This is a genomic window from Streptomyces orinoci, assembly GCF_003121295.1.
Taxonomy (GTDB): Bacteria; Actinomycetota; Actinomycetes; order Streptomycetales; family Streptomycetaceae; genus Streptomyces; species Streptomyces orinoci.
The window spans coordinates 679,893-737,123 of sequence record NZ_PHNC01000029.1; the positions used below are offsets into that span (position 1 = coordinate 679,893).

Sequence of the window (57,231 nt, forward strand, 5' to 3'; positions counted from 1 at the left end):
CAGTCCCGCGCCTATGCCCTTGCCGCCGAGCTCGGCCTCCATCCTCTCCCCACCCACGCCTCGGGCCGGCACCTCGTAGAGGACACCCGCGGCCGTCCGCACCGCTATGCGGGCTCCGTTCCGCACTGCGCCCCGCATGCCCTGCTCGATGTCGCCCTCGCCCTGCGGCAGTTCGAGCACCTCGCCCGCACCATTGACTGCGCGGCACCCTGGCGCTCCCCGCACGCCGCGCGGCTGGACGCCGCCACGCTCGGCGACTGGATCCGCCGTCACGTCCGCACCCGGCACGGACGCCGCCTGTTCACCCTCGCCTGCGAGGCCGTCTGGTCCGCGCAGCCGGCCGAACTCTCGCTGCTGCACGCCCTGTTCTACGCCCGGGCAGCAGGCAGCTTCGACGCGCTGCTGCGCACCGAGGGCGGCGCACAGCAGGACCACCTCGCCGAGGGGGCCCAGGCGCTGGCACTCCGCATGGCGGACCAACTCGCCGGGCGCGTACGGCTGGAGACGGCGGTCCGCTCCATCACCCAGCACGACGGCACCGTCCGGGTCCGGACGGCGGACGGTGACACCTGGCGCGCCCGGCATGTGGTGGTCGCCGTCCCGCCCACGCTCGCCTGCCGGATTCACTACGACCCGCCGCTCCCCGCGGAGCGAGACGCGCTCACCCAACGGCTGCCGATGGGCAGCGTCGTCAAGTGCGTGGCTCTGTATCCGGCACCCTTCTGGCGGCGGGAAAACCTCAGCGGGCAGGTCACCAGCCTGTGCGGGCCGATGCGCGCCGCCTTCGACAGCTCCCCCCGGGACGCCTCGTACGGCGTCCTCCTCGGATTTGTCGAGGGCTCCGCCGCCCGAGCCCATGCCCGCCGGTCGCCGGGCGACCGCCGGGCCGCCGTCACCGCCCAGCTGGCCCGTCTCTTCGGTCCGCGGGCCGGCGAACCGCAGCACTACACGGAGGTGGACTGGGCGGCCGAGCCATGGACCCGGGGCGGATACGCCGCACTCTTCCCGCCCGGCGCCTGGACCCTCCTGGGGCCCGCCCTGCGCCGCCCGGTCGGCCGGATCCACTGGGCGGGCACCGAGACATCCACCCGCTGGTGCGGCTATATCGAGGGCGCCCTCGACTCCGCCCATCGCGTCTGCGCGGAGATCACCGCAGCGGAGGCCGGCTGAGCGGTTTCCTCCTGGAACTGGCACATTTCGCACCGGAGATGACGCGGCCTCCGGTCCGCCCTTCCCCTCCCTCCCCGGCCCGTATTAGCCTCAATCCGGGCGCGAGAGGCGGGCCTGGGGGTCAACTCGGCAGGTGAGCGGGTTGAGTTCCGTCGTAGTCATGAGCAGTCGTGGAAGACGAGAACGATAAGGACGTCGCCGTGCCCACCGGGAATCTGCTGGCCATCAGTGATCTGCACGTCGCCTACCAGGACAACCGGGCCGTCACGGAATCCCTGCGTCCGGTCACCGAGGACGACTGGCTGATCGTCGCGGGGGACGTCGGCGAGCGCTACGCCGACATCGAATGGGCGCTGACCCTGCTGGCGCGGCGCTTCGCCCGGGTGATCTGGGCGCCGGGCAACCATGAATTGTGGACCGTCCCCCAGGACCCTTGTGATCTGCGGGGCGAGAAGCGCTATCTGCACCTGGTGGAGCTGTGCCGCGGCCTGGGCATCGACACGCCCGAGGACCCCTACCCGGTGTGGGACGGGCCGGGCGGGCCGGTGGCGGTGGCGCCGCTGTTTGTGCTCTATGACTACTCGTTCCGGGTGCCGGGGGCCGACAGCAAGGAGGAGTCGCTGCGCCGGGCCAGGGAGGCCGGGGTGGTGTGCAGTGACGAGTACTTCCTGCACCCGGACCCCTATCCCGCCCGGGAGGACTGGTGCCGGGCCCGGGTGGCCTACAGCGAGCGCCGGCTGGCGGCCGTTGACCCGGACCTGCGCACGGTGCTGGTCAACCACTGGCCGCTGGTGCGCGAGCCCACCCGGATCCTGCGCTACCCCGACTTCGCCCAGTGGTGCGGCACCGAGCTCACCGCCGACTGGCATCTGCGGTTCCGGGCCGCCGCCGGGGTCTACGGGCATCTGCACATCCCCCGGGTGACCCGGCATGACGGAGTCCGGTTCGAGGAGGTCTCGGTCGGCTACCCGCGCGAATGGCGGCCCCGCGGCCCACGGCGGCTGCCCCGGCAGATCCTGCCGGTGCCGGCCGACGACCGGGAGGGGTTCATCCATTGATCGAGCGACTGGTGCCTGCCTGGGCGGTGGCCGAGGAGGCGTTCGAGGACGCGGCGCAGGACGTGACCGGCGTGCTGTTCCCCGAGGAGGCCGCCGCAGTGGCACGGGCGGTGCCCAAGCGGCAGCGGGAGTTCGCCACCGTACGGGTCTGTGCCCGGGCGGCGCTCGGGCGGCTGGGGTACGCCCCGGCACCGCTGCTCTCCAGCCGGCGCGGCGCGCCGCGCTGGCCGGGCGGGGTGGTCGGCAGCATGACCCACTGCGACGGCTACCGGGCCGCCGTGGTGGCCGGGGTGGCGGACGCGGCCTCGCTGGGGATAGACGCCGAGCCCCACGGTCCGCTGCCGGACGGTGTGCTGCGTGTCGTCTCCCTGGAGAGCGAGCGCACCCATCTGGCGCGGCTGGCCGCCGAGCGGCCGGAGGTGCACTGGGACCGGCTGCTGTTCAGCGCCAAGGAGAGCGTCTTCAAGACCTGGTATCCGCTCACCGAGCGGGAACTGGACTTCTCCGAGGCCGAGTTGTCCATTGACGCGGCGGCCGGGACCTTCGAGGCCCGGCTGCTGGTGCCCGGTCCGGTGGTGGGCGGGGAGCGGCTGGCCGGTTTCACCGGCCGCTGGCTGGTGGACCGTGGCCTGGTGGTCACGGCCATCGCCCTGCCGGCCCCGGCCGCCGAGCCGGACCATGGGACGGCCGAGGAGGCCGCCGTCCGGTGACAGACACGGGCGTGGCGCCCGCCGACCGCGTCGGGGGCGCCACGCCGGGGGACGGTCCGCTTGTGGCGGGCGTCCCGGTCGCGGAGGGTGCTCCGCGCGTCAGGAGTTGATGCAGACGTTGCCGCTCGCCGCGTTCAGCAGACCGACGATGTCGATGGAGTTACCACAGAGGTTGATCGGCACATGGATCGGGATCTGGATGACATCACCGGAGAGCACACCGGGCGAGTGGGCGACAACGCCTTCCGCGTCCGCGTCGGCTACGGCGGTGCCGGTGACGCCGGCAAGAGCGAAGCCCACTGAGGCGGTCAGTACAGCTGCCTTGGCGAATCGTGACATGTGGTGACACCTTTGTTCGGTCTGACGGAACGAGCTCACGGCCAGTGACCGGTCGCAGCCCGGATAAACGCATGGCAGACGCAAAGGTTTCGTCGGTGAAGCGGACGGGTGACCGTCTGTCACCGGATGGGATGTGTCCGGAAAACTACCGTTCTGTTAGCGCCCGCACCATGGGGACGGCTGGCGAGCGGCCGTCCGGCGCCGCCTATGAGCACTCGCCGGACCGGCGCCCCTCTCCCGCCAGATGTTCCATCAGCACCGCCCGCAGCTCCCGTGCGGCGCGCGGCGGTGGGGCGTCCTTGCGGTGTGCCACCGCGACGGTACGGCGCATCCGGCCGTCCGCGAAGGGGGTGACCCGCAGCCCCGAGCGGGCCGCCACCATGCCGGGCACCACCGCCAGGCCCAACCCGGCCCGGACAAAGCCCAGTACGGCATCCATCTCGCCGCCCTCCACGGTGAAGGAGGGCTCGAAACCGGCCGCCCGGCAGGCGGCGATGGTCATCTCCCGCAGGTCATAGCCGCGCCGGAACATCACCATGGGCAGTCCGCGCAGCTCCTCGACGCGCAGCCGGGCGCGGCGGGTCGGCGGCGGTACGGACGGCGAGGTGACCACCACCAGCTCCTCATGGAGGAGTTCGGTGGTGGTCAGGGCCGGGGCGCCCACACCCAGCGGGGTGATGATCAGCGCCAGGTCCAGGCCACCGGCGGCCAGGGTGCGCACCAGGTCCTGGGAGCCGCCCTCGTCGATCAGCAGCTCGATGCCGGGGAAACGGGCGTGATAGGCGCGCAGCACATCGGGGACCAGGCTGGCGCACAGGCTGGGCGGGGCACCCAGCCGCACCCGGCCGCGCCGTAGCTGGGCGACCTCCTGCACCTCACGGTGGGCGGTCTCGGTGTCGGCCAGGATGCGGCGGGCCAGCGGCAGCAGCGCCTCCCCGGCGTCGGTGAGGGTGATGTTGCCGCGCGCCCGGTGGAACAGTGCGGCCCCCAACTCCCGTTCCAGTGCCCGGATCTGCTGGGAGAGCGAGGGCTGGGCGACATGCAGCGTCTCGGCGGCCCGGGTGAAGTGACGGACTTCGGCGAGGGCCGCGAAATAACGGAGCTGCTGGAGTTGCACTCCATCATCGTAGATAGGCATTGCCTATGGAAACCAGCTGCACCATGTCTTGGACGCATCACCGCTTGCCGACCTAGCGTCGGGTCCATGGCACTGGCGACGACCCGGACGGCCCGCGACCCGTCCCTTATCGGCTCCCTATGGCGCTCGACCGTGGGCAAGAAGGCGGTGATGGCCGGCACCGGCCTGATCATGCTGGCCTATCTGGTGGCCCATATGCTGGGCAACCTCAAGGTCTTTTTCGGGGCCGGGGAGTTCAACCGCTACGGGCACTGGATACGCACCATTGGCGAGCCCTTTCTGCACCATATGTGGTTCCTCTGGCTGGCCCGGGTGGTACTGACCGCCTCGGTGGTGCTGCATGGCGTGTCCGCGTACCAGCTCAGCCGCCGCGATCTGGCGGCGCGCCCGGCGAAGTACCGGCACTCCCGGCGGCGCAGCAGTTATGCCACCCGGACCATGCGCTGGGGCGGGGTGATTCTCGCCCTGTTCATCATCTGGCACATCCTGGACCTCACCACGCTCACCGTGAACCCCAACCACCAGGAGGGCCATCCGTACCAGAATCTGGTCGCCTCCTTCGACCGCTGGTATGTCTCCGCCTTCTATATCGCCGCGATGCTCGCGCTGGGGCTGCATATCCGGCATGGGTTCTGGAGCGCGGCCCAGACGCTCGGCGCCAACTCCCCGCGCCGGGACCGGGCGTTGAAGGCCATGGCCAATCTGCTGGCGGCGGTGCTGACTTGTGGCTTTATCGCCGTTCCGGTGGGCGTTCTGACAGGAGTCGTGAGCTGATCATGTCGAGTTACCTCCGCCATACCACCGGTGAACCGGTGATCGACACCAAGGCCCCCGCCGGCCCCATCGCCGAGCGCTGGGACCGGCGCCGGTTCGCCGCCAAGCTGGTCAACCCCGCCAACCGCCGCAAGCACACGGTGATCGTGGTGGGCACCGGACTGGCCGGCGGCGCCGCCGGGGCGACGCTGGCCGAACAGGGTTACCGGGTCGTCCAGTTCTGCTATCAGGACTCCCCGCGCCGGGCCCATTCCATCGCCGCCCAGGGCGGTATCAACGCGGCCAAGAACTACCGCAATGACGGCGACTCCATCCACCGGCTGTTCTATGACACCGTCAAGGGCGGTGACTTCCGGGCCCGGGAAACCAATGTCCACCGCCTCGCCCAGATCTCGGTGGAAATCATCGACCAGTGCGTGGCCCAGGGGGTGCCCTTCGCCCGGGAATACGGCGGCCTGCTGGACACCCGCTCCTTCGGTGGCGTCCAGGTCTCCCGCACCTTCTACGCCCGCGGCCAGACCGGGCAGCAGCTGCTGCTCGGCGCCTATCAGGCGCTCTCCCGGCAAATAGCCGCCGGGCAGGTGGAGATGCATGCGCGCACCGAGATGCTGGACCTGATCGTGATCGACGGGCGGGCCCGGGGCATTGTGGCCCGTGATCTCCTCACAGGTGCCCTCTCCACCCACTTCGCGGATGCCGTGGTGCTCGCCAGCGGCGGCTACGGCAATGTCTTCTATCTCTCCACCAACGCCAAGAACTCCAATGCCACGGCGATTTGGCGGGCGCACCGGCGCGGTGCCTACTTCGCCAATCCCTGCTTCACCCAGATCCATCCCACCTGCATTCCGCGCTCCGGCGACCATCAGTCCAAGCTGACGCTGATGAGCGAGTCGCTCCGCAATGACGGCCGTATCTGGGTGCCGAAGCGGGCGGGGGACCAGCGGGCGCCCCAGGACATCCCCGAATCCGAGCGCGACTACTACCTGGAGCGGATCTACCCCTCCTTCGGCAATCTGGTGCCGCGCGATATCGCCTCCCGCGCCGCGAAGAATGTCTGCGACGAGGGGCGGGGAGTCGGCCCCGGCGGGCAGGGCGTCTATCTGGACTTCGCGGACGCGATCCGCCGGATGGGGCGGGCGGCCGTCGAGGCCAAGTACGGCAATCTCTTTGAGATGTATGAGCGCATCACCGCCGAGAACCCTTACGAGGTTCCGATGCGCATCTACCCCGCCATCCACTACACCATGGGCGGGCTATGGGTGGACTACGACCTCCAGACCACCGTCCCCGGCCTGTTCGCCATCGGTGAGGCCAACTTCTCCGACCATGGCGCCAACCGGCTGGGTGCCTCGGCCCTGATGCAGGGCCTGGCCGACGGCTATTTCGTCCTGCCGGCGACGATCAATGACTATCTGGCCCGGCATCCGCAGGAGGAGGTCCCGGACGACCACCCGGCGGTACGGGCGGCATTGTCGGAAGTGGCCGGGCGCCTGGAGCGTCTGCTGGCCGTGAACGGCGACCGCACCGCCGACTCCTTCCACCGTGAACTCGGCGAACTGCTCTGGGACGAGTGCGGAATGGCCCGTACCGAGCATGGGCTGCGCAAGGCACTGGACCGGATTCCCGCACTGCGGGAGGAATTCTGGCGGCGGATCAAGGTGCCGGGGAGCGGGGTGGAACTCAACCAGTCCCTGGAGAAGGCCAATCGCATCGTTGACTATCTGGAACTCGCCGAGCTGATGTGCCTGGACGCTCTGCACCGGACGGAATCCTGCGGCGGTCACTTCCGCGAGGAGAGCCGGACTCCCGACGGTGAGGCCGCGCGCAAGGACGAGGAATTCGCATACGCGGCGGCCTGGGAGTTCACGGGTACGGGCGCGGCGCCCGTGCTGCACCGGGAGGCTTTGCACTTCGAGTATGTCCGGCCCGCCCAGCGGAGCTATACGTGAGCCACGTCCGCCGGTATGACAACGCCTTCCACCAACGCCCGAGGTACATCTGATGAAACTGACCCTGCGCATCTGGCGCCAGCGCAACGCGGACGAGCCCGGCGCGATGACCCCTTACGAAGTCACCGGGATCAGCGAGGACATGTCCTTCCTGGAGATGCTCGACCAGCTCAATGAGCGGCTGATCCTGGAGGGTGAGGAGCCGGTCGCCTTCGACCACGACTGCCGGGAAGGCATCTGCGGGGCCTGCGGCATGGTCATCAACGGCCAGGCGCACGGCCCGGAGCGGACGACCACCTGCCAGCTCCATATGCGGCACTTCGCCGACGGCGACACCATCGACGTCGAACCCTGGCGGGCGGCGGCGTTCCCGGTGGTGAAGGACTTGGTCGTCGATCGGTCGGCGTTTGACCGGGTGATCGGGGCCGGCGGCTATATCTCCGTACCGACCGGCTCCGCGCCGGAGGCGCATGCCACGCCGGTACCAAAGCCGGTGGCGGACCTCGCGTTCGAGCACGCGGAGTGCATCGGTTGCGGGGCGTGTGTGGCCGCCTGCCCCAATGGTTCGGCGATGCTGTTCACTTCGGCGAAGGTGGTGCATTTGAATGTGCTGCCGCAGGGGGCACCGGAACGGGAGTCCCGGGTACGGGGGATGGTCGAGGCGATGGACGCCGAGGGCTTCGGCGGTTGCACCAACACCGGTGAGTGCGCGGTTGCCTGCCCCAAGGGGATTCCGCTGACTTCGATCGGGCGGATGAATCGCGAGTATCTGCGGGCGGTGGTGAAGGGTACGCCTTCGGGGGGACGGTAGCCGTGGGGGGTGCGGGGGTTGCGGCCAGGGCGTGGGCGCGCCCGGCGCCGCAAGTCGCCGCCCAGGGCGTACGGGGGCCCGGCCTCAACGGGCGTAGGAGCCCAGCCCTTTCAGGCAGTACACATACTGGTTGAGCGTCACCCCACCTCGCGTCATCCGCTCCGAGAAGGTGTATTCCGTGCCGTCGATGCTCCGGCACTTCTCCATGTCGCTGGTCGCGTAGAAGACTTGGATGACCTTGTAGTGCGCATCGGAGGCGGAGCAGGCGACCTCATGGACATTGCTCACGGTCACCGGCGTGGTGGAGTCCGGGATGGTGCCGTTGAGGCAGGTCCCGGTGGTGTGCGGCAGGGCCGGGGGCGGGGCCAGGGTGATGGGGGGCAGGGTGAAGCGGGGTACCGGAGGCACATAGTGGTACGTCGGTGCGGCCGGTGGGGAGTAGGTGTCGGTCGGCCTGGCGTAGCTGTAGGGGGTGGGCGAACTGCTGCCGGACGACGCCGAGGAGCTGGAGCCGTGGTGGTTAAAGGCAAAGACCAGGGCCACCACGGCGGCCAGGCCCAGGAAGGCCAGCAGCCCTGCGCGCGGGCCTCTGTTGGCGGGCGGCCGGGCCGCCGCGACCACATGGATGCGGATCAGCACCTCGCCCTGTGCGGTGGGCGCCGTGATAAGCGCGCCGTCCGGTACGGGCGGAATGCGCACCGTGAGCGGGCCGGTGGACAGTTGGACGGTCTGGACGACACCCTGGGCCGCCTGTTGCGGGGTGAGTGTTAACGGGACTTCTATCGGCACCGATGGCTCCATGAGCTCTGGAGGCGGCGCGGCTCCCCCGGGCGCCGCCTCGTCAATGCTGCAAGTGTGGCCATTGTGCGGCTGGTTGACCAGCCATTGGGCGCGCCCGGGCGGCGGAGCCGCGTATCCGGTGCGGCCCCACGTCCCTTACGCGCGCCCCAGAGGGCTCACTTGGCGCCGAAGTCCTGGGTCCAGCGGGGGCCGCCGGGGGCCTGGTTGACGCCTACGCCGAGGTCCTTGAAGGAGCAGTTGAGGATGTTGGCGCGGTGGCCGGAGCTGTGCATCCAGGAGTCCATCACCGAGGCAGGGGTCTGCTGGCCATAGGCGATGTTCTCGCCATAGGTGCTCCACTGGTAGCCGGCGGCGGTGATGCGCTCGCCCGGGCCCTGGCCATCGGGGTTGGTGTGGTCGAAGAAGTTACGGGCGGCCATGTCGTCGGAGTGGCGCTGGGCGGCGGCGGCCAGCTGGGAGTTGTTGCGGACCGGCGAGCAGCCCACCTTGGCGCGTTCGGCGTTGACCAGGGCTATCACCTGCTCGGCCAGGGAGCCGGAGGCGTCGTCCACGGTGGGCGCCACCGGCTTGGGAGCCGGGCGCTCGGTGGTGGCGCTGGGCTCGGGGGCCTCGGTGGTGGGGGTGGCCGAGGGCTTGGCGGTCCGGGAGGCGGAGGGGGAGGGCTTGGGCTTGGCGGAGGGGGAGGCGCTGGGGCGGACGGTGGCGGAGGGGCTGGGGGAAGTCGCCGGGATGGTGCGGTCGTTGAGGGCGCGTACCTGGCCGGCATCGGTGGCGGACTGGCCGCGTACCTCGCGGTCCTGGGAGCCGTTGAAGAGGTAGACCCCACCGGCCACGGCAGCCAGCACGGCCACGGCGGTACCGGCGGCCAGGGCGCCCTTGCGGTTGCCGGGGCGTGCGCGCCGGCGCCCGCGCCCCTTGGCATGCGAGGCGGAGGATGCGGACGGGGCAGCGGAGGCGGACGGTATCGACTGCCCGGCCGGTGTCGATGAGGCGCCCGGTATGGACTGGGTCACCGGCATGGACTGGGTGGCCGCCATCGACTGAGCCGCCATCGACTGGGTGTGCAGCACCGCCCCGCTGCGCCACCACTCCAGCAGCGCCGCCGTCACCGGCACCAGGCCGAAGCCCACCAGCAGGCCCTCGGCGGGGACCAGGGCCGACCAGGCGCCACCGCACTGGCCGCAGGTGCGGGCATGGCGGGCGATGCGCTTGCGCCACAGGGCGGACGGGACACCGTCCCAGGGGGCGAGCAGAGAGGCCAGTTCCTGGCAGCGGGGGGTGACGGACAGGGCCCGTACCACCCCACGGGCGGTGTCCAGCTGGGCCTTGGTGCGCTGGACGCGGACCGCGGTGTGCTGAGGGGTGAGCTCCAGCGCGGCCGCCACCTCGGCGCGGGTCAGTTCCCCGGCGGCCTCCAGCCACCACAGGGAGAGGGTCTCCCGCTCGCCCGGGTCCAGCCAGCGGGTGGCCTCCACCACCTCGCGGCGCTGGCCCTGCAGGCCGAGGCGGACAATGGTGAGGGAGACGAAGTCCCCGGCGGGGTCCGGCACTTCGGCGACCGTCTCGGGCAGCTCACTGACCGGGGTCTCCGGCCGCTGGGCGCGCCAGTGGCCGCGTATCTGGTTGGTGGTGATGGCCACCAGCCAGGAGCGGAAACTGGCGGGGTCGCGGAGTTCGCGCAGGCCGTTGACCACGCGGAGCATGGTCTCCTGCACCACGTCGTCCACGTCCGCGTGACCGTTGAGGGCCCGTCCCACGATGTTGTAGACGAGCGGCATGCAGGCGGTGACCAGCTCGTCCTGCGCGGCGGTGTCCCCCGCCCGCGCCGCCTCTATCAGGGCCACATTCTCCATGTGCACGCCCACACACCCCTCTCGTTGGTTCAAGCCGACATAGAGGAGACGGCCCGGAGGGCACTGGATAACAGAAATTCGGCGGGACGGACGTGGCGCGCGTCACACCAGAAACTCGCGGAGCAGGCCGGGGGTGACCGACTCCGCGAAGCCCGCGGCGTCTTGGGCCGCCATATCGCGGATGTGATGTCCGTCCGCGCACCGGGCGACCGCCACCGCGGCGGTGGTGGTGCAGACGCCCGCCCGGCGGGAGAACGGGGAGTCGGTGAAGGTCCAGGCGACCACGGCGGTACGGTCCAGGGCCACCGTCCGGCGCCATAGCGTGCCCGAGCGGATCACCAGCCAGCGGCCGCGCAGTTCATGGCCCAGGGCCCGGTAGGCGCTGCGCGCCAGGGTCAGGGCGAGCGGGACGGAGAGCAGCAGCCAGCCCAGCGCACACCAGAGGAGGACGGGGGTGAGCAGCGCGCCGAGGAGCGTCAGGACCACGGTCACCGGGAGGACGGCCCAGGCCAGCACCCTGGTGATACGGCGGCGCAGGGCTACCCGGGGATGCGGGCGCAGTTGGTCGGTGTCGATCTCCTCGCCCAGCACCCCGGCCCGTATCCGCAGCGCCTCGGCCCGGGGGGCGGGCGGCATCAGGATGCTGCGCTTCTCGTTCTCCTCCTGGTTGCCCAGCCCGCCGGCCACGGCATGCACCGTGGCGCCGCCGCCGGCCCGCAGCAGCAGCGGTTCGTCGATGGCCACGCCGCGCAGGCGGGCTCGTTCGATGGAGACGGAGTGGGTGGTGAGCAGGCCCCGGCTGACCCGCAGGGTGGCGGGGTCGGACCACTCCAGCCGGTAGCGCCACCAGTCCTTGATATAGAGGGCGATGGCGCCGAGGGTGCCCAGTGCGAGGACGGCGATCAGGGCGAGGGGGATCGTCAACCACAGGGCGCGATGGCCGAGTTCGGCGAAGGAGTTCCGGACCGGACCGATTTCCCAGGGTTTGATGCCCATGCCGTCCAGGGCCCGCCACAGACCGCCGCCGGCGGTCAGCACCCCACCGAACACCCAGAAGGTGAGCGGGGCATAGCGCAGCCAGCGGGGATCGGCGGTGGCGAGCACCGCGTCGGCGGCCGGTGTCCCGCCGCGGGCGAGCAGTTCGGTACGCAGGCGTTCGGCCTCGGCGCGGGAGAGCGTCTCCAGGGCAATCCGCTTCTGGTGGCCGCCGGTTCCGATGCGCAGCACCACCAGGCCCAGTACGCGCTGGACGGGGCTGGCGGTCAGGTCGATATTGCGGATCCGGTGCAGGGGGATGGAGCGGAACCGGCGGGACAGCAGGCCGGTGCGCAACTCCAGGGCTTCCGTGGTGACCCGGAACCGGGTACGGCGCCAGATGACGAAACCGGCCGCGGTGATGACGGTGAAGACCAGCGCGATGATGCCGAGGGTGATCCAGGCGCGGGTGGTGAGGTGCCCTCCGGTGGCCAGGGCGGTCAGGGCCAGCGAGCCCAGGGGTGGGCCCAGCCAGGCGCAGTGGGCGAGCAGGGTGCGGGGATCCAGCTTGCGCCATTGGCTGTTGGCCTCGCTGGTTTCGCCTGCGCGGGCCTCGCTCATGCCGTCTCCATTGACCTCGCTCATGTCGCGTCCTCGCGTACCAGGCGGGCGGCTTCGGCGATGCGCTCGGCCATCTGCCGGGCGTCCTCATCGGACAGGCCCGCGATCCGTACCGCGCCGGCCGTGGACGCGGTGGTGACGGTGACGGTGGCCAGTCCGTACCGGCGCTGAAGCGGGCCGCGTACGGTGTCCACGGTCTGTACCCGGCTCAGCGGGGCTATCCGGCGCCGCTGCCAGAACCAGCCGTCGGCGGTGTAGACGGCCGACTCCCCCACCTCCCAGGCGTGTACGCGATAGCGCAGTCGCGGCATCACCAGGATGAACACCAGGGCGGGCAGCACCAGGAGAAGCAGGGTGAGGGGGACCAGCCAGGGCAGGGCGCCGGGGAAGAAGAGGACGGAGAGCAGCAGCAGTGCGGCGGCGGTCAGCAGCAGCGGGCCGCCGGGCAGCAGCAGGGCTTGGGTCCGCCACCAGCGGCGGGCTCGGGGATCGACCTTGTTGCGCGGCGGGCGGAGCCTGAGCCCGGTATCGGTCATGGAGTGAACCCCCTCTTGTTGGTGCCGCCGGTAAGGTATAGCAATACAGCTGACTTGGAAAAGGGAGGGCGACGGCAGTGCCCAGGCGTGTGGACCACCAGGAGCGCCGGCAGCGGATCGCCGGAGCGCTCTGGCGGATTGCCAGCACGCGGGGTCTGGAGGGGGCCAGTCTGCGCGATGTGGCCGCCGAAGCGGGTATCTCACTGGGGCAGTTGCAGCACTACTTCGCCACCAGGGAGGAGATGCTGCGCTTCACCCTGGAGCACTTCAGCGCACTGTCCGGGGAACGGATCCGCAAGCGGGTGGCCACCGGTTACCCGGAGCCGACGCCTAGGGCGGTGCTGCGGGAGATCGCGGCGGAGCTGCTGCCGCTGTCGGAGGAGCAGCGGGTTGCGCTGCGGGTGCAACTGGGGTACCTGGTGCGGGTTCTGCACGATGAGGGGCTGCGGCCGCAGGCGCGGGAGGGGGTGCTGGCGCTGCGCGGTCTGCTGGCCGACCAGCTACGAATCGCCGCCGAGCGCGGCGAGTTGACGGCGGGGCTGGACCCCGAGCGGGAGGCGGTGCGGTTGCTGGCGCTGACGGATGGGCTGGCCAATGCGGTGCTGCTGGATGTGCTGGCGCCGGGGGCGGCGATGGGGTTGGTGGATGAGCATCTTGGGGGGGTGTTCGGGGGGTAGGGGGTGGGCGGTGCGTTTGGCACGTTTCCGGGTGCGGGTTGTATGTGGTTGCTCGCGCAGTTCCCCGCGCCCCTGAAGGGGCGCAACCGCCGCGTTGTGGGCAGGCGTGCCGCAGGGCGATGGGGGCACCCCCCAGCGGTAGCTGGGGGAGGGTGGGCACAACGCCCACCGGGCTGCACCCGGCGATGAAACGGCGTCTGCCTGCGACCGTTGCCGCTCGGGTGCGGGTCCGCTTGGGCTGGTCGCACAGTTCCCCGCGCCCCTGACAGGGCGTACCCGGCGAGTTGATGGCGACTGCCAGCAGCAGAGGTCGGTCGGCCGCGGGCCGTGGGGGGCGCGCCCGCGCGGCGGAGCTGCATAAGGCAGCTGCCCCGCGCCCCTCAAGCCCCGCGCCGCGCCGCCCGGTTACGGCCGCCGGGGCCGGGGGACAAGGCCGCGGCCAGTTCGTCCAGGGCGTCCACCAGGAGTTCGGAGCCGCGGACGGCTACTCCCTCGTCGCCCTCCCGGGCGTGCCACTCGGCCAGTGCCTGGCGTGGCAATGACCAGTCCAGGGCGCGGCGTTCGCGGACAGCAGTCACCGCGTCCGGGAGCGCTTGCTGCAATGCGCGGGCGAACTGCCCGGCAGCCGGGGAGGGTTGGGCCTCGCGGTCCGGCAGGTGGGCCTCCATCAGCATGGTCACCCGGCCCATGGTGGCCAGCGCGGAGTCCGCCGCGCGTTCGGCGGTGCGGGAGATGCCCCGGTGGCGTACCGGCTCCTTCAGGGCGCGTTCGGCCGCCTCCTCCCAGGCCACTCTGGCCGCCCGCTGGTCCAGCAACGCCTCCCGTACCCGGCGCTGGTTGCGCTCGGCGGGCCGTGCGTGGACGTCCAGCACCGCCAGCGCATAACGGCCGTTGGCCGACAGCCACTCGGCCAGCCGGTCGCGCAGCCGGGACGTCTCCCAGATCGGCAGCAGGGCGTACCCGGCCATGGCCAGCAGTCCGCCCAGCAGGGTCAGCGCCACCCTGGCCTGGACGGTCTGCGACCAGCCTTCGCCCACCATGCCCAGCAGAAAGATCACATAGGCGCCGATACAGGCCGAGACCACGATGTAGCCGGTGCCAGTGAGCAGATAGCCCAGCCCCACGCAGACCACCGCCAGCGCGGCGCACACATACACCCCGGGGTGCAGCAGGGCGGCCAGCGCCGCCCCGATCAGTACGCCGATCACGGTGCCGGCAAAGCGCGCCACACCCCGGGTGTAGGTCTGGGCGAAGTCCGGGCGCATCACCATCACCGAGGCCATCGGCGCCCAGTAGCCATGGCCCAGCGGCAGCGCGGTGCCCAGCACATAGCCGACCGAGGCCACCGCCGAGACCCGTACCGCGTGCCGGCCGACCGGCGAGGACCAGCGGGCCTCCCGGTGCAGGGCACGCAGCACCACCGGCACCAGACGGGGCACCGTGGGCCGCAGCAGATGGCGGGGCTCCTGGGCCGGTGCCCGGCGGGTGCCGCGGCCCGGCTCGTCGGTCTGGTCCACCGCGTCGCCCAGCAGGGCCATCAGCCGGTACGCGGAGCGGCGGGCCGGGCCGGTGAGCATCGGTCCGGACTCCGGCACCCGCAGCACCGCCATCGCCTCCGGCGGCAGCTTCACCGGCTTGCCCCAGCGGATGGCGCGGGCCACCGCGTCCAGCACCACGGCGGTGGCGCCCAGCAGGTCCCGTACCCGGTCGCGTTCCGGACCCTCAGCGGGGGCGCCGACCACCGGGTCGGCCAGCGCGGCCAGCACCGGGCGCAGCCGTTCCGCGATGCCGCGCGGGCCGCCCAGCTGGCGTGGGCGGTTACGGGCCTGGCGGGGTGTGAGCTCGGCGGCCGCGCGGGCCTCGATCAGCGGATGGGGGTCGAAGGGGGCCATCGGGTCATGGCGGAGCCGGCGCGCATAGTCCGCCTCGGCGGCCAGCGCGTCGGCCAGGGCGTCCCGTTGCAGCCCCCAGGGCCTGATCGGGAACAGCACAATCAGCAGCGCCTGCACCAGACCGCCGACCACGATCAGCGCGGCATGGTGCACCGCGCCCCATACGGAGGTGGGCAGGGTGACGGTCACCAGCATCACCGCGACGGTCTGGGTGGCGACCAGGCCGGAGACCGGGCCCACCGCCCAGGCCATTCCGGCCAGCAGGGTCCATACCGTCAGCAGGACGACGAAGACAATGTGGTTGAAGGCGGCCAGATAGCCGAGGAAGGTGCTGATACCCAGTCCGGCCGCCACCCCCAGCGCCAGCACCGGGCGGGGCCGCCAGCTGCGCTGAAAAGTGGCCAGTCCGGCGGCGAAGGCGCCAAAGGCGGAGGAGACGGCCAGGGCGGGGGTGGCGACGGCCAGCAGGACACCGATGACCAGGGCGACGCCGCAGGCACTGCGCAGGGCGAGCTTCGGTTCGAGCGGGGTGCGCTCGATCGTCAGCCCGGCTCGGGCGGTGTCCTTCAGGGCGCTTGACCAGGTCATGGCCTGAGCTTACGGAATGGCTGGTTCCAGGCGGTTCCGGGTTCAGCGCCCCGCACCCTGAGGGACGCCCTCAGCGATGGCTCGGGAAGCCCAGGTCCACCCCGCCGTCCTGCGGGTCCGGCCAGCGGGTGGTGACCACCTTGCCCCGGGTGTAGAAGTGGACGCCGTCGTTCCCGTAGATGTGGTGGTCGCCGAAGAGCGAGTCCTTCCAGCCGCCGAAGGAGTGGTAACCCACCGGCACCGGAATCGGCACATTGACCCCCACCATGCCCGCCTGCACCTCCAGTTGGAAGCGCCGGGCCGCGCCGCCGTCCCGGGTGAAGATGGCGGTGCCATTGCCCCAGGGCGAGGAGTTGATCAGGGCCAGGCCCTCCTCATAGGTGGCCGCACGCAGTACGCAGAGCACCGGCCCGAAGATCTCGTCCCGGTAGGCGTCGGCCGTCACCGGCACCTTGTCCAGCAGGGACAGCCCGATCCAGTGCCCGTTCTCGTATCCCTCCACCGTGAACCCGGTGCCGTCCAGCACCACTTCGGCACCCTGGGCGGCGGCCCCGGTGACATAGGAGGCGACCTTGTCCCGGTGCTCCCGGGTGATCAGCGGGCCCATCTCGGAGGCGGGGTCGTTCCCCGGCCCGATCTTGATCTTCTCGGCCCGGTCCCGGATCCTGGCCACCAGGGCGTCGCCGGTGTCGCCCACCGCGACCACCGCCGAGACCGCCATACAGCGCTCCCCCGCGGACCCATAGGCCGCCGAGACCGCGGCGTCCGCGGCCGCGTCCAGGTCGGCGTCCGGCAGCACCAGCATATGGTTCTTGGCCCCGCCCAGCGCCTGCACCCGCTTGCCGTTGGCGGCGGCGGTGCGGTGGATATGCCGGGCGATGGGGGTGGAGCCCACAAAGGAGACGGCGGCCACATCCGGGTGTTCCAGCAGCCGGTCCACCGCCACCTTGTCACCGTTGACCACATTGAACACACCGTCCGGCAGCCCGGCCCGCTGGGCCAGTTCGGCCAGCAGCAGGGCGGCCGAGGGGTCCTTCTCGCTGGGCTTGAGAACAAAGGTGTTGCCGCAGGCGATGGCCAGCGGGAACATCCAAAGCGGCACCATGGCCGGGAAGTTGAACGGGGTGATGCCGGCCACCACCCCGAGCGGCTGCCGGATGGCGGCCACATCGACCCGGCTGGACACCTCGGTGGACAGCTCCCCCTTCAGCTGGGTGGTGATGCCACAGGCCAGCTCCACGATCTCCAGCCCGCGGGCCACCTCGCCCAGGGCGTCCGAGTGCACCTTGCCGTGCTCGGCGGTGATCAGCCGGGCCAGGTCCTCGCGGTGCGCGTCCAGCAGCGCCCGGTAGGCGAACAGCACCGAGGTACGGGCGGCCAGCGAGGAGGTTCCCCAACTGCGGTACGCCTCCTTGGCGTTGGCCACCGCCGTATCGACCTCGGCCGCCGAGGCCAGGGCGACCCGGGTGGTGACCTCGCCGGTGGCGGGATCGGTGACGGGTCCATATGAACCGGAGGCGCCTTCGACGGCCCGGCCGCCGATCCAGTGGCTGACGGTCTTCATCTGCTGCCTCTCACTGACCTAGGGATACCGGCTGACCTGGAGATACCGGCGACGTGCGGCGGCCTGCCTGTCGTACTCCGCCCGCGCCGCCAGGGCCGCCGGGCGGGTCGCGGTACGGGCGACGGGCACATCCCACCACGCCTGGGCGGGCGGCGCGCCCGACACTGTGTCGGCCGTTTCGGTCTCCACATGGACACACACGGGGCCGTCGGCGGTACGGGCCGTCTGAAGCGCCTCGGCCAGCTCGGCGGTGGTACGGGCCCGCAGCACCCGTACGCCCAGCGAGGCGGCGTTGGCGGCCAGGTCCACCGGGAGCGGGTCGCCGGTGTACGAACCGTCGGGGGCCCGGTAGCGGTAGGCGGTGGCGAAGCCCTCGGCGCCGACCGAGGCGGACAGCCCGCCGATCGAGGCATAGCCATGGTTCTGCACCAGGACCACCCTGACCGGGATGTTCTCCTGGACGGCGGTGACCAGTTCGGTGGGCATCATCAGATAGGTGCCGTCCCCGACCAGGGCCCAGACGGTACGGCCGGAGGCCAGCCGGACCCCCAGCGCGGCCGGGATCTCATAGCCCATACAGGAGTAGCCGTACTCCACGTGGTAGTCGCCGGTGCCATGCGAGGGCCAGAAGCGGTGCAGATCGCCGGGGAGCGAACCGGCCGCGTTGATCACCACATCCTCCGCCCCCACCACCCGGCGGAGCGCGCCCAGCACCTGCAACTGGGTGGGCCGGTCCGCCGGGCGCCCCGGGGCCAGGACGCGTTCGGTGATCCGGCGCCACTCATGGCGGCCCCGGGTGTACTCCCGCTCGTAGTCATCCGGCACCCGGTAGCCGGTCAACTCCGCGCGCAGCGCCTGGAGTCCGGCGCGGGCGTCACCGGTGAGGGCCAGGGCGGAGAGCTTATGGGCGTCGAAGGAGGCAATGTTGAGGTTGACAAAGCGGACGTCGGGATCGGCGAAGAGGGTGGCCGAGGCGGTGGTGAAGTCGGTGTAGCGGGTGCCGACGCCGATCACCAGGTCGGCGGTGCGGGCGAGTTGACCGGCCACCGCCGTGCCGGTGTGGCCGATGCCGCCCAGGTCCATGGGCAGTTGGTGGTCCACCGCGCCCTTGCCGGACTGGGTGGTGGCCAGCGGGATACCGGTGGCCAGGGCGAAGGCGGACAGTTCCGCCTCGGCCCCGCTGTGCCGTACGCCTCCGCCGACGACCAGCAGCGGGCGGCGCGCGGCCCGTACCGCCCGTACCGCCTCGGCCACGGCATCCGGGTCCGGCACCGGGCGGCGCACCGGCCAGACCCGGTCGGCGAGGAACTCCTCGGGCCAGTCGAAGTCCTCGGCCTGGACGTCCTGGGGCAGGGCCAGGGTGACCGCGCCGGTCTCGGCCGGGTCCGCCAGCACCCGCATGGCCTCCAGGGCGGCCGGGATCAGCGCCTCGGGGCGGGTGATCCGGTCGAAGTAGCGGGAGACCGGGCGCAGACAGTCATTGACCGAGACATCGCCCGCGCCGGGCCGCTGGAGCTGCTGGAGCACCGGATCGGCGGGGCGGGTGGCGAAGGTGTCGCCGGGCAGCAGCAGCACCGGCAGGTGGTTGATGGTGGCCAGCGCGGCACCGGTGACCAGATTGGTGGCGCCCGGTCCGATGGAGGTGGTCACCGCCTGCGCCGAGAGCCGCCCGCACTCGCGGGCGTAGCCCACCGCCGCATGCACCATGGCCTGTTCATTGCGGCCCTGGTGGAAGGGCATGGCCTGCTGCCCGGTCTCCAGCAGGGCCTGGCCGATGCCGGCCACATTGCCATGGCCGAAGATGCCCCAGCAGCCGGCGATCAGACGCCGGCGCCGCCCGTCCCGCTCGCTGTACTGGTGAGCCAGGAACTCCACCAGTGCCTGGGCGACGGTGAGCCGCCGGGCCGGCCGTGGGGTCATCGGGGATCTCCTGCCGGGTAGAGCGGAAGCCGGGGGTCCACCGGCTGATCGGGCCAACTGTCGCGGATCCAGGCGTGCTCGGGATGGTCCCGGATAAGCCAGCGGCGTTCGGCGCCGGGACCGGCCATGACATTGAGGTAGTACATATCGTGTCCGGGGGCGGCGATGGAGGGCCCATGCCAGCCGTCCGGGATCAGTACGGCATCGCCGGTACGGACCTCGGCCAGCACATCGGTACGGTGGTCCGGCCCGGAGGGGGTCACCCGCTGATAGCCCAGGCCGGGCGTGCCATGCGCCTCGGAGATCTCGTAGTAATAGATCTCCTCCAGCGCGGACTCCTCGCCCGGGTGTTCCTCGTCGTGCTTGTGCGGGGGGTACGAGGACCAGTTGCCGCCCGGGGTGAGCACCTCCACCGCGATCAGCCGGTCACACTCGAAAGTGTCCGCGGCGGCGAAGTTGTTGACCTGTCGGGAGCAGGGTCCGCTGCCGCGGAGCTCTACGGGGATGCCGCTTGCGGGGCGGTAACGGGCGGCCAGTCTCCGTTCACAGCGGGCGCCGGGGAGGGCGAAGCGGCCGCCGTGGGCGGTGGTGAGGGTGAGCTGCGCGTCGCGTGGGGCGTAGGCGAAGTCGGTGGTGGCCGTGAAGGGGCTTGCCCGCCCGTGGAGTTCAAAGGTTTGGCCGTCGATGGCGACGGTACAGGCGCCGCGGAGCGGCAGCACGATCCATTCGCTGTCGGCGGTGGGGAGGGTGTGGGTTCCGCCCGGGGGCAGTTCGAGGACGGTGAGGGAGGTGTGGGTCCAACCGGCCCCTTGGGGGGTGATGTTGAGGCGGTGCGGGGCGGGGTTCCCCCGGAGGTGGTGTTTGATGACGGTCACGATGTCGTCTCCTGTGAGTGCTGTTGGGGGCGCCCCGTCAGGGGCGCGGGGAACTGCGCGACCAGCCACCGGCGGCCCGCACCCGGCAATGAAACGGCGTCTGCCCATATCCCCCGTCGTCCGGCCGCAGGCCGAGTGTGGCTGTTCGCGCCCACGCGGCGGAGCCGCATAACCGGCAAGGCCCCGCGCCCCTGAGGGGGCACCCTCATAGCAGCGCCACCGCCCGATCCACCGCACCCACCACATCCCCGTCCGCGGGGTACAGCAGAGCCCGTCCCGCCACCAGCCCCCGAACCCCCGGCAGCCGCAGGCCCATTCGCCAGCCCTCGTACACATCCGTCCCCTCGTCCCCGCCCAGCAGCACCACCGGCAGGGTCGTCGCCCGCAGTGCGCGTTCCAGGTCGGCGGGGTCCTCGGTGACCGGCACCTTCAGCCAGGTGTAGGCGGAGCTGGCGCCCAGCCCGGAGGCGATGGCCAGCGAGGTGGCCACGGCCCGGCCGCTCAGATCGGTGCGCAGCCGTCCCCCCGAACCCCTGCACAGGAAAGGCTCGATGAACAGCGGCAGCCGCCGGGCGGCCATCGCGTCCACCGTCCGGGCGGCGGACTCCAGGGTCCGCAGCGAACCGGCGTCCTGGTAGTCCAGGCGCAGCAGCAGCTTGCCCGCGTCAAAGCCGCGCCGGGCCAGGTCCTCGGCGCCCGGGCCGGTGAAGCGGTCGTCCAGTTCGAAGGAGGCGCCCAGCAGGCCGCCGCGGTTCATCGAGCCCATCACCACCTTGTGGTCCAGGGCGCCGAGCAGCAGCAGATCGTCCAGGATGTCCGCCCCGGCCAGCACCCCGTCCACACCGGGGCGGGTCAGGGCCAGGCAGAGGCGTTCCAGCAGATCGGCCCGGTCGGCCATCACCGGGCCCCGGCCGCCCACCTCCAGGGCGCCGCGCGCCGGGTGGTCGGCGGCGATGATCAGCAGCCGGCCGCTGTCGCCGAGCAGGGGGCGCCGGGGCCGCCGGGCGGCGGCCTCCGCGATGGCCTCGGGATGGCGGCTGCGGACGGTGGTGAGGTCGGCGATGGTGATGCTCATGGGCGCTGCCCGGCCAGCAGGGCCTCGATCTCCGCGGGCCGCGGCATCGCGGAGGAGCAGGCGAGCCGGGAGGCGACCAGCGCGCCCGCGGCATTGGCATAGCGGATCACCTCGGTCAACTCCCAGCCCGCCAGCAGGCCGTGGCAGAGTGCCCCGCCGAAGGCGTCGCCCGCGCCCAGTCCATTGAGCACCTCCACCTCGACCGGTGGCACCTCGGCAACGGTCCCGTCCCGGTGGACGGCCAGTACGCCCTTGGGCCCCTGCTTGACCACCGCCAGTTCGACCCCGGCGGCCAGCAGGGCCTCGGCGGCGGCCCGTGGTTCGCGCTCTCCGGTGGCCACTTCACATTCGTCCGCGTTGCCCACCGCCACGGTTGCCCGGGCCAGCGCCGCCGCGTAGTGCGGCCGGGCGGCGGCCATGGCGTCATGGCCGGTGCTGCCGCCGTCCGAGGAGGCGCCGCCCGCGCCGCCCCAGAACACCGGCCGCCAGTCCAGGTCGAAGACGGTGCGGGAGCGCCGGCCGCGGGCCCGGAGCGCGGCCAGGGTGGCGGTGCGGCTGGGTTCCTCGCACAGGCCGGTTCCGGTCATCCAGAACACCCCGGCGGATGCGATGGCGTCCAGGTCCAGATCACCGGGGTCCAGGTGCAGGTCGGGGGCCTTGGGGCGGCGGTAGAAGTAGATGGGGAAGTCATCGGGCGGGAAGATCTCGCAGAAGGTGAGCGGCGTGGGATATCCCTCCACCGGGGTCACCCAGCGGTCGTCCACCCCGAAGCCGCGCAGCGCCCGGTGCAGGAACTCGCCGAAGGGGTCGGCCCCAGTGCGGCTGACCAGTGCGGTGCGGCGGCCCAGCCGGGCGGCGGCCACGGCCACATTGGCGGCGGACCCGCCGAGGAACCGGCCGAAGGTCTCCACCTCGGCCAGCGGCACCCCGGCCCGCAGGGGGTAGAGGTCCACACCGAGACGGCCCATGGTGATCACGTCATACGGTCCGGCAGGCGGCTCGCTCATGGCTCAGGTCTAACGGCGCCCGCTCAAGCCTGTCAAGGAATTGTCCTTACATATAGACGTGTTGGGCATCCGGCATGACGTTACGTCCGTATGTCCTGTCGAAGTCTTGACACCCTCTCGCTCCGGGCCGGAGTCTGGGGTCAGCCCGTCCCGGCGACAGAAGGGCCACCCGCCGTATGGACTCCGCCCGCAGGGAATCAGCCAGCAGGGAATCGGCCCCCACCGCCCCCCTGGACCGCATCCGGATCGGCTCGGCGCCCGACTCCTGGGGTGTCTGGTTCGCCCAGGACCCGCTGCAAGTGCCCTGGCCCCGCTTTCTGGACGAGGTGTCCCAGGCCGGGTACGAGTGGATCGAGCTCGGCCCCTACGGGTATCTCCCCACCGATCCGGGCCGGTTGCGCGAGGAGACCGCCCGGCGGGGGCTGCGGGTGTCCGCGGGCACGGTGTTCACCGCGCTGCACCGGGGGCCCGCGGTATGGGAGGAGACCTGGGCGCAGGTGTCCCAAGTGGCGGCTCTGGCACAGGAGATGGGCGCCGGGCACCTGGTGGTCATCCCCTCCTTCTGGCGGGACGACCGCACCGCCGAGCCCATCGAGGACCGGGAGCTGACCGCCGCCCAGTGGCGCGACCTGGCCACCGGAATGGAGCGGCTGGGTCATGAGGTGCGGGAGCGCTATGGGCTGCGGATCGCGGTCCATCCCCATGCCGACACCCATATCGACACCGAGGAACATGTCCGGCGCTTCCTGGACGCCACCGATCCCCGGCTGGTCAACCTCTGCCTGGACACCGGGCATTACGCCTACTGCGGCGGGGACAGCGTCCGGCTGATCGAAACCTATGGCGAACGGATCGGCTACCTCCACCTCAAACAGGTGGATCCGGCCGTACTGGCCGAGGTCACCGCGCGGGGCACTCCCTTCGGCCCGGCGGTGCGCCAGGGTGTGATGTGCGAACCACCACTGGGCGTACCGGCGTTGGAGCCGGTGCTCCAGGCCGCCCAGCGGCTGGACGCCGATCTCTTCGCCATCGTCGAACAGGACATGTACCCCTGCCCGCCGGACCGCCCACTGCCCATCGCCCGCCGCACCCGCGCCTTTCTGCGCTCCTGCGGGGCGTGACCGAGGAGAACGGCTGACCCCATGACGCTGCGCATCGCCCTGCTGGGCGCGGGCCGCATCGGCTCGTTCCACGCCCGGACCCTCAGCCGGATGCCCGAGGTGGCCGAACTGCTGGTCGCCGACGCCGACCCGGCCCGGGCCGAGGCACTGGCCGGGCAGACCGGGGGCCGGGCGGCCGGCGAGGTGGGCCGGGCGCTGGAATCGGGGGTGGACGCGGTGGTGATCGCCACCGCCACCGCCGCCCATGCCGAGCTGATCGGCCGGGCGGCCGCCGCCGGGCTGCCGGTCTTCTGCGAGAAGCCCATCGCGGTGGACCTGCCGGGCACCGTCCGCGCCCTGCGCCAGGTGGCCGCGGCCGGCACCCTGCTGCAGATCGGCTTCCAGCGCCGCTTCGACGCCGGCTACCTGGCCGCCCGGGAGGCGCTGCGCTCCGGCCGGCTGGGGCGGGTGCACACCATCCGGACGGTCACCTCCGACCCCGCTCCCCCGCCCGCCGAGTTCCTGCCGCTGTCCGGCGGGCTGTTCCGGGACTGCATGGTGCATGACTTCGACGCGGTGCGCTGGCTGACCGGACGGGAGGTGACCGAGGTCTACGCCCGGGGTTCGGCCGGCGGCGCCCCCTGCTTCCGGGAGACCGGCGATGTGGACACCGCCACCGCCCTGCTCACCCTGGACGACGGCACCCTGGTCGGCGCCACCGCCACCCGGTACAACGGCGCCGGCTATGACGTACGTACCGAGCTGTGCGGCGAGCGGGACCAATGGGTGGTGGGGCTGGACGACCGTACGCCGGTCACCTCCGCCGAGCCGGGCGGCCCGGGCGCGCCCCGGCGGCCCTGGACCGGCTTCCTGGAGCGGTTCGCGGGGGCGTACCGGGCGGAACTGGCCGCCTTTGTCAGCGCCGTGCACGGCGCGCGGAACAGCCCGTGCCCCGGCGACGAGGGCCTGCGTGCCCTGCTGGTCGCCGAGGCCTGTGAGCTGTCCCGGCGGGAGAACCGGCCGGTCAGTACGGCGGAGGTGGCCGGGCGGGCGGGGCTGGGCTGACCGCGGGCCCTGACAGCGCGTCACCCGCCGGTTACGGTCGTCACATTCGGGCGAGCCTTCTGTCACAGCCGATCGACAGCCCGTTCCGGGGTGCGGGCCCCGTCGTTCAGCCGGGCCAGGGTGCTGATCAAGAAGGCCGCGCCGCAGTCCCCCCGCCGGACCCCCTCCGGAGCTGCGGCGCAGCGGAGAGGCGCGAGAGATGACCGACCGTCGACTCTGGTCCTACCGGGAGATCGCAGCGCATATCGGGGTACAGACCGACACCGTGCGCTCCTATCGCAAGCATGGCCTGCTGCCCCTTCCGGACCTCACCGAAGGCGGAAAGCCCTACTGGTTCGCCGACACCATCCGGCTCTGGGTGGCCCAGCGTCCCGGCAACCGCCCCCGCCGCAGGGTCTGACACCGCGGCCGCCCACCCCCTGGGGAATACCCCCAGGGGGTATATTGTTGTTGACGCAGCCACGGCCGGAACGGCCACCGACCCCCCAAGGAGCACCGGCATGACTTCCCAGACCAACTCCGCCACCACCGTCGTCTACCGGGTGACCGGAATGACCTGTGGCCACTGCGAGGGCGCCGTCAACAGCGAGATCTCCGCCATCGAGGGCGTCACCTCGGTCAAGGCCGACGCCGCCGGCGGCAAGGTCACCGTCACCGCCACCGGCCCGCTGGACGACGAGGCCATCCGGGCCGCCGTGGACAAGGCGGGCTACGAACTGGCCGGGCGCGCCTGATCCCGGCGGCCGGTGCCGCGCGCCCCGCACCGCGCGTCCCAGTACCGCCTTAACTGAGCCCTGATTTCCCCATCAGGGCTCTTGCCCTTTTACGCCCCTTTTGCAAAGAGACCTAGATCACAACCATTTAGGGGTAACCATTCCGGCCGGCGATTGGTCTAACCAGGCAGTGCTGGACCGTCTTGGGGGACGGTCGGGCCACGCGTGGCCGGGGCACGTACCCGGGGAGCTTTGAGCGGCCCTCCCGTAAGTACGCGTCCCGGCAGATGCGTGCCACCGCTCGACTCCCGGGCGGATCCCGTGGGGGGAATCCGAGCCGGGCGGAAAGCGCCCCATGCCGACCCGTGGGGGGATCGGACATGGGGCGCTTTTCATTTGATGCCGACTACACAGACTTACCCGCCCTTTACTCGCATGTCCGCGGAAAAGCCGGACGCCCCGGGCCCGCCTTCGGAGGAAGGCCGGCCCGGGGCGTCCTGCCAGGGCGTTCGCCGGGTCAGCGCTGTTCGACAGGCACGAAGTCGCGCTCCACCACGCCGGTGTAGATCTGCCGCGGACGGCCGATCCGGGAGCCGGGCTCCTTGATCATCTCGTGCCACTGGGCGATCCAGCCGGGGAGCCGGCCGAGCGCGAAGAGCACGGTGAACATCTCGGTGGGGAAGCCCATGGCCCGGTAGATCAGGCCGGTGTAGAAGTCCACATTGGGGTAGAGGTTGCGCGAGACGAAGTAGTCGTCGCTCAGCGCGTGCTCCTCCAGCTTGAGCGCGATGTCCAGCAGCTCGTCGGACTTGCCGAGGGCGGAGAGGACATCGTGCGCCGCGGCCTTGATGATCTTGGCGCGCGGGTCGAAGCTCTTGTAGACGCGGTGCCCGAAGCCCATCAGGCGGACACCGTCCTCCTTGTTCTTCACCTTGCGGATGAAGGAGTCCACATCACCGCCGGAAGCGGCGATGGACTCCAGCATCTCCAGCACCGCCTGGTTGGCGCCGCCGTGCAGCGGGCCCCACAGGGCGTTGATGCCGGCCGAGATGGAGGCGAACAGGTTGGCCTGCGAGGAGCCCACCAGGCGCACCGTGGAGGTGGAGCAGTTCTGCTCATGGTCGGCGTGCAGGATCAGCAGCTTGTCCAGGGCGCTGACCACCACCGGGTCCAGCTCGAACTCGGCGGCGGGCACCGAGAAGGTCATCCGCAGGAAGTTCTCGACATAGCCGAGGTCGTTACGCGGGTAGACCACCGGGTGGCCGATGGACTTCTTGTAGGCGTAGGCCGCGATGGTGGGCAGCTTGGCCAGCAGCCGGATCGTCGAGAGGTTGCGCTGCTTCTCGTCGAAGGGGTTGTGGCTGTCCTGGTAGAAGGTGGACAGCGCGCTGACCACGGAGGACAGCATCGCCATCGGGTGGGCGTCCCGCGGGAAGCCGTCGTAGAACCGTTTGACGTCCTCGTGCAGCAGGGTGTGCCGAGTGATCTCGCCCTGGAAACGCGACAGCTCCTCGGCGGTGGGCAGCTCGCCGTTGATCAGCAGGTACGCGGTCTCGATGAAGGTGCTGCGCTCGGCCAGCTGCTCGATCGGGTAGCCGCGGTAGCGCAGAATGCCCTGCTCACCATCGAGGTAGGTGATGGCGGACTTATAGGCGGCGGTGTTGCCGTAACCGGAGTCCAGGGTCACCAGACCGGTCTGGGCACGCAGCTTGCCGATATCGAAGCCCTTGTCGCCGACGGTGCTGTCGACCACCGGGTAGGTGTATTCGCCGTCCCCGTAACGCACTACTACAGAGTTGTCGCTCACGTCATCCCTCACCGACGTTGTGCCTCTTCTTTGAGGTGCCCTGACTACCCCTACCTTCCCCCATTTGGCCGATGAACGTGCACTCGGGGTCGGCCATAGGGCCTAAGGGCGGCACTCAGTGCCGCCAACCTGGCCATACTGCCCCCTTCGTCCGGATTGGTAAACCGTTCAGAGACGAACAACACCTCCGGCCCCCAGCCGGTGATCGAGGGCCGTGCAGCGCCGGCCCGAGCCGACCGTACGCACCGCCTGCCCCAGGGCCCGCCGGGAGCCCACCAGCACCACCAGTCGTTTTGCCCTGGTTACCGCCGTATAGAGCAGATTGCGCTGGAGCATGGTCCAGGCGCTGGTGGTGACCGGGATCACCACCGCCGGATACTCGCTGCCCTGGGAGCGGTGGATGGTCATGGCGTAGGCATGGGCCAGCTCGTCCAGTTCACCGAAGTCATAGGGCACTTCCTCGTCTTCGTCGGTATGGACGGTCAGCCGCTGCTCCACCGGGTCCAGGGCGGTGACCACGCCGACGGTGCCGTTGAAGACCCCATTGGCGCCCTTTTCATAGTTGTTGCGGATCTGGGTGACCTTGTCGCCCACCCGGAACACCCGGCCGCCGAACCGCCGTTCCACGGTGTCCGGGCGGGCGGGCGTGATGACCTGCTGAAGCAGACCGTTGAGGTTCCCGGCGCCGGCCGGGCCCCGGTGCATGGGGGCCAGCACCTGGACGTCCCGGCGCGGATCCAGGCCGAACCTGGCGGGGATCCGCCGGGCGGCCACATCCACCGTGAGCCGGGCCGCCTCCTCGGTGTCCTCCTCGGCGAACAGAAAGAAGTCGGCCAGCCCCGAAGTGATCGGCGGCTGGCCGGAGTTGATCCGGTGGGCGTTGGTCACCACTCCCGACTGCTGCGCCTGCCGGAAGATCCGGGTGAGCCGGACCGCCGGGACCGGGCCGCCCGGGGCCAGCAGATCGCGCAGCACCTCCCCCGCGCCCACCGAGGGGAGTTGGTCCACATCACCCACCAGCAGCAGATGAGCACCCGGCGGCACCGCCTTGACCAGCTTGTTGGCCAGCAGCAGATCCAGCATGGATGCCTCGTCCACCACCACCAGGTCGGCGTCCAGCGGGCGGTCCCGGTCATAGGCGGCGTCACCGCCCGGCTTGAGCTCCAACAGCCGGTGCACGGTGGAGGCTTCGGCCCCGGTGAGCTCGGCCAGGCGTTTGGCGGCGCGGCCGGTGGGCGCGGCCAGCACCACCTTGGCCTGCTTGGCCCGCGCCAGCTCCACCACCGAGCGCACCGTGAAGGACTTGCCGCAGCCGGGGCCGCCGGTGAGCACCGCCACCCTGCTGGTCAGGGCCAGTTGGACGGCCTGCTGTTGCTCGGGCGCCAGCTCGGCGCCGGTGCGCGCCGCCAGCCAGGCCAGCGCCTTGCCCCAGTTGACGTCCGTGAAGGCGGCCAGCCTGTCCTCGGCGGCGTTCAGCAGTCTGGACAGCTGCCCGGCCAGGGAGAGTTCGGCCCGGTGGAAGGGGACCAGATAGACGGCGGTGACCGGCTGCCCGTCCTCCGGACCGGGCACGGTCTCCCGCACCACCCCCTCGGGGTCGGCGGCCAGTTCGTCCAGGCACTCGATGACCAGCCCGGTGTCCACCTGGAGCAGCTTGACCCCGTCCGCGATCAGCCGTTCCTCGGGCAGAAAGCAGTGGCCCTGGTCGGTGGACTGGGAAAGGGCGTACTGCAGACCGGCCTTGACCCGCTCCGGGCTGTCATGCGGAATGCCCACGGACTGGGCGATGCGGTCGGCGGTCAGAAAGCCGATGCCCCAGACATCGGCGGCCAGCCGGTAGGGCTGGTTGCGGACCACGGAGATGGAGGCGTCACCGTACTTCTTGTAGATGCGCACCGCGATGGAGGTGGAGACGCCCACGCCCTGAAGGAAGACCATCACCTCCTTGATGGCCTTCTGCTCCTCCCAGGCGGCGCCGATCAGCTTGGTCCGCTTGGGGCCCAGCCCGGGGACCTCGATCAGGCGCTCCGGCTGCTTCTCGATGATCTCCAGCGTCTCGGTGCCGAAGTGCTCGGTGATGCGGTCGGCGATACGCGGGCCGATGCCCTTGATCAGGCCGGAGCCCAGATAGCGGCGGATGCCCTGGATGGTGGCGGGCAGCACGGTGGTGTAGTTCTCCACCGTGAACTGGCGGCCGTACTGCGGATGGGAGCCCCAGCGGCCCTCCAGGCGCAGCGACTCGCCCGGCTGGGCGCCGAGCAGCGAGCCGACCACCGTGAGGAGGTCGCCACCGCCACGGCCGGTGTCCACCCGGGCGACGGTGTAGCCGTTCTCCTCGTTGGCATAGGTGATCCGCTCCAGAACCCCTTCGACGACCGCCAGTTGAACCATGCTCCGACGGTACAGCGGGGGTCCGACAGCGCCGCGGGCCATCCGGAATTCGAGGGGCCCGGTCCCCGACCGAGCCCCTCGTTCCCCCCGCCGGCCTCCCCCATATCCCCCCGGATGTACTCCCCCCGGGAAGCCGGATGCCAGATACGACCCGTGGGAGCTGCGCGGGGTTGCAGCCAATTCGAAGCGTTATCAATCCGTTACCGCTGGTGGTGGCCGCCCCGCCTGCCGCCCGGGAAGCCGTTGACCATGAAACTGGCCTTCTCCACCCTCGGTGTCCCCGGTCTGCCCGTCCCCGATGTACTGCGGCTCGCCACCACCCATGGCTATGCGGGGGTGGAACTGCGCGCGCACCCGGAGGAACCGGTGCACCCCGGTTCCCCGCCCGGGGTGCGGGCGGAGACGGTTCGGCGGTTCGCCGACGCGGGAGTGCTTCCGCTGTCCGTGGCCGGGTACGCCAGGGTGGCGGCGCCCGGACCGGACGAGCCGGTGCTGGCCCAGCTGGCCGAGCTGATCCGGCTCGCCGCCGACCTGGGGGCGCCCTACGCCCGGGTCTTCCCCGGCGGCGGCGACCAGCCGGCCGGGGAGGCCGACGCCCTGGCCGCGCGGCGGCTGGGCACGGCGGCTCCGCTGGCCGCCGACGCGGGCGTACGGCTGCTGCTGGAGACCCATGACTCCCACCGCCGGGCCGAGGATGTGGAACGGGTGCTGGGGCTGGTGGGACACCGCCAGGTGGGGGCGCTCTGGGACGTCCTGCACACCTGGCTGGGCGGCGAGGCACCGGAGACCAGTGTTCCGGCACTGTCGCCCTATCTGGGCTATGTCCAGGTGAAGGATGTCGTCTCGGCCGATGATCTGACGCCCATGCCGCCGGGGAAGGGCGTACTGCCGCTGGGCGCCTGTGTGGCCGCGCTCTGCCGGGCCGGCTGGGACGGGTGGCTGTGCTGGGAGTACGAGCAGCGGTGGTACCCGGGGGCGACGCCGTTCACCCAAGTCGCCGACGCGGGACGGGAGTTCCTGGGACGGCTGGCGGCGGGCTAGTTCCGTGCCCGCCCCCGGCGGCGGCAGCAGCCGCCGTTCCGGCCAGAATGGGGCACAACTGGCCGGCATTGGGGAGGGAATGGTGTGGGGACGTCGGAGCCGCTGATCACCCTGGATCGGGAAAGTGCCGTTCCGTTGCAGCGGCAGGTGTGCGAGCAGTTCACCGCGCTGATACGGGCCGGCCGGCTGCGGCCGGGCGAGACGGTGCCCGCCTCCCGGGAACTGGCCGGGCAGTTGGGGGTCTCACGCACAGTCGTGCTGCGGGCGTACGAGCTGTTGCGGGCACATGGGGTGCTCACCGCCAAGCGGGGATCCGGCACCCGGATCGCATTGAGCGTCGAAGGCGTCGGCGCCACCGAGCCTGCCTGCCGGACACCCCTGGCACCGCAGCCGCCCCGGCCGACCGATGCGGGGCACGCCCTGTGGCAGCCCTGGGAGCCGCCGCCTGTGTACGAGCAGGGCGACCTGCTGGACTTCCGGCACGGTACCCCTGCTTTGAACGAGTTCCCGGTGGCCCGGTGGCGGCAGTCACTGACCGAGGCCTACGCCAAAGCCGGTGCGACGGCCCTGGGTTACGGCCCCGCCGAGGGGGCGGCCGCGCTGCGCACTGAGATCGCGGCGCTGGTGCGGCGCAGCCGGGCGCTCGCCGTCCCGCCCGACCAAGTGCTGGTGACCGCAGGTGCGACCCAGGCCATCGACATCCTGGTGCGGCTGCTGGTGCGGCCCGGTGACGTGGTGGTGATCGAGGACCCCAGCCATACGGTGCTGCGCCAGATCTTCGGCTTCTCGGAGGCGGCCGTGGTGCCGGTGCCCGTGGACGAGGAGGGGCTGCGGGTCGCGGAGATCGACGAGCGGGTGCGGGCCCAGGGTCTCCAACCGGAGCGGGTGCGGCTGGTGTTCGTCACTCCCTCCCATCAGTTCCCCACCGGCGTTGTGATGAGCCAGAACCGGCGGCGTGCCCTGGTGGCCTGGGCCCAGCGGCGCGGAGTGACGGTGCTGGAGGACGACTACCACAATGAGTTCGCTTTCTCCGGGGAACGACTGCCGGCACTGGCCGCCGATCCGCACGGCGGCACCGTGGTCTATGTAGGCACCTTCAGCAAGACGCTGTTCCCGGCGCTGCGCATCGGGTACGCCGTGCTGCCACGGCAGTTGGTGCGGCCGTTCCTGGGCCTCAAATGGATCACCGACCGGCTGTCCCCGACCGTCGAGCAGGAGGCGCTCGCGGAGTTCATCGCCTCGGGTGCCTACGCCCGGCACATCGCCCGCACCACCCGGCTCTATCGCCAGCGCAGGCGCCGGCTGCTGGAGGAGCTCTATGGACGGTTCGGTGCCGGGGTACGCATTTCCGGGGCGGCGGCCGGGCTGCATGTCCTGGTTACGCTGTCGGCGGCGGCCGGAGCCGACGAGACGGAGATCGCCCGGCGCGCCACGGCCCGGGGCGTCCGGGTCTATCCGGCCTCCGGCTACTACGTGCTCCGGCCACCGGAGGAACCGTCCTTCCTGATGGGGTACGCGGCGCTGCCGGCCGCCCGGATCACCGCAGGGGTGGAGCTCCTGGCGGAAGCGGTACAGGAGGTGAAGCGGGCATCCCGGCGGTGAAGCGAGGGCGACGGAAGCGGGCCCGCTGGGCGAAGGCCACCGTGCAGTCGAAGACCGCCTTGGCGGTGCGGCCCTCTGCGGAGAGGGCCGGAGAGCAGGCAGGTGACTGGCTGGGGTCCAGCGGGAAGCCCTCCCGGTCGGGCAGTACCAGCAGGTCGTGGTCGGCCTGGAGCCGGGTCGTCATCGCCCACCACAGGTCCGCTTCGGACTCCGGGTCGACATCCGCGTCCACGGCCACCACCAGCTTGGCCATCCGGAATTCCTCCAGCACCGTGGCACAGGCTTCGGGGACCAACGCGTCCTCGGCAGGAGACCGTTTCTCCTCCCACTGCACCACCACCATCAGCTGGCCGCCGCCGGCCGTGGGGCAGTGCACCGCCCGTACCGGGGCGCCCAGCCGACGCAGCCGGCCCAGGACCGCGGCCTCCATGCCGAATCCAAGCAGCACCGACTGCTCATACCCAGGCCCGGATACGGCCTGCAGCACGGCGCCGGAGCGGGCATGGATCCCGGTGATCCGGACCACCGGCAACAAGGGGTGTGCCCGCCCCTGGTAGCCGAGGAACTCCGGGGTGGCATGGGGACCGTCCGGGTTCTCCGGCATCCGGTCCGCCAGCAGCTCGCCCTCCAGCACGAGTTCGGCATGGGCGATGTACTCGCCCGCGACGGTGCGGCACGGCAGCAGTTCCACCGGGCCGCCGCCCAAGGCTCCGGCCACCGCCAGTTCGTCCAGTCCGGGAGGGACCAGGGCGGATGGGCAGCAGGAGGAGAGCAACACGGCGGGGCCCAGGCCAAGGTGGATGGCGACCGGCAGCGTACGACCACGGCGTATCGCCGCCCGGTGGGCGGCGTCCAGGTCACGGCCCGGCACCATCCAAATGGTCAGCAGGTCGGGGCCTCGGACGCACATCCGGTGAATGGACAGGTTACGCACCCCGGTGTCCGGGTCGGTGGCCAGGACTGCACCCAGGGTGAGATAGGGCCCGGCGTCTTCCTCCGTGAGCACGGGGATGGGCAATTGCCCGAGGTCCACCGGGCGCGGGCTGCGGTCCCAGGGCGCGGCGTCCCAAACCCGGACCGGCGGCAGCGGGGCCGCCACCGCCTCCAGCAGCCGGTGCGACATCTCAGCCGGGGTAAGCCCGAGCAGGGCGGCGGCCCGGGCCCGCGTCCCATAGAGCCCCATCAACACCGCTCCGGGCTTCCCCGACGGTGGCCGGACCCGTTCGAAGAGGACGGCGGGGCCCGGCCCGGTGGGCGGCGGGGCGGGGGTACCGGCCCACCGAGCGTAACGGGAGGAGACCCCAAAGCGAGCCGGGACCTCCTCCCGCACCCGAACCAGCTCGCCGGGCAGCGAGTCCAGCCCGGCGAGCGCGGTGCGGAGATCGGCGAACCGACGACGGGTCATGGCGCCTGGTCCAGAGCGCCCGACCGTCGCCGCTCCGCCAGCCGCTCCAACTGGAGCCGGGTCAGCTCCTCGATGAGGGTGCGATAGGTCGCCTCGACGATGTCGGGCGGCATGCCGTTCTGCTCGGCGAGGCCCCGGACCTTGGCGATGACCTGCTCGACCCGGTCGCGTGAACGGACCGTCTCCTCGTCCCGTTTGAGCTCCGTCAGGGTGCGCACCACCCGGGTGCGCTCGGCGAGGAGCGCTACTATCTTCCGGTCCAACTCATCAATGGCCAGCCGGAATTCATCGAGCCGAGCGCTCGAGGACGTCATCAGGACACCTGCCGGTCGATCACATAGACCAGCGTCGGCTCACCATCCGCGCCCTGCGACCGATGGCGTTCACCGTCCGGAATGACAAATCCCATGCCTGGCCTGCAGGGTACCGAACGGTCATCGAAGTGAATGGTGAACTCACCGCCCAGCACATAGCCCTGATGCCCACGCAGGCACCATTCCTCCTCATTGAAACCGGCCGGGAGTTCCATCAGGCGAACGCGCAGTCCCTGGGTGTAGGCGATCTTCACCCGGCCCTCGGCGCCGGGCTTGGCCCACTTCTCCCAGGGAACGGCGTCGAAGTCCACGCCGACCAGGGTGGGTGTGTCGGTGGTCATGTCTCTCCTATACACGGGAGCGGATAACGCGTTCATTGCGGTCGTCCAGCGGAAGTACGGGCTCTCCGGTGATGTCCTCGTACTTCCTGAGCAGCCGGATCATGCCGAGCATCCGGTGGATCATGCGGTCCAGCGCGTCCAGGCCCTCGGCGTCGTGCAGCCCGGGAGTGCCGAGGGTGTTGCGCAGCAGGACGGGAAAACCGCTGCCCACCAGGATCATGCGGTTGAGCAGCAGGTTGTCGACAACCTGGTTGTGCACCGAGGAATCGCTGTAGCGTCGGCCGGTGACGATGATGCCGCCGACCTTGTTGGCGAGCGGCCGGTCGAACCGCAGGTGGCCCACCCCCGCCCGCTCGATGAAGATCTGCATCAGGTGGGCGAGGCCGAAACCGTGCACGGGCACCGCGTAAACAATGCCGTCGGCACGCTTCATCTCCTCCACGATTTCCGCCACATCGTCCTGCTGGACGCAGGGCGCCAGCCGGGAATTGCAGTCACCGCATGGGCCGCAGGGCACAATGCGGTGGTCACGCAGCTGAATCGTGCGCAATTCACCACCGAGGGCGCGTATCAGTGACCCCGTGTGGCCGAGGGCGAGATCGGTATTACCCCCGGCGCGTTCGGAACCGTTGATGCCCACGATCAACGGGCCAGTCGTCATCGGTTTCCCCCTTGATACCGACGTCAGTTATGCAGTTTTCCGGCGAAGTAGTCGATATATGCCTGCATATCAAAGTGGCCGTGCCCGGAGAGGGTGAAGAGGATGACGCGCTCCGCACCGGCTTCCCTGGCCGCCAGGGCCTCGTCGATGGCAACACGCACCGCGTGGGTGGATTCGGGCGCCGGCACGATGCCCTCGTTGCGCGCGAAGGTCACACCCGCCTCGAAGCAGTCAAGTTGGGGCACCGCGCGGGCCTCCAGCAGGTCCGCCTCCCGCAGAGCACTGATGATCGGCGACATGCCGTGGTAGCGCAGCCCGCCCGCGTGGATGCTGGGCGGCACAAAGTCATGGCCGAGGGTGTGCATCTTGGCCAGCGGGGTGAGCCCTGCGGTGTCACCGAAGTCGTAGTCGTAAGTGCCCTTGGTCAGGGTGGGGCAGGAGGACGGCTCGACCGCGACCGTGCGCACCGCTCGGCCGCCGCCCAGCTGTTCACGCAGGAAGGGCAGAGCAAGGCCGCCGAGGTTGGAGCCACCGCCCGCCGCGCCGATCACCACATCCGGGTAGTCGTCGGCCAACTCCATTTGGAGCAAGGCCTCCTGGCCGATGATGGTCTGGTGCATCAGCACATGGTTGAGGACCGACCCGAGGGCGTACTTGGCCTTGCCCTCACTGGCCAACGCGGCCTCGACCGCTTCCGAGATGGCCAGCCCGAGGCTGCCGGTGGCCTCCGGGTCGGCGGCCAGGACGGCGCGTCCTGCTTCGGTGCGCTCACTCGGACTGGCGGTGACGGAAGCGCCGAAGGTCTCCATCAGCCCGCGCCGGTAGGGCTTCTGCTGATAGCTGACCTTCACCATGTAGACCTCGCATTCGAGGCCGAAGTAGGAACAGGCCAGGGCCAGGGAGCTGCCCCACTGGCCAGCACCGGTCTCTGTGGTGAGCCTGGTGATGCCCGCCATCTTGTTGAAGTACGCCTGTGGAACGGCGGTGTTGGGCTTGTGGCTGCCCGCCGGACTGACCCCCTCGTACTTGAAGTAGATACGGGCGGGAGTCCGCAGCGCCTGCTCCAGGCGCCGCGCCCGGATCAGGGGCGAGGGACGCCACTGGCGGTAGATGTCCAGGACCTCGCCCGGGATGTCCACTTCCCGCTCGGTGGTGAGCTCCTGGGCTATCAGCCCCGGGGGGAACAACGGTTCCAAGTCGGCTTCGTTGACCGGCTCCTTGGTGCCGGGGTGCAACAGCGGCGGTACCCCGTTGGGCAGGTCCGGGACCACGTTGTACCAGGTGGTGGGGATGCGGTCCTCGGGGAGAAGAAACTTCGTCCGGTTCATGTCTGCTTTCCGCTTGCGGGAGTTCCGGATGTCGGGATCGGTTGGGGCTGCGCGGCGCCGGGGGCGGCATCGGATGTCGTCCGGATGCGCAGCAGGGCGAAGGCGGCCATGCCCACGATGGGGGTGGCCAGCATGGTGAAGAAGACGGAGCGGTGGCCGTGAGCTTGCCACAGGACGCCGAGACCGGCCGGCACCAGCAGTCGGGCAAGCCCCAGGACGAATCCATTGAGCGCCATATAACCGCCCACTCGCTGCTCCGGGACATGGTCGGCGATATAGGTGGGCACCACCACGGAGACCACGATCTCGCCCAGCGTCCACACCACCGTGGACAGCAGAATGGCGGGGAGCGAGAACACAACGGCAGGAATGGCGAGTCCCAGCGTCCACAGCAGTCCGGCGAACAGCAGCAGGACCTTGGTGGAATAGGCGGTGATCCGCTTTTCCACCAACAAGCCGAGGCCCACCACGACCGCGCTGTTGATGGTGTAGACGACACCGACGAGGCCCGCCGAACGATCCAGGACATCGGTGACGGCGAGCGGCAGGGTGTACTCCAGGCCGATCAGCGGCGCCACATAGAAGAACGAGACCAGTACCACCAGCAGCACATGGCCATGTTCCAGGCGCCGTCGGCCGGTCCGGGGCGTGGTCCGGCCGACGGCGGTCAGGGCGGTCCGTTCCCCGTCCGGCACCCAGGCGACGATCAGCGCCGCGCACACCAGCCCGGCCAGGATGTTGCCGGCGAACATCACCGAGTACGAGTAGGCGGCGGCCACCCCGCCGAGCAGCGGGCCGATGCCCATGCCCAGGTTGTTGCCGATGTAGTTGACGGTGTAGGCGAAGGGCCGCTGCTCCGGGCTTGTGAGGTCGGCGATAAGCGTGTTGGCGGCGGGAGAGAACATGCCCATGCCCACCATGGCGACGAAGAGCAGCGCCGAGTAGGTCCAGGGCGGTCCGTCCAGAGTGGCCAGACCCAGGTATCCCCCGGCGTTGAGCAGCAGGGCGGAAATCAGCGCCGGGCGCCTGCCGCGCCGGTCACAGTAGGGCCCACTGAGCAGACTGCCGGCCAGCAGGCCGGTACTACCGACCGAGATCAGCAGACCAGCCTCCCCGGTACCCAGCCCTTTGCCGCGCACCAGGTAGACGGCGAGCAGGGGGAAGACGAACATCCCCGCTCGGTTGACAAAGGCCACGAGAAACAACACTCTCAGCGCTGACGGGAGTTCGGCGAACCGCTCCCGGAACCGGGTCAGCCGCATATCCGCCTCAGCCCCGTGCCGTCCGGACTTGGAACGCGTCCCGGACGGTCTTGAACCGGGCGCGCACATCATCAAAGTCCGTGCCCTGACAGACGTACCAGCCCAGGACATCGTTGGAGCGGGTCGGTGGGGCCAGCACATCGCCGACGCTCTTCCAGACGTCCGCGTCCAGCACGCCTTCCAGTGCCATGAGTTCCTGCGGGGTGGTGATCTCCGTGATCCGTCCGTACCGGGCGGATCCCAGGTACTCGGTGCCGATCTCGGGGCCGAGGCGGGCTGCCGGGCGGTGGCCTGGGTCCAGTTCCAGCCGGCACCACTCACCGGCCAGGTTGATGCCCCGGCCGGCCTCGATCGCCGGGACGATGGAGCCGCCACCCGCCCGGGCGCCGGTCTCCCCGAACACCACCTCGCCCGCTTCGGACACGAAGAACTCGCTGTGCGAGACGCCGGTGCGCATCCCGAAGCCCCGCAACACCGTGGCGTTCAGCTCCAGAATCCGGCGCTCCGGCGCGGAGAGACCGTACTTGCGGGAGACCGTCCCGCCCGGCTCGTCGAGGTACTCGAGAACGGAGTAGGTGTAGCGGGAGAGTTGCTCGAAAACGATCTCACCGTTCTGCAGCAGCGAGTCCACGTGATATTCCACGCCACTGATGAACTCCTCCACCCGGTACTCATGGCGGTCGTCGCCCATTTCCCGCCAGACACGCCTGAGTTGCTCCCCATCGTCCACCCGGTAGGTGTTACCGCAGGCCCACCCCGCATAGGGCTTGATTACGACCGGGTAGCCGACCTCGGCCGCGAACTCGGTCACAGCACCCAGGGTGTCCGGGCGCACCGAGCGCGCCACCCGGATACCGAGTTCCTCGGCCCTGCGGTGCATCACGTTCTTGTCCCGGAAGTTGAGCGCTTCGTCGGGGGTGAGCCCGGGGATGTTGTGGTCCCGGCGGCAGCGGGCGGCGGGCAGCACATCACCCTCGAAGAGCGGGAAAATCCGCTCGATCCGATGGCGCGCACAGATCTCCGTGACCATTGCCCGCACGGCAGCGGTGTTGTCCAAGTCGGCGTGATAGCACGTCCATTGACGCGCTTCGGGCGCTTCCTCCCCTGCCGGAAGCAACAGGACGGGCTGGACGCCCAGCTCGGTGGCGGCCTCGGTCACCGCCCGCAGTTGTGCCGCGTAACGGCCGGCCGACGGCCGGTAGACGACCAGGATGGAACGGTTCATCGGTGTCTCCTCAAGGTCAGCGGCGAGATCAGCGGCTCAGCGCGGAGGCCGCGAAGGGCCGCCCGGAGCGAGCCGCGCGGTCGAGTACCACCGGGCCCAGGACCTCCCCGGTGTGCTCCTTCAGCGCCGCGGTCAGCCTGGCGAGCGCCGCGTCGACCGCCGCAGTGCCGTCCTGGTGCACGGCCTCCACCGTGATCAGCAGTCGGCGGCGCCCGGGGACAGTCTTGATCAAATCGCTCTGCCGCCAGTTCCACCGGCGAGAGTGGGCCCGGCCCTGCCCGTCCGCGTAGACCACCTCTCCCGGATCCGGGTGCTCCGGGGCACCGGGGGCGCCGAGCGGGAGGTAAACCTCACTGCCGTCCGACGGGCGGACTGTCAACCGGCCGGGTTCGCGATCCCTTCCTGTGACGGTGCCGATGTCGCAGGAGGCGATGGGCAGCCGGGTGGCGAGCGACACCGCGTTGCACAGATCGACCATGGAGTTGATGCGCGGGAGCCGGTCGCCCTTGGCGACCCGGCGCAGCAGGGATTCGACCGCGCAGGGGAAGCGGCTGGGATTGACGCCAAAGGCTCGGTATGCCTCCCGCCAGGCCGCGACTGCCGGCAGGGCGGCGATCTCCGCCCTGCCGGGCGACTCCCGGTGCAGCGCGCCCTCCGCCTCGGTGAGCAACGCGTCCACGGCGCCGGAAAAGCGGGTGACCTCGATCTCCGGCAAGGCGATAAGGCCGAGCACATAGCCGGGAACACGGGTGACGATGCGTTCATCGATGGTGACGGTGAGGGAATCCATGGGGGCCCTTCGTGCGGGTGTCGTCGTCCCGACGGTACGGAGCCGGGCGGGGGCGGGATGTGGCCAATTCCTGGAAGTCGGAGAAGGCCACTTTCCGCGCTGAGGCCTGGTTGACGGCCTCTGGCCGACCGCCGGTGCGCCGGTCCGGCCCGCTCCGCTCAGGCAGCGGAGGTGGCGGCCGGACTCCGCACGGACCCCAGGAAGTTCTCGAAGAGCCGCATTCCCCCCTCCGTCGTCACACTTTCCGGGTGGAACTGAACGCCCTCCACGGGCAGGGTGCGGTGGCGTACGCCCATCACATGGCCGTCGTCGAGGGAAGTGGCGGTCACCGTCAGCGCCTGGGGGACCGGGGTGTCCACGACCAGCGAGTGATAGCGGGTGACGGTCAGCGGCTCCGCCGCGCCGGTGAACACCCCCCGGCCGTCGTGCCGTACGGCGCTGGTCTTCCCGTGCATAAGGGTGCGGGCAACGGTGATCAGGCCGCCATAGGCAAGGCCGATCGCCTGGTGCCCCAGACAGACGCCAAGCAGCGGCACCCGCCCGGCGAACGCATGCACCAGCTCGACATGCCCGGAGTCGGCCGGGTGGCCAGGCCCCGGCCCGAGCACCACCGCATCCGGCCGGGTGGCCAGTAGTTCCCCGGCCTCGCGGGTATGGGAGCGAACCACCTCCGTCTCGGCGCCCAGGGCGAGCAGGTACTGGTCGATGATGTGGCTGAAACTGTCGTACGCGTCGACGAGCAGCACCTTCATGGCAGCAGTTCCTCTCCGGTCAGCGCCCAGTACGGGGCGCTCATCTTGGCCAGCGTCTCCCGCCACTCCGCGGCGGGCTGGGAGTCGGCCACCACGCCCGCCGACGCCTGGGTGGTATAGCGCCGTCCGTCATGGACGGCCGTGCGGATGCACAGGGCCAGCACCGCGAAACCCCGGACGTCCACCAGGCCGAGGGCCCCGGCGTAGATGCCCCGGGAGTCGCCCTCCATCTCGTTGATGATTTCCATGGCGCGGATCTTGGGAGCGCCGGTCATGGTGCCCGCCGGGAAGGTCGCCTGGATCACGTCCCACACGTCCGTACCGGGGTTGAGCTCGCCGGAGACCGTGGACACCAAATGGTGGACGTAGGCGAAGGGTTCGACGTCCATCATGGTGTCCACCGACAGGCTGCGTGGCTTGCATACCCGCCCGATGTCATTGCGGCACAGGTCCACCAACATCACATGCTCGGCCTGCTCCTTGGCGCTGGTGCGCAACTCGGTCACCCGCCGGCCATCCTCAGCGGGGTCGGTGGCACGGGCCACGGTGCCGGCAATGGGACGCATCACGATACGGCCGCCCTCGACCCGGACGAACAGCTCGGGGCTGGCGCCGATGACCGTACGCCCGGCCCAGGGAGCCAGGTACATATAGGGAGAGGGGCTGCGGTACCGCAGTCGGCGGTACACCTGGGTGGGCGTCAAGTCCGTCTCAACCTCGATGCGATGGCCGATCTGGATCTGGTAGCTGTCACCCACGCCGATGTGATCGAGACAGCGCCGCACCCTGTCGGCGAAAGTGGCCTCGTCCACGGTGTCCCGGACCGACCGCGGCCGCCGGGCCGCGGGGAGCGGTTCCGGCTCCTGCGGCCCTGTGGGGGCAGGGGAGGCCACCACTGCGGGAATCCGTTCGTCACCAGGCGGGAACTCCGCCGCATACGCGCCCAGATGACGTACCACTCCGGTACGCAGGTCGTACCAGAGGGTGTGCCGGAACAGGGTGAGCGTGCAGCGGGGGAGCTCCGACTCGGCTCGGCCGGGCGGCAGTTTCTCGATCTCCCAGGCGGCCTCGTAGGACAGTGCGGTGAGGAAGCCGAAGGCGAAGGCGGACTCGCTCACGTCGGTGTCGACCTCGAAGGCCGCCTGGAACGCGGCGAGCAGCCGCCAGACCTCTCCCTGGCCACCCACCCGCCACAACCGCACGGCGCCCCGCCGTGCGGACGGATAGCCGCACACCATGGACACCCGGGCGCCCAGCGCCTCGCCCAGCCCATCCGGCGCGCTGAGCTCCACGCGGTCGGCGAAGACCCGCAATTCCGCAAGTCTGCCCCAGCCGATAGTGGCCGAGTTCCGGTCCCGGGTCGGCCCGTCGAGGCTCTCCAGCAGGTAGACGTCATCCAGTGCCCGGTCCCGGACCAGGGCCTCGTGCACCAGAAGCGGATTGCTCGACGGCAGCTCGGTGGAGACCACTCGGACCCGGATGGGTCCCGAACGGCGGTCCGCCTCCGAGGCCGGCACATTCGATTTTGTCAGCACAGACATGGCAGAGCCTTTCCGGTCCCCCCTGGACCACTCGCATCTATGGGTGGCCCCGGACGCCCGGACAGCGACCGTGCGTTTCCGCATACGGTCGCCAATGTCCTTGCTCGCGGCTCCGGTTCGAACCGGACCCGCCACCCCCGTGTCATTCGCCATGCGGACGCTCTTCGTCCGCTGTGACGGTCAACTCGCCACCCCTGCTCGGTGCTTGACCGAACTGGTGGGCGAAAATCTCCTGTACCGACTTCATCAAACGGAGACCGGCGCAGTCCATACCACTTCCAGTCCGAAGGAGCAGACCACTTGTCCTGGCACCTGGCACTGACCGTGGACCGCCGGGCAAGGACCCCGATGGTCATCCAGATCAACAACGCCCTGCGCCGGCTGATCGAGAACGGCACACTGCAGCCCGGATCTCGCTTACCCTCCAGTCGACAACTCGCCACCGATCTGGCCATCTCGCGCAGTGTGGTGGTCGAGGCGTACGAGCAACTGGCCGCCGAGGGCTACCTGGTGACCCGGCGCGGTTCGGGAACCTGGGTAGGAGACAATGCCCGGTCCGTCTCCGTCGGTTCCGTGCTCGTCCCCGACAGTGCGGCTCATCTCGCCGGTGTGCGCTGGGATTTGCGTACCGCCTTCTCAGACCTCCAGGCCTTTCCCCGTCAGGCCTGGCTGCGCTCGGTCACCGCGGTGCTCGCTCAGGCAGGAACGGCCGAACTGGGCTATGGACCGCCCAGCGGGGTACCGCTGACCCGAGCGGTCCTCGCCGCATATCTGGGCCGGGTCAGGAGTGTTCGTTCCCGGCCCGAGAACCTCATGGTCACCTCAGGCTTCGCCCAGGGCCTGTCATTGCTGTGCAAGGTGCTACGGGACCAGGGGCACGAGGCACTCGCCGTCGAGGACCCCGGGCACCCGGGCGAGTGGGAGTTCATCGCCGGCAGCGGCTTACAGCCAGTGGCCATCCCGGTCGACGAGAACGGACTGCGGGTGGATCTACTGCGGGCCAGTGGTGCCCGTGCCGTACTCACCACCCCGTCCCACCAGTTCCCCACTGGTGTCCGCCTCAGTGCGGAACGCCGGGAGAGCTTGGTCGCCTGGGCCCGTGAGGTCGGCGGCTATATCGTCGAGGACGACTTCGACAACGCCTATCTGGAGCCCGCCGATCGGGTGGCGGCTCTGCAAAGCCTCGCCCCGGACAGGGTGATCTACGCGGGAAGTGTCAGCAAAGTGCTCGCCCCGGCCCTGCGCCTGGGCTGGCTGGTCGCCCCCGCGGAGCTGATGGCCTCGATCGAGTACGCCCGGGCCGGCTGGGACATCGGCTGCTCCGGCATCGAGCAGCTCACCCTGACCCACTTCATCGCCACGGGCGAGTACGACCGCCATCAGCGCCGGCTCCGCACCGAGTTCCGCCGACGTCGGGAGGTCATCCGGCGGCTTGTACCACACCGGCTCCCGGGCGCCCGGATCATCAGCAGGGACCATGGCCTGCAGACCTATCTGCTGCTCCCGCCCCGGGTGAGCGAGGAGGCCCTGGTCCGTGCCGCCCGGTCCCGCTCCATCCTGCTGCACGGCGGCACCCACTTCGCACTCGCTCCCAACATCCCCAGACCGCCCGCGATCGTACTCGGTCATGCTGGGGTGAATGAGGAGGATCTGGACCAGGTGCTGGCGGAACTTGGTCAGATCTGCCAGCAGTTGACGGATTCCTAGTCCACCGCCAGCCGGACGGCGACAAAGGCCAGCAGCAGACCCGTCACCCGTCGCTGCACCCCCTCCCACCGCGGCCGCCGCCGCAGCAGCGAGGCCACCGAACCGGCGGTGAGGACGATCAGCGCGTTCACCGCCACCGCCACACACACCTGCACCAGGCCCAGCACAAAGGACTGCACCGGCACCGCCCCGCGCCGGGGGTCCACAAACTGCGGCAGCACCGAGACATACAGCACGGCGATCTTGGGGTTGAGCAGATTGGTCAGCAGCCCCATCAGGAACAGCCGGCCCGCCGACTCCCGTTGCACTCCCCTCGGCGCGAAGACCGACTCCCCGCCCGGCCGCAGCGCGCGCCAGGCCAGCCAGCCCAGATAGGCCGCCCCGGCCAGTTTGACCGCCTGGTACACCGCCGGAACCAGCGAGAACAGGGTGGCGATCCCGGCCACCGCGGCCAGCAGATAGACCAGGAACCCGGTGGCCACGCCCAGCAGGGAGACCAGTCCGGCCCGGCGGCCCAGGGCCACCGAACGGGACACCAAGTAGGCCATATTGGGGCCGGGGGTCAGCACCAGACCCAGGGCGACCAGGGTCATACCGGCGACGGCATGCGCGGGGACAACGGCAAGAAGTTGTGGCATGCGAGGAGGATCACCCGGCTCAACCGTGCAGCACCAGCGCGCGGTTCTGCACCATGGGATTCAGCAACGCTCAACAATAAGGAGAACTTTCGTGCTTGACCTGACGCGTCTGCGCGCCCTGCACGCCGTCTCGGTGCACGGATCGGTCAGCGCCGCCGCCCTCGCCCTGGGCTACACCCCCTCCGCCATCTCCCAGGCCATAAGCAAGCTGGAGCGGGAGACCCGCACCACGCTGCTGGAGCGGCGCGGCCGCGGGGTGGTGCTCACCGACGCCGCCGACGCCCTGGCCCATACCGCCGCCGAGCTGCTGGCGCTGGCCGAGCGGGCGGAGAGCGAACTCGAGGAGCGGCGCGGCAGGCCCGCCGGCCGGCTGACCGTCGGGGCCTTCGCCACCGCCGCCCGCGATCTGCTGCCCGGCGTACTCGCCGAACTCGCCCGCGAATACCCCGCGTTGGATGTACGGATGACCGAGGTGGACCCACATCTCTCGGTGGACCTGGTGGCCCGGGGCGCGCTCGACCTGGCGGTGGCCCATGACTGGGACTCGGTGCCCCGCCCGGCGCCGGAGGGCCTGGAACGGGCGGAGATCGGCACCGACGGCTGCGATGTCCTGGTGCCGGAGGGCCACCCGCTGGCCGGACACGGCACCCTGGCCGCCGCGGATCTGGCGCACCAGCGGTGGATCTGCCAGCCGCCCGGGACGGTCTGCCACACCTGGCTGATCCGTACCCTGCGGGCCATCGGCCATGAGCCCGAAGTGGGCCACCAGGTGGCCGAGTTCCACACCCAGCTGGCGCTGGTGGCGGCCGGGCTGGGCATCGCCCTGGTGCCCCGGCTGGGGCGGGGCCCGCTGCCGGCCGGGGTACGGGCCCTCCCGCTGCGGCCCATGCCGGTGCGCCGGGTCTCCGCCTACTGGCGCACGGGGGCGGCCCGCCGTCCCTCCATCACCGAAACGGTCCGCCTGCTGCGAGCGCACTGGCCGGGCACTCCTTGAGGGCGCCCCCGCCAGGGGCGCGGGGAACTGCGCGACCAGCCCAAGCGGGCCCGCACCCGAGCGACAACGACCGTGGGCAGACGCTGTTTCGTCGCCGGGCGCGGCCCGGTGGCCGGTACCCCCACGGGCAGTGACCCTCCGCTGGCGCGCCTTACCGCACGCCCACACGCCCCCCTCCATTCCCCCGTACACACCGCGGCCGAAGCCCCCTCCGGTAACCCTGGTGGGAACCCGGCTCGTTGGGGGATTTATGCGCCATCCCGCGCTGCCGACAGCGCTGTTCGTCCTGGCCGTGCTCTATGCACCGGTGGCCCTCACCGACTGCCATACCCCGGGGCACGAGGGGGAGCGGGAGACGGAGGCCGCACCGCCGCCCCCGGTCTATCTGGCCAGGGGCAGCTGCGCCGGACCCGCCCCCGGCCATTCCCAGCTGGACTGCGCGGACCCCCGGGCCGTGGCCCGGGTGCTGGCCCGCTACAACGGGCCGCGGGAGAGCGGCCCGCGCTGCCCGGAGGACACCGACTTCGTCCTGCGCCTCGCCCCTGTGAACGCCGGATCCTCGGAGGAGCTCAGCGCGCCCGAGGGCTATGCCTGTATGCGTGCGCTGCACCCGCCGCACCCGGGCGACCCGGGCATGGGCGGCGGCCCGCTGACCGTGGTCGGCGACTGTGTCTACGCCGAGCGGCGCGGGGAGACGCAGGAGGAGGTGAAGGAGACCGCCTGCGACGGCTCACAGGCGCACGCTCCGGAGTACCGGATCGCGGCGGCGGCGCGCACCCGCGACTCCTGCCCCAAGGACACCGACCTCTATGTACAGATCGGCGGCGGGACACCCATCGGGTGTGCCCGCCGCCTCGGTTGATCTCAGAACCGCCGGCCGCTACGGCCGCAGGGTGGACTCCCGCTCCACCCGCACCTTGTCCAGCTTTGCGTCATAAGGCGCCAGCGGCTGCGCACGCCGCTCGTCCCGCTGCACCGCCGCCGGGGCCACCCCGGCCCAGCGCAGCACCTCGGCGGTGGCCTTCTCCCGCTCATCGGCGACCAGTTGCGCGATATTGGAGCCATGGTTGCCGCCCGGCGCGAAGAACCGGTAGTCGTGCCGGGCCTCGGCACCCTTGCCCAGCCGGAACGGCTTGGCGCCCCAGGGGTCGTTCTGCCCGTAGACAAAGAGCATCCGCTCGCTGTCCTGGCGTACCCAGCGGTCCACATCCGCCATCTCGCCCGGGTGCCACTTCATCGGGATGTCCCTCGGCACATAGACCCGGGGGCTGTTGATGCCGGGGTAGCGCAACACACCCTTCAGCTGCGGGTACTTGACGTGGGGGTAACCCAGCTCGGTGCCCGCCTGGTAGTAGTACGGGGTGAACTGCTCCAGGCCCTGGTCGGTGTAGCCGTCGAAGCCCGAGATGTCGTCGATGAACTTGTACAGCACATCGGTGGACGCCTTGGTGGCCGGCACCGAGGCGCAGTCGCTCTGCAGGTGGTACTGCCAGAACGACCACACCAGGTCCATCACCACATTCTCATAGGCCTTGTCGGCGCTGCCGACCACCTTGAAGGTCTTGCCGTTGTCCCGGGCCCACTGGCTGTAGCGGGCCACGATCTCCTTGCGGCGCACCAGCGCCTCGCGCTGCACCGAGTTCAGCTGCTTGCGGCAGGCCGCGTCCCCGACGGTGGCGAAGAACCGGTCGTAGGCCGAACCCTCCTGGGTCACCACGTCATTGGGCGCCACATAGGCGACCGTGCCGTTCATGTCATGAGGAAAGAAGCGGCGGTAGTAGGTGGCGGTCATTCCGCCCTTGCTGCCGCCGGTGGCCAGCCAGTTCTTTCCGTAGACCGGCTTGAGCGCCTGGAAGAGGCGGTGCTGGTCATTGGCCGCCTGCCAGATGTCCAGCTTGGACCAGTCGGCGGGCTGCGGCCGGGACGGAGTGAAGAAGCGGTACTCCATCGAGACCTGGTTGCCGTCGATGATCCGGGTGGGCTCACTACGGCTGGGCTTGGTGGAAACGTTGTAACCGGAAGTGAAGAAAACGGTGGGCCGGTCAGTGGACTTGTGCAGCAGGGTAAAGCGCTGCTCGAAGTTCCCCCGGTCCGGGTGACGGTGGTCGATCGGCTGACGGTAGGTCAACACAAGGTAGCGGTAGCCCGGATAGGGCTTCTCCTCGACAAAACGCATCCCGGGAATCTTCAGGATGCGTTCCTTGATATCCGGCTCGGGGGCGGTGGTCGCCGCCCCCGCCGTCGCCGTGCCGGCGCCGAGTGCTCCTATCAGCACCGCCAGCGCCAGCAGCCATCTGAGAGCCTTGCGCATACGCCCTCCCCTGGGTTCGCAAAGGTCGCCGCGAACCTACCTGGGGCGACAAGCGACGCGCCAGACCCTCCCGTCACACCGGCAGAACCCGTCCGTCACACCGCGGCGGACTCGAACTCGCCGGTGAAGGTGCGCCACAGCCGGGCGTACCGCCCGTCCAGGGCCAGGAGTTCGGCATGGGTGCCGTCCTCCACCACCCGGCCATGGTCCATCACCACCACCCGGTCGGCGCGGGCGGCGGTGGTCAGCCGGTGTGCCACCACCAGGGTGGTGCGCCGCCCGGCCAGCCGGTCGGTGGCCTCGTTCACCAGGGCCTCGGTGGCCAGGTCCAGGGCGGCGGTGGCCTCGTCCAGCAGCAGGATGTCCGGATCCACCAGTTCCGCCCGGGCCAGGGCGATCAACTGCCGTTGTCCGGCGGAGAGATTGCGGCCCCGCTCGGTCACCGGGTGCAGATAGCCGCCGTCCAGGGTGGCGATCATCTGGTGGGCGCCCACCGCCCGGGCCGCCGCCTCCACCTCGGCGTCGGTGGCCTCCGGACGTCCATAGGCAATGGCGTCCCGGACCGTACCGGGGAAGAGGTACGGCTCCTGGGGGACCACCCCCAGCCGGTGCCGGTAGCCGGTCATCTCCAGCTCGCGCAGGTCGTGCCCGTCCACCCGGACCGCGCCGGAGGACGGGTCGTAGAACCGGGCGACCAGCTTCACCAGGGTGGACTTCCCGGCGCCGGTCTCGCCCACAAAGGCCACCGTCTGTCCGGCCGGGATGGTCAGCTCGACCCCGGCCAGCGCCTCCTCCTCGGCCCCGGCATAACGGAAGCGCACCTGGTCGAAGACCACCTCGCCGCGCAACTCCCCGACCTCGACCGGTCGTTGCGCGGCCGGGGTGGAGGTGCGCTCGCGCAGCAGCGACTGCACCCGGCCCAGGGAGACGGTGGCCTGCTGATAGCCGTCGAAGACCTGGGAGAGCTGCTGCACCGGCGCGAAGAACAGGTCGATATAGAGCAGATAGGCCACCAGCGCACCGGCCGTGAGGGTGCCCTCACTCACCCGCCCCGCGCCCACGATCAGCACGGCGGCGGCGGCCACCGAGGACAGCAGCTGGACAAAGGGGAAGTAGACCGAGATCAGCCACTGTCCGCGCACCCGCGCCCGCCGGTATTCGTCGCTGCGCTCGGCGAACCGGTAGGCGCCCGCCGCCTCGCGGCGGAACACCTGGACCACCCGCAGTCCGGCCACGCTCTCCTGGAGGTCGGCGTTGACCGCCCCGACCCGTTCCCGGGCGAGTTCATAGGCGCGCACGCTCTGCCGGCGGAAGAACACCGTGCCGATCACCAGCGGCGGCAGGGTGGCGAAGACCACCAGGGCCAGCTGGACGTCCAGCACCAGCAGGGCGACCAGGATGCCGAAGAAGGTGAACACCGAGACCACGGCGGTGACCAGCCCGGTCTGCAGGAAGGAGGACAGCGCGTCCACATCGGTGGTCATCCGGGTCATGATCTTGCCGGTGAGTTCGCGCTCGTAGTAGTCCAGGCCCAGCCGCTGCAGCTGTGCGAAGATCTTCAACCGCAGGGCGTAGAGCACCCGTTCACCGGTCCGCCCGGTCACCCGGGTCTCGCCGACCTGGGCGGCCCACTGGACCAGCACCACCAGCAGGGCCAGCGCGGCGGCGGTCCAGACCGCGCCCAGCGCCATCCGCCGCACACCCTGGTCGATGCCATGCCGGATCAGCACCGGCAGCAGCAGCCCGGCGATGGCGTCCACCACCACCAGCAGCAGGCCCAGCGCCAGCGGGGCGCCGAAGCCATCCAGCAACTGCCGCAGACCGTACCGGGATTCGCCGCGTACCGCCTGCTCCTCGTCCACCTCGGGGGTGTCGGTGGCGGGCGGCAAGGCGGCCACCTTGGCGAGGAGTTCAGGGGTGGCCGGCATGCCGGAGGCGGGTGCCTCGGGGGTGTCGGGCCGTACCCAGAGCGATGGGGTGACACCGTCGATCACCTGCCGCCTGCGGCGTACCGGCTCCGGGTCCGGCAGCGCCAGTCCGGCCGGGTCCCTGGGCACCTCGGCCAGTTCATCGGGGTCGGTCAGCAGCCGCCGGTAGAGCTCACAGCGCTCCTGCAACTCCTCGGCGGTGCCCACGTCCACCAGCCGGCCGCCGTCGAGTACCGCGATCCGGTCGGCCAGCTGGAGGGTGGACGCCCGGTGGGCGATCAGCAGGGTGGTGCGGCCGCGCATCACCGAGCGCAGCGCGGTGTGGATCTCGTGTTCCACCCGGGCGTCCACCGCCGAGGTGGCGTCGTCCAGCAGCAGCAGCCGGGGGTCGGTGAGGATGGCGCGGGCCAGGGCTATCCGCTGGCGCTGGCCGCCGGAGAGGGTCAGGCCCTGCTCGCCGACCTTGGTGTCATAGCCCTCGGGCAGCGCGGTGATAAAGCCGTCGGCCTGGGCGGCGCGGGCGGCGGTGCGTATCTGCTCCTCGGTCGCCTCCGGCAGACCGTAGGCGATGTTGTCGCGGATGGTGTCGGAGAACAGGAAGCTGTCCTCCGGCACCAGCCCGATCGCCGCCCGCAGCGAGGAGTGGGTCAGTTCGCGTACATCCTGGCCGCCGATGCGCACCGCGCCCGAGGTCACGTCGTAGAAGCGGGGCAGCAGCAGGGCCAGGGTGGACTTGCCGCTGCCGGAGGTGCCGACCACGGCCACCGTCTCGCCGGGCTCGATGCGCAGCGAGAAGCCGTCCAGCACCGGGCGTTCGGGGTCATAGCCGAAGGAGACCCGGTCGAACTCCACCGAGGCGTCGGCGTCGGCGGGCAGTTCCCGGGCCTCCGGGTGTTCCGCCACCACCGGCTCGGTGTCGATCAGTTCCAGCACCCGCTCGACTCCGGCCCGGGCCTGCTGGCCCACCGTGAGGATCATGGTGAGCATCCGCACCGGGCCGATCAGCTGGGCCAGATAAGTGGAGAAGGCGACAAAGGTGCCCAGGGTGATCTGGCCCCGGGTGGCCATCCAGCCGCCGAGCGCCAGCATGGCCACCTGTCCCAGGGCGGGGACGGCCTGCAGGGCGGGGGTGTAGCGGGCGTTGAGGCGTACGGTGCGCAGCCGCGCGGCGAACAGTTCCCGGCCCACCTTGCGGAGCTTGCCGGTCTCCTGGTCCTCCTGGCCGAAGCCCTTGACCACCCGGACCCCGGTGACGGCCCCGTCCACCACTCCGGCCACGGCGGCCGCCTGGCCCTGGGCGTACCAGGTGGCGGGGAAGAGCCGGATCCGGCTGCGGATGGCCAGGAACCACAGCGCGGGGGCCACGGCCAGGGCGACCACGGTCAGCAGCGGGGAGAGCGCCGCCATCACCACCAGGGAGATGAGGAACAGCAGGATGTTGCCGATCATCATCGGCAGCATAAAGAGCAGGCTCTGGATCAGCTGGAGGTCGCTGGTGGCCCGGCCGATCACCTGGCCGGTGGAGAGCTGGTCCTGGCGGATGCCGTCCAGCCGGGCGATCGAGGCGTACATCTCGGTGCGCAGATCGTGCTGGACGTCCAGCGCCAGACGTCCGCCGTAGTAGCGGCGGACGAAGGTCAGGCCATAGACGACCAGGGCGGCGACGATCAGCAGGGTGGCCCAGGGGGCCAGCGGGCGCCGGTGGGAGCCTATGACGTCATCGATGATCAGCTTGGGTATCAGCGGCACCAGCGCGGTGACGGCCATGCCCAGCAGGGAGGATCCCAGGGCCAGCAGCACCGCGCCGCGATACCGCCAGCAGTATCCCGCCAGTCTCCTGGCCCAGCCCTGCCCGGTGTCTTCCGCCGCCACCAGCCACCTCCCGAGTGTTCTTCGCCAACGGAAGGCGCCAACACCGCTCGCGGCGGATTTCATCCCGCCGCAACATGGTGCGGCGCCGGTCCGCGGTCAGATGCCCGGCAGGTACTGGATCAGCAGGTCGATCAGTTTGATCCCCAGGAAGGGGGCGATCAGCCCGCCCAGCCCGTAGAGCCGCAGGTTGCGGCGGAGCAGGGCATGGGCGGAGGAGGGCGCATAGCGCACCCCGCGCAGGGCCAGCGGGATCAGCGCCACGATCACCAGGGCGTTGAAGATGATCGCGGAGGCGATGGCCGAGGTGGGGCTGTGCAGGCCCATGATGTTGAGCTTCTCCAGGCCCTGGTAGCCGGCCACCCCGCCGAACATGGCGGGCACGATGGCGAAGTATTTGGCCACGTCATTGCAGATGGAGAAGGTGGTCAGGGCGCCCCTGGTGATCAGCAGCTGTTTGCCGACCTCCACGATCTCGATCAGTTTGGTGGGACTGGAGTCCAGGTCCACCATGTTCCCGGCCTCCTTGGCGGCGGAGGTGCCGGTGTTCATGGCCACCCCGACATCGGCCTGGGCCAGGGCGGGCGCGTCATTGGTGCCGTCCCCGGTCATGGCGACCAGGTTGCCGCCCTGCTGCTCCTGGCGGATGCGGGCGAGCTTGTCCTCGGGGGTGGCCTCGGCCAGGAAGTCGTCCACTCCGGCCTCGGCGGCGATGGCCCGGGCGGTGAGCGGGTTGTCGCCGGTGATCATCACGGTCTTGATGCCCATGGCACGCAGTTCGGCGAAGCGTTCGGCGATGCCGGGCTTGACCATGTCCTTGAGGTGGACGGCGCCCAGTACCCGGGCGCCGTCCCGGTCTTCCACGGCGACCAGCAGCGGGGTGCCGCCGCCGGCCGCGATGGAGTCGGCGATCCAGCCGGCCTCGGGGGGTACGGTGCCGCCGCGCGCGGCCACCCAGTTGAGGATGGCGGAGGCGGCGCCCTTGCGGATCCGGCACACCTCGCCCTCCCAGGCGAAGTCCGCCCCGCTCATCCGGGTCTGGGCGCTGAAGGGGACGAACTGGCCGTGGGCGAGCTGCTGTTGGGGGCGGTCGGGCAGTCCGTAGCGCTCCTTGGCCAGGGTGAGGATGGAGCGGCCCTCGGGTGTCTCGTCGGCCAGCGAGGCCAACTGGGCCGCGTCCGCCAGCAGTTCGGCGGCCACCCCCTTGACCGGGACGAAGGAGGCGGCCCGCCGGTTGCCCAGGGTGATGGTGCCGGTCTTGTCCAGCAGCAGGGTGCTGACGTCCCCGGCCGCCTCGACGGCCCGGCCGGACAGGGCGATCACATTGCGCTGCACCAGGCGGTCCATGCCCGCGATGCCGATGGCGGAGAGCAGCGCGCCGATGGTGGTGGGGATCAGGGTGACCAGCAGGGCCACCAGCACGGTGATGGTCTGCTGGGCGCCCGCGTAGCCGGCCATCGGCTGAAGGCTGACCACGGCCAGGATGAAGACGACGGTCAGCGCGGCCAGCAGGATGTTCAGGGCCAGCTCATTGGGGGTCTTCTGCCGGGAGGTGCCCTCCACCAGCGCGATCATCCGGTCCAGGAAGGTGCTGCCGGAGCGGGAGGTGATCCGGACCAGGATCCGGTCGCTGAGCACGGTGGTGCCGCCGGTGACTCCGGAGCGGTCGCCGCCGGCCGCCCGGATGACCGGGGCGGACTCGCCGGTGATCGCCGACTCGTCCACCGCGGCGACCCCGTCCACCACCTCTCCGTCGCCCGGCACCACCTCACCGGCCTCGACCACCACCACATCGTGGGGCTGGAGTTCGGTGGCCGGAACGCGCTGTTCCTCCCAGTCCCGGGGGCCGCTGCCCACCCGCCAGGAGCGCAGCCGCCGGGCCATGGTGCTGCTCCGGGTCCGCCGCAGGCTCTCCGCCTGGGCCTTGCCACGGCCCTCGGCGACCGCCTCGGCCAGATTGGCGAAGACCACGGTGAGCCAGAGCCAGCCGCTGATCAGCCAGGTGAAGACGGAGGGGTCCAGCAGCGCGGACAGGGTGGTCAGCGCGGAGCCGACCTCCACCACGAACATCACCGGGTTGCGCACCATCACCCGGGGGTGCAGCTTGCGCAGCGCCTCCGGGAAGGAGGCCACCAGCTGCCGGGGATCGACCGCCCCGCCGGCCACCCGCCGGTGCCTTCTGCGGCCCGAGGGCTCCGGCGGAGCGGGGGTCGGCGGGGTGACATCCTGCTCGGGGGCCAGGTGCAGCATCGGGTGCCTTTGCCGGGTCGGGGTGAATGATCACCCCAGCCAACCGTGCGGGAGCCGCCGCCGGATGGCTCCTGACGGCCCCTTGGCGCCCTCCGGCCCCGGTCTTACGCGCCCTTTACGCGGACCTTTACGGAACCCTTTGCGTAACCCCTTGCGCGACCCCTTACGCGCCTGCCTCCCGGCGCTGGGCGGCGATCTGCCGGGACATGATCGTGGTCAGCTCATAGGCGGTGTGCGAGGCCGCCACCGAGGTGATCTCGGCATGGTCATAGGCCGGGGCGACCTCCACCAGGTCGGCGGAGACCAGATGGCAGTCGGACAGTCCCCGGATGATCTCCAGCAGTTCGCGGGAGGTCAGACCGCCGGCCTCGGGGGTGCCGGTGCCGGGGGCGTGGGCCGGGTCCAGGACGTCGATGTCGATGGAGATGTACAGCGGGCGGTCACCGATGCGCTGGCGGAGCTGGTCGGCGATCTCGTCCACGCCACGGCGCATCACATCGGCCGAGGTGACGATGCCGAAGCCCATCTTGGCGTCGTCGTCCAGGTCCTTCTTGCCGTAGAGCGGGCCCCGGGTGCCGACATGGGAGAGGGCGGAGGTGTCCAGGATGCCCTCCTCCACCGCACGCCGGAACGGGGTGCCATGGGTGTACTCGGCACCGAAGTAGGTGTCCCAGGTGTCCAGGTGGGCGTCGAAGTGCAGCAGGGCCACCGGGCCGTGCTTACGGGCCACCGAGCGCAGCAGCGGCAGGGCGATGGTGTGGTCGCCGCCCAGGGTCATCAGCCGGGCGCCGGTGTCCAGCAGCTCGTCGGCGGCGGCCTGGATGGTGTCCACCGCCTCGTCGATGTTGAAGGGGTTGGCGGCGATGTCACCGGCGTCGGCGACCTGGGCCAGGGCGAAGGGGGAGGCGTCCTGGGCCGGGTTGTAGGGGCGCAGCAGCCGGGACGCCTCACGGATGGCGTTGCCGCCGAAGCGGGCGCCCGGGCGGTAGGAGACGCCGGTGTCGAAGGGCACCCCGACCACGGCCACATCGGCCGAGCCGACCTCGTCCAGGCGCGGCAGCCGGGCAAAGGTGGCCGGGCCCGCGTAGCGCGGGACGCGGGAGGAATCGACGGGGCCGCGCGGTTCACGCGGGGCTGCGGCGGTGGTCATGCGTGGAGCCTCTCGGGACGCTGCCTGGGACGTGACCGAGGGTAGGCAGGGGCCCGGGCGCCGCACATATACGGAATTGAGGGGTTGGGCTTCCTCTTATGGACACCACGTCCATCGCGTCTCCGCCCGGGGAAGAATGGGGCCATGTCGATACCACTGTCCGTGCCCGGCCGTGCCGAACTGATCGACCACCTGGTCCGTACCCGGATCGCCGGCGTCGTGGCGACGCCCCGGGCCAACAGCCTGGACCACTACCGCAAGCTCGCCCATGGCGACCGGCACCACTGGCTGGGGGTGGAGCTGGGCGACCGCTGGCGGGACGAGCAGGATGTGCTGGCGGTGATGGCCGAGCGGTGCGGGGTCAGCGACGACCCCGAACTGCGCACCGGCCCGGACTACATCGACCCCGAACTGACGGTGGCCGCGCTGGAGCGGGCGGCCGCCTTTCTGCGCAAGGCGGCCGAGACGGGCCAGCGGGTGCTGCTGGCCACCGGGCACCCGGGCGGACTGCTGGACGTCCACCGGATGACGGCCGCCGCCCTGCGCTCGGCGGGCTGCGAGATCGTCGCCCTCCCCCTGGGGCTGACCGCCGACGAGGGCAGTGTGCACCCGGTGGCGGATGTGGCCGTCTATGAGCGCGGCGCCGCCCTCTGGCACACCCACTCCCCCGCCCCGATGGCCGCCATCCTGGACGGCCTGGCCCTGGCCGGCCGGCCGCTGCCGGACCTGGTGGTCGCCGACCACGGCTGGGCGGGCTGCGCGGCCCAGCGCGGCATCGACGCGGTCGGCTACGCCGACTGCAACGACCCCGCCCTCTTCCTCGCCGAATCCGAGGGCACCCTGCGGGTGGCCGTCCCCCTGGACGACCATGTCACCGACCCTCGCTTCTATGAGCCGATGACGGCCTATCTGCTGTGGTACGCCGGGCTGTTGGGCTAGCCCGTCCGGGGTGCGGGCCCCGTCAGGGGCGCGGGGCGACTGCACCATGCGGCTCCGCCGCGTGGGCGCGACCAGCCACGGAAAACCCGCGCCCGCCAACGCTCAGACCGGCCCCGAACGCCGCGCGTTCCACCCCCGCACCACCAGCCAGCTCCCCCCATAAAGCACGGCCGCCTCAAACCCCCGCAGCGCCGCGCCCCATATAAACCGTGCGCCGCCGGTGAGTTCGAGCACCCGCTGATGCCAGAAGAACAGCACCACCACGCCCAGCACGATGACCGCCACCCCCGCGGCCATCAGCAGCAGCCGCGGTACAACCCCCAACCGCGCACCCTCATACGGCATTTCGACCCCTCCCCGGTCAATGGCCCTCTTGGTAAAGAGAGTACAAGGACCCACTGACAGCCCCCGGCAGGGATCAGCGCGGCACCCGCACGACCCCCTCCTGTATCACCGACACCGCCAACCGCCCGTCCTGGGTGAAGATCCGCCCCCGCGCCAGCCCCCGCCCGCCCTGGGAGGTGGGGCTCTCCTGGTCGTAGAGCAGCCACTCATCGGCGCGGAACGGCCGGTGGAACCACATGGCGTGGTCCAGGCTGGCGCCCACCACATCGCCCACCACCCAGCCACCGCGCCCATGGGCCAGCAGCACCGAGTCCAGCAGGGTCATATCGGAGACATAGGTGGCCAGGCAGACATGCAGCAGCGGATCGTCCGCCAGCTTGCCGTTGGTCCGGAACCACACCTGTGACCTGGGCTCCCGCGGCTCGCCCGCGCTGGCGAACGGCGGGTCGTCCACATACCGCAGATCGACCGCGGCCCGCGCCCTGAGCAGCCGCTCCACCACTCCCATCCCGCCGATCCGGTCGGCATGCCGGGCCAGCAGCTCGGCCGGAGCGGGCAGATCCAGCGGATCCGGTGCGGCCGGCATCGCCTCCTGGTGCTCCAGCCCCTCCTCATGGGCCTGGAAGGAGGCGGAGAGATGGAAGATCGGCTGTCCGTGCTGGACGGCCACCACCCGGCGGGTGGTGAAGGAGCGCCCGTCGCGGATGCGGTCCACGGTGTAGACGATGGGCACCCGGGGATCGCCCGGGCGCAGGAAGTAGGCGTGCAGGGAGTGCGCGGGTCGCTCCTCCGGCACCGTGCGCCCCGCGGCGACCAGGGCCTGGGCGGCCACCTGGCCGCCGAAGACCCGGGGGATGAGCGCATGGCGGCTGACGCCGCGGAAGACATCCTGCTCGATCCGTTCCAGGTCGAGCAGGTCCAGCAGGTCCTCCAGGGGGGTAATGGGCTCGTTCACGGTGCTCACAGGCCCATCGACTTGGCGATGATGGACCGCATCACCTCGCTGGTGCCGCCGTAGATCCGGCTGACCCGGGTGTCCGCGTACAGCCGGGCCACCGGGTACTCCATCATGTAGCCATAACCCCCGTGCAGTTGCAGGCACTTGTCGATGACCACCGCCGCGCGCTCGGTGGTGAACAGCTTGGCGGAGGCGGCGTCGGCGGCGGTCAGTTCGCCCGTGTCATGGGCCTCCAGGGCCCGGTCCACCACCGCCTGCATGGCGTCCACCTCCGCCTTGCAGTCGGCCAGGACGAACTTGGTGTTCTGGAAGGAGGCGACGGCCTTGCCGAAGACCGTGCGCTCCCTTACATACTCCTTGGCGAATTCCAGCGCCGCGGCGGACTGGGCGTAGGCGCTCACGGCGATGCCCAGCCGCTCCTGCGGCAGGTTCTGGCCGAGGTAGGAGAACGCTCGTCCCTCCTCGCCGAGC

49 protein-coding genes (2 of these 49 running past the window's edge) are annotated in these 57,231 nt (G+C 70.7%); 17 read left to right on the forward strand and 32 right to left on the reverse strand.

Features of this window, described 5'->3' with window-relative positions; genetic code table 11:
• The 3 genes from CV755_RS17870 to CV755_RS35175 all read left to right on the forward strand — a co-directional run.
• Nucleotides 1-1,170 carry the 3' portion of a flavin monoamine oxidase family protein gene (locus tag CV755_RS17870; RefSeq protein WP_338323677.1) on the forward strand. 282 nt of this gene lie to the left of the window's left edge, so the window shows 1,170 of its 1,452 coding nt (coding positions 283-1,452); its start codon lies off the left edge, out of view; it ends in the stop codon at nt 1,168-1,170.
• Between the two features lie 170 nt (nt 1,171-1,340).
• Complete coding sequence (locus CV755_RS35170) at nt 1,341-2,228, forward strand: metallophosphoesterase family protein (protein ID WP_241561267.1); 888 nt, start codon at nt 1,341-1,343, stop codon at nt 2,226-2,228.
• Nucleotides 2,225-2,938, forward strand: a complete 714-nt coding sequence (locus CV755_RS35175; RefSeq protein ID WP_241561268.1) for a 4'-phosphopantetheinyl transferase family protein — start codon at nt 2,225-2,227, stop codon at nt 2,936-2,938. The genes CV755_RS35170 and CV755_RS35175 overlap by 4 nt, the downstream gene beginning before the upstream one ends.
• 99 nt (nt 2,939-3,037) lie before the next feature.
• Here the strand turns inward: CV755_RS35175 and CV755_RS17885 are convergent, their stop codons facing one another.
• Together CV755_RS17885 and CV755_RS17890 are read right to left on the reverse strand one after the other, a co-directional pair.
• Nucleotides 3,038-3,277 carry a chaplin gene (locus CV755_RS17885; RefSeq protein WP_109281218.1) on the reverse strand — a complete coding sequence of 80 codons (240 nt, stop codon included), beginning with the start codon at nt 3,275-3,277 and terminating at the stop codon, nt 3,038-3,040.
• Nucleotides 3,278-3,482: 205 nt separating this feature from the next.
• Nucleotides 3,483-4,394, reverse strand: coding sequence for a LysR family transcriptional regulator (locus CV755_RS17890; RefSeq protein ID WP_109281219.1), 912 nt, complete (start codon nt 4,392-4,394; stop codon nt 3,483-3,485).
• Between the two features lie 87 nt (nt 4,395-4,481).
• Here CV755_RS17890 and CV755_RS17895 point away from each other — a divergent pair, with 87 nt between their 5' ends.
• The 3 genes from CV755_RS17895 to CV755_RS17905 are packed head-to-tail and all read left to right on the forward strand — an operon-like array spanning nt 4,482 to nt 7,949.
• Nucleotides 4,482-5,189, forward strand: coding sequence for a succinate dehydrogenase cytochrome b subunit (locus CV755_RS17895; RefSeq protein WP_109281220.1), 708 nt, complete (start codon nt 4,482-4,484; stop codon nt 5,187-5,189).
• Between the two features lie 2 nt (nt 5,190-5,191).
• The gene (locus CV755_RS17900) at nt 5,192-7,138 is read left to right on the forward strand and encodes a fumarate reductase/succinate dehydrogenase flavoprotein subunit (protein WP_109281221.1); all 1,947 of its coding nucleotides are present in this window, start codon (nt 5,192-5,194) and stop codon (nt 7,136-7,138) included.
• 52 nt (nt 7,139-7,190) lie between these two features.
• Nucleotides 7,191-7,949, forward strand: a complete 759-nt coding sequence (locus CV755_RS17905; RefSeq protein ID WP_109281222.1) for a succinate dehydrogenase/fumarate reductase iron-sulfur subunit — start codon at nt 7,191-7,193, stop codon at nt 7,947-7,949.
• 84 nt (nt 7,950-8,033) lie between these two features.
• Here the strand turns inward: CV755_RS17905 and CV755_RS17910 are convergent, their stop codons facing one another.
• The 4 genes from CV755_RS17910 to CV755_RS17925 form a co-directional block, all read right to left on the reverse strand.
• Nucleotides 8,034-8,738: an LppU/SCO3897 family protein gene (locus tag CV755_RS17910; protein ID WP_109281223.1), complete on the reverse strand. Its 705-nt coding sequence runs from the start codon at nt 8,736-8,738 to the stop codon at nt 8,034-8,036.
• Between the two features lie 167 nt (nt 8,739-8,905).
• Nucleotides 8,906-10,603, reverse strand: a complete 1,698-nt coding sequence (locus CV755_RS17915; RefSeq protein ID WP_109281224.1) for a sigma-70 family RNA polymerase sigma factor — start codon at nt 10,601-10,603, stop codon at nt 8,906-8,908.
• 102 nt (nt 10,604-10,705) lie between these two features.
• On the reverse strand, nt 10,706-12,223 hold the full coding sequence (locus tag CV755_RS17920) for a PH domain-containing protein (protein WP_109281225.1): 1,518 nt from the start codon (nt 12,221-12,223) through the stop codon (nt 10,706-10,708).
• Nucleotides 12,220-12,735 (reverse strand): PH domain-containing protein, encoded by a 516-nt coding sequence (locus CV755_RS17925; RefSeq protein ID WP_109281226.1) that lies wholly within the window; start codon nt 12,733-12,735, stop codon nt 12,220-12,222. Before CV755_RS17925 ends, CV755_RS17920 begins: the two co-directional genes overlap by 4 nt.
• Nucleotides 12,736-12,812: 77 nt before the next feature.
• Between CV755_RS17925 and CV755_RS17930 the strand changes: the two genes are divergently transcribed.
• Nucleotides 12,813-13,412, forward strand: a complete 600-nt coding sequence (locus CV755_RS17930; protein ID WP_109281227.1) for a TetR/AcrR family transcriptional regulator — start codon at nt 12,813-12,815, stop codon at nt 13,410-13,412.
• Between the two features lie 380 nt (nt 13,413-13,792).
• Here the strand turns inward: CV755_RS17930 and CV755_RS17935 are convergent, their stop codons facing one another.
• The 6 genes from CV755_RS17935 to iolC form a co-directional block, all read right to left on the reverse strand.
• Nucleotides 13,793-15,892, reverse strand: coding sequence for an FUSC family protein (locus CV755_RS17935; RefSeq protein ID WP_109281228.1), 2,100 nt, complete (start codon nt 15,890-15,892; stop codon nt 13,793-13,795).
• 70 nt (nt 15,893-15,962) lie between these two features.
• Entirely contained in the window at nt 15,963-17,456 is a 1,494-nt protein-coding gene (locus tag CV755_RS17940) for a CoA-acylating methylmalonate-semialdehyde dehydrogenase (RefSeq protein ID WP_109281229.1), read from the reverse strand.
• A gap of 18 nt (nt 17,457-17,474) precedes the next feature.
• Complete coding sequence (iolD, locus tag CV755_RS17945) at nt 17,475-19,376, reverse strand: 3D-(3,5/4)-trihydroxycyclohexane-1,2-dione acylhydrolase (decyclizing) (protein ID WP_109281230.1); 1,902 nt, start codon at nt 19,374-19,376, stop codon at nt 17,475-17,477.
• Nucleotides 19,373-20,242 (reverse strand): 5-deoxy-glucuronate isomerase, encoded by an 870-nt coding sequence (iolB, locus tag CV755_RS17950; RefSeq protein ID WP_422070580.1) that lies wholly within the window; start codon nt 20,240-20,242, stop codon nt 19,373-19,375. Before iolB ends, iolD begins: the two co-directional genes overlap by 4 nt.
• Nucleotides 20,243-20,456: 214 nt before the next feature.
• Nucleotides 20,457-21,326 (reverse strand): Cgl0159 family (beta/alpha)8-fold protein, encoded by an 870-nt coding sequence (locus tag CV755_RS17955; protein ID WP_109281232.1) that lies wholly within the window; start codon nt 21,324-21,326, stop codon nt 20,457-20,459.
• Nucleotides 21,323-22,333 carry a 5-dehydro-2-deoxygluconokinase gene (iolC, locus tag CV755_RS17960; RefSeq protein WP_109281233.1) on the reverse strand — a complete coding sequence of 337 codons (1,011 nt, stop codon included), beginning with the start codon at nt 22,331-22,333 and terminating at the stop codon, nt 21,323-21,325. Before iolC ends, CV755_RS17955 begins: the two co-directional genes overlap by 4 nt.
• A gap of 176 nt (nt 22,334-22,509) precedes the next feature.
• On the opposite strand from iolC, the gene CV755_RS17965 reads away from it, so the two are divergent.
• From CV755_RS17965 to CV755_RS17980, 4 genes are all read left to right on the forward strand, one after another.
• Complete coding sequence (locus tag CV755_RS17965; protein ID WP_109281234.1) at nt 22,510-23,454, forward strand: sugar phosphate isomerase/epimerase family protein; 945 nt, start codon at nt 22,510-22,512, stop codon at nt 23,452-23,454.
• Nucleotides 23,455-23,481: 27 nt separating this feature from the next.
• Nucleotides 23,482-24,498 carry a Gfo/Idh/MocA family protein gene (locus CV755_RS17970; RefSeq protein ID WP_193553450.1) on the forward strand — a complete coding sequence of 339 codons (1,017 nt, stop codon included), beginning with the start codon at nt 23,482-23,484 and terminating at the stop codon, nt 24,496-24,498.
• 199 nt (nt 24,499-24,697) lie between these two features.
• Nucleotides 24,698-24,898, forward strand: coding sequence for a MerR family transcriptional regulator (locus CV755_RS17975; protein WP_109281236.1), 201 nt, complete (start codon nt 24,698-24,700; stop codon nt 24,896-24,898).
• A 100-nt stretch (nt 24,899-24,998) separates the two neighbouring features.
• Nucleotides 24,999-25,232 carry a heavy-metal-associated domain-containing protein gene (locus CV755_RS17980; protein WP_109281237.1) on the forward strand — a complete coding sequence of 78 codons (234 nt, stop codon included), beginning with the start codon at nt 24,999-25,001 and terminating at the stop codon, nt 25,230-25,232.
• Nucleotides 25,233-25,728: 496 nt separating this feature from the next.
• Here CV755_RS17980 and CV755_RS17985 read toward each other — a convergent pair whose 3' ends face one another.
• Nucleotides 25,729-27,018, reverse strand: coding sequence for a citrate synthase (locus CV755_RS17985; protein WP_109281238.1), 1,290 nt, complete (start codon nt 27,016-27,018; stop codon nt 25,729-25,731).
• A 168-nt stretch (nt 27,019-27,186) separates the two neighbouring features.
• Entirely contained in the window at nt 27,187-29,409 is a 2,223-nt protein-coding gene (recD2, locus tag CV755_RS17990; RefSeq protein WP_109281239.1) for an SF1B family DNA helicase RecD2, read from the reverse strand.
• A gap of 249 nt (nt 29,410-29,658) precedes the next feature.
• Between recD2 and CV755_RS17995 the strand changes: the two genes are divergently transcribed.
• Together CV755_RS17995 and pdxR (CV755_RS18000) are read left to right on the forward strand one after the other, a co-directional pair.
• Nucleotides 29,659-30,450 carry a sugar phosphate isomerase/epimerase family protein gene (locus CV755_RS17995; protein ID WP_109281240.1) on the forward strand — a complete coding sequence of 264 codons (792 nt, stop codon included), beginning with the start codon at nt 29,659-29,661 and terminating at the stop codon, nt 30,448-30,450.
• Nucleotides 30,451-30,534: 84 nt separating this feature from the next.
• Entirely contained in the window at nt 30,535-32,052 is a 1,518-nt protein-coding gene (gene pdxR / locus CV755_RS18000) for a MocR-like pyridoxine biosynthesis transcription factor PdxR (protein ID WP_109281241.1), read from the forward strand.
• On the opposite strand, the gene CV755_RS18005 is transcribed toward pdxR (CV755_RS18000), so the two are convergent.
• The 10 genes from CV755_RS18005 to CV755_RS18050 form a co-directional block, all read right to left on the reverse strand.
• Nucleotides 31,988-33,457 (reverse strand): UbiD family decarboxylase, encoded by a 1,470-nt coding sequence (locus CV755_RS18005; protein WP_109281242.1) that lies wholly within the window; start codon nt 33,455-33,457, stop codon nt 31,988-31,990. The two genes, pdxR (CV755_RS18000) and CV755_RS18005, sit on opposite strands and share 65 nt — an antisense overlap.
• Nucleotides 33,454-33,771 carry a chorismate mutase gene (locus CV755_RS18010; protein WP_109281243.1) on the reverse strand — a complete coding sequence of 106 codons (318 nt, stop codon included), beginning with the start codon at nt 33,769-33,771 and terminating at the stop codon, nt 33,454-33,456. The genes CV755_RS18005 and CV755_RS18010 overlap by 4 nt, the downstream gene beginning before the upstream one ends.
• Nucleotides 33,771-34,112 carry a cupin domain-containing protein gene (locus tag CV755_RS18015; RefSeq protein WP_109281244.1) on the reverse strand — a complete coding sequence of 114 codons (342 nt, stop codon included), beginning with the start codon at nt 34,110-34,112 and terminating at the stop codon, nt 33,771-33,773. The genes CV755_RS18010 and CV755_RS18015 overlap by 1 nt, the downstream gene beginning before the upstream one ends.
• A 7-nt stretch (nt 34,113-34,119) precedes the next feature.
• The gene (locus CV755_RS18020; RefSeq protein WP_109281245.1) at nt 34,120-34,773 is read right to left on the reverse strand and encodes a flavodoxin family protein; all 654 of its coding nucleotides are present in this window, start codon (nt 34,771-34,773) and stop codon (nt 34,120-34,122) included.
• Between the two features lie 23 nt (nt 34,774-34,796).
• The gene (locus CV755_RS18025) at nt 34,797-36,101 is read right to left on the reverse strand and encodes a TrpB-like pyridoxal phosphate-dependent enzyme (RefSeq protein ID WP_109281246.1); all 1,305 of its coding nucleotides are present in this window, start codon (nt 36,099-36,101) and stop codon (nt 34,797-34,799) included.
• The gene (locus CV755_RS18030; RefSeq protein ID WP_109281247.1) at nt 36,098-37,363 is read right to left on the reverse strand and encodes an MFS transporter; all 1,266 of its coding nucleotides are present in this window, start codon (nt 37,361-37,363) and stop codon (nt 36,098-36,100) included. Before CV755_RS18030 ends, CV755_RS18025 begins: the two co-directional genes overlap by 4 nt.
• 7 nt (nt 37,364-37,370) lie before the next feature.
• A complete protein-coding gene (locus CV755_RS18035) occupies nt 37,371-38,588 on the reverse strand; it encodes an ATP-grasp domain-containing protein (RefSeq protein WP_109281248.1) in 1,218 nt (405 codons plus the stop codon).
• A gap of 28 nt (nt 38,589-38,616) precedes the next feature.
• The gene (locus CV755_RS18040) at nt 38,617-39,378 is read right to left on the reverse strand and encodes a B3/B4 domain-containing protein (protein ID WP_109281249.1); all 762 of its coding nucleotides are present in this window, start codon (nt 39,376-39,378) and stop codon (nt 38,617-38,619) included.
• 158 nt (nt 39,379-39,536) lie between these two features.
• Nucleotides 39,537-40,130, reverse strand: coding sequence for an anthranilate synthase component II (locus CV755_RS18045; protein ID WP_109281250.1), 594 nt, complete (start codon nt 40,128-40,130; stop codon nt 39,537-39,539).
• Entirely contained in the window at nt 40,127-41,671 is a 1,545-nt protein-coding gene (locus CV755_RS18050; RefSeq protein ID WP_109281251.1) for an anthranilate synthase component I family protein, read from the reverse strand. The genes CV755_RS18045 and CV755_RS18050 overlap by 4 nt, the downstream gene beginning before the upstream one ends.
• A gap of 300 nt (nt 41,672-41,971) precedes the next feature.
• On the opposite strand from CV755_RS18050, the gene pdxR (CV755_RS18055) reads away from it, so the two are divergent.
• Entirely contained in the window at nt 41,972-43,378 is a 1,407-nt protein-coding gene (gene pdxR, locus CV755_RS18055; protein ID WP_109281252.1) for a MocR-like pyridoxine biosynthesis transcription factor PdxR, read from the forward strand.
• Here the strand turns inward: pdxR (CV755_RS18055) and CV755_RS18060 are convergent.
• Nucleotides 43,375-44,016: a LysE family translocator gene (locus CV755_RS18060; RefSeq protein WP_109281253.1), complete on the reverse strand. Its 642-nt coding sequence runs from the start codon at nt 44,014-44,016 to the stop codon at nt 43,375-43,377. The genes pdxR (CV755_RS18055) and CV755_RS18060 overlap by 4 nt on opposite strands.
• A gap of 91 nt (nt 44,017-44,107) precedes the next feature.
• Here CV755_RS18060 and CV755_RS18065 point away from each other — a divergent pair, with 91 nt between their 5' ends.
• Together CV755_RS18065 and CV755_RS18070 are read left to right on the forward strand one after the other, a co-directional pair.
• Nucleotides 44,108-45,010 carry a LysR family transcriptional regulator gene (locus tag CV755_RS18065; RefSeq protein WP_109281254.1) on the forward strand — a complete coding sequence of 301 codons (903 nt, stop codon included), beginning with the start codon at nt 44,108-44,110 and terminating at the stop codon, nt 45,008-45,010.
• A 250-nt stretch (nt 45,011-45,260) separates the two neighbouring features.
• The gene (locus tag CV755_RS18070) at nt 45,261-45,872 is read left to right on the forward strand and encodes a hypothetical protein (protein WP_109281255.1); all 612 of its coding nucleotides are present in this window, start codon (nt 45,261-45,263) and stop codon (nt 45,870-45,872) included.
• A gap of 18 nt (nt 45,873-45,890) precedes the next feature.
• Here CV755_RS18070 and CV755_RS18075 read toward each other — a convergent pair whose 3' ends face one another.
• From CV755_RS18075 to speB, 4 genes are all read right to left on the reverse strand, one after another.
• Complete coding sequence (locus CV755_RS18075; protein WP_109281256.1) at nt 45,891-47,321, reverse strand: S28 family serine protease; 1,431 nt, start codon at nt 47,319-47,321, stop codon at nt 45,891-45,893.
• Between the two features lie 95 nt (nt 47,322-47,416).
• On the reverse strand, nt 47,417-51,121 hold the full coding sequence (locus CV755_RS18080; protein WP_422070563.1) for an ABC transporter ATP-binding protein: 3,705 nt from the start codon (nt 51,119-51,121) through the stop codon (nt 47,417-47,419).
• Between the two features lie 96 nt (nt 51,122-51,217).
• Entirely contained in the window at nt 51,218-53,368 is a 2,151-nt protein-coding gene (gene kdpB, locus CV755_RS18085; protein WP_109281257.1) for a potassium-transporting ATPase subunit KdpB, read from the reverse strand.
• Nucleotides 53,369-53,531: 163 nt separating this feature from the next.
• Nucleotides 53,532-54,518: an agmatinase gene (speB, locus tag CV755_RS18090; protein ID WP_109281258.1), complete on the reverse strand. Its 987-nt coding sequence runs from the start codon at nt 54,516-54,518 to the stop codon at nt 53,532-53,534.
• A 144-nt stretch (nt 54,519-54,662) separates the two neighbouring features.
• Between speB and CV755_RS18095 the strand changes: the two genes are divergently transcribed.
• Entirely contained in the window at nt 54,663-55,457 is a 795-nt protein-coding gene (locus CV755_RS18095) for a phosphatase (protein ID WP_241561270.1), read from the forward strand.
• 102 nt (nt 55,458-55,559) lie between these two features.
• Here the strand turns inward: CV755_RS18095 and CV755_RS18100 are convergent, their stop codons facing one another.
• The 3 genes from CV755_RS18100 to CV755_RS18110 all read right to left on the reverse strand — a co-directional run.
• The gene (locus CV755_RS18100) at nt 55,560-55,781 is read right to left on the reverse strand and encodes a hypothetical protein (RefSeq protein ID WP_153068694.1); all 222 of its coding nucleotides are present in this window, start codon (nt 55,779-55,781) and stop codon (nt 55,560-55,562) included.
• A 94-nt stretch (nt 55,782-55,875) separates the two neighbouring features.
• A complete protein-coding gene (locus CV755_RS18105) occupies nt 55,876-56,757 on the reverse strand; it encodes an acyl-CoA thioesterase (protein ID WP_109281946.1) in 882 nt (293 codons plus the stop codon).
• A 5-nt stretch (nt 56,758-56,762) separates the two neighbouring features.
• On the reverse strand, nt 56,763-57,231 hold the final stretch of the coding sequence (locus tag CV755_RS18110) for an acyl-CoA dehydrogenase family protein (RefSeq protein WP_109281260.1). The gene runs 689 nt beyond the window's last position; 469 of the gene's 1,158 nt are visible here — the last part of the coding sequence; its start codon lies beyond the right edge, outside the window — the gene reads right to left on this strand; the stop codon is at nt 56,763-56,765.

Excerpts from the sequence above, each read along its gene's own strand:
- CV755_RS17885 (WP_109281218.1), bottom strand. The coding sequence starts at position 3,277 with ATGTCACGATTCGCCAAGGCAGCTGTACTGACCGCCTCAGTGGGCTTC.
- CV755_RS17895 (WP_109281220.1), top strand. The coding sequence starts at position 4,482 with ATGGCACTGGCGACGACCCGGACGGCCCGCGACCCGTCCCTTATCGGC.
- CV755_RS17900 (WP_109281221.1), top strand. The coding sequence starts at position 5,192 with ATGTCGAGTTACCTCCGCCATACCACCGGTGAACCGGTGATCGACACC.
- CV755_RS17905 (WP_109281222.1), top strand. The coding sequence starts at position 7,191 with ATGAAACTGACCCTGCGCATCTGGCGCCAGCGCAACGCGGACGAGCCC.
- CV755_RS17915 (WP_109281224.1), bottom strand. The coding sequence starts at position 10,603 with ATGGAGAATGTGGCCCTGATAGAGGCGGCGCGGGCGGGGGACACCGCC.
- CV755_RS17920 (WP_109281225.1), bottom strand. The coding sequence starts at position 12,223 with ATGAGCGAGGTCAATGGAGACGGCATGAGCGAGGCCCGCGCAGGCGAA.
- CV755_RS17925 (WP_109281226.1), bottom strand. The coding sequence starts at position 12,735 with ATGACCGATACCGGGCTCAGGCTCCGCCCGCCGCGCAACAAGGTCGAT.
- CV755_RS17935 (WP_109281228.1), bottom strand. The coding sequence starts at position 15,892 with ATGACCTGGTCAAGCGCCCTGAAGGACACCGCCCGAGCCGGGCTGACG.
- CV755_RS17940 (WP_109281229.1), bottom strand. The coding sequence starts at position 17,456 with ATGAAGACCGTCAGCCACTGGATCGGCGGCCGGGCCGTCGAAGGCGCC.
- iolD (WP_109281230.1), bottom strand. The coding sequence starts at position 19,376 with ATGACCCCACGGCCGGCCCGGCGGCTCACCGTCGCCCAGGCACTGGTG.
- CV755_RS17955 (WP_109281232.1), bottom strand. The coding sequence starts at position 21,326 with ATGAGCATCACCATCGCCGACCTCACCACCGTCCGCAGCCGCCATCCC.
- iolC (WP_109281233.1), bottom strand. The coding sequence starts at position 22,333 with ATGAGCGAGCCGCCTGCCGGACCGTATGACGTGATCACCATGGGCCGT.
- CV755_RS17965 (WP_109281234.1), top strand. The coding sequence starts at position 22,510 with ATGGACTCCGCCCGCAGGGAATCAGCCAGCAGGGAATCGGCCCCCACC.
- CV755_RS17975 (WP_109281236.1), top strand. The coding sequence starts at position 24,698 with ATGACCGACCGTCGACTCTGGTCCTACCGGGAGATCGCAGCGCATATC.
- CV755_RS17980 (WP_109281237.1), top strand. The coding sequence starts at position 24,999 with ATGACTTCCCAGACCAACTCCGCCACCACCGTCGTCTACCGGGTGACC.
- recD2 (WP_109281239.1), bottom strand. The coding sequence starts at position 29,409 with ATGGTTCAACTGGCGGTCGTCGAAGGGGTTCTGGAGCGGATCACCTAT.
- CV755_RS17995 (WP_109281240.1), top strand. The coding sequence starts at position 29,659 with ATGAAACTGGCCTTCTCCACCCTCGGTGTCCCCGGTCTGCCCGTCCCC.
- CV755_RS18005 (WP_109281242.1), bottom strand. The coding sequence starts at position 33,457 with ATGACCCGTCGTCGGTTCGCCGATCTCCGCACCGCGCTCGCCGGGCTG.
- CV755_RS18010 (WP_109281243.1), bottom strand. The coding sequence starts at position 33,771 with ATGACGTCCTCGAGCGCTCGGCTCGATGAATTCCGGCTGGCCATTGAT.
- CV755_RS18015 (WP_109281244.1), bottom strand. The coding sequence starts at position 34,112 with ATGACCACCGACACACCCACCCTGGTCGGCGTGGACTTCGACGCCGTT.
- CV755_RS18020 (WP_109281245.1), bottom strand. The coding sequence starts at position 34,773 with ATGACGACTGGCCCGTTGATCGTGGGCATCAACGGTTCCGAACGCGCC.
- CV755_RS18025 (WP_109281246.1), bottom strand. The coding sequence starts at position 36,101 with ATGAACCGGACGAAGTTTCTTCTCCCCGAGGACCGCATCCCCACCACC.
- CV755_RS18030 (WP_109281247.1), bottom strand. The coding sequence starts at position 37,363 with ATGCGGCTGACCCGGTTCCGGGAGCGGTTCGCCGAACTCCCGTCAGCG.
- CV755_RS18035 (WP_109281248.1), bottom strand. The coding sequence starts at position 38,588 with ATGAACCGTTCCATCCTGGTCGTCTACCGGCCGTCGGCCGGCCGTTAC.
- CV755_RS18040 (WP_109281249.1), bottom strand. The coding sequence starts at position 39,378 with ATGGATTCCCTCACCGTCACCATCGATGAACGCATCGTCACCCGTGTT.
- CV755_RS18045 (WP_109281250.1), bottom strand. The coding sequence starts at position 40,130 with ATGAAGGTGCTGCTCGTCGACGCGTACGACAGTTTCAGCCACATCATC.
- CV755_RS18050 (WP_109281251.1), bottom strand. The coding sequence starts at position 41,671 with ATGTCTGTGCTGACAAAATCGAATGTGCCGGCCTCGGAGGCGGACCGC.
- CV755_RS18060 (WP_109281253.1), bottom strand. The coding sequence starts at position 44,016 with ATGCCACAACTTCTTGCCGTTGTCCCCGCGCATGCCGTCGCCGGTATG.
- CV755_RS18070 (WP_109281255.1), top strand. The coding sequence starts at position 45,261 with ATGCGCCATCCCGCGCTGCCGACAGCGCTGTTCGTCCTGGCCGTGCTC.
- CV755_RS18075 (WP_109281256.1), bottom strand. The coding sequence starts at position 47,321 with ATGCGCAAGGCTCTCAGATGGCTGCTGGCGCTGGCGGTGCTGATAGGA.
- kdpB (WP_109281257.1), bottom strand. The coding sequence starts at position 53,368 with ATGCTGCACCTGGCCCCCGAGCAGGATGTCACCCCGCCGACCCCCGCT.
- speB (WP_109281258.1), bottom strand. The coding sequence starts at position 54,518 with ATGACCACCGCCGCAGCCCCGCGTGAACCGCGCGGCCCCGTCGATTCC.
- CV755_RS18095 (WP_241561270.1), top strand. The coding sequence starts at position 54,663 with ATGTCGATACCACTGTCCGTGCCCGGCCGTGCCGAACTGATCGACCAC.